Source organism: Streptomyces sp. NPDC001536 (genome assembly GCF_042894505.1).
In the GTDB taxonomy this organism is placed as follows: Bacteria; Actinomycetota; Actinomycetes; order Streptomycetales; family Streptomycetaceae; genus Streptomyces.
On record NZ_JBIAVQ010000003.1, the window covers coordinates 282267 to 339937 of the forward strand.

Sequence of the window (57671 nt, forward strand, 5' to 3'; positions counted from 1 at the left end):
GCCGGGCCCCGCCATCCTGACCGCAGCCACAAGTGCCTTGAAGACGTTGACACTTGTGGAGTCGCCGACCACGATCTGTCCGGCCGCCGCCCCCACCAGCGGGGCGATCAGATCGCCGATCCGCTCGGGCGCGGTCCACCAGCCGCTCTCCTCCCAGGACCGGATGCGCAAGGAGCCCCACTGCCGTCGTACGACGTCCTCGACCCGCCCCGGGACGGCGGCGGGCAGCGCACCGAGCGAGTTCCCGTCCAGGTAGACGCCCGCGGCGTCAGCCGCATGATCAGACACAGTGTCGAGCACGAACTGCGCGCGCAGGCCCGCCAGTTCGTCGGCGGCGTCCGACTTCTCGGCGCGCACGATGAGTTCAGACATGGGACCGTGCCGTCCACAGCTCGGGGAACACGTTCTTCTGCGCGCGCTTCTCCAGCCAGGCCACACCGGCCGAACCGCCCGTGCCCGCCTTGGCGCCCATCGCGCGTCGCGTGGCCACCAGATGGTCGTTGCGCCAGCGCCACACCAGCTCGGCGACATCGGTCAACGCCTCGCCGAGGCGGGCGACTTCGTCCGTGGCGTCGCCGGAGTAGACGGCGGTCCAGGCCGCCTCGACCTCGGGCGACGGCTCGTAGCGCCGCGACACGTCACGGCTGAGCACCGCCTGCGGGATCCCGTGCCCGCGCCGCGCCATCAGCCGCAGCACCTCGTCGTACAGGCTCGGCTCGTGCAGGGCCTTCTCCAGCTCGGCGTGCACCCGCGGCGCACCGCGGTGGGGTACGAGCATGGACGCGGACTTGTCGCCGAGCAGGAACTCCATCCGGCGGTACATCGCGGACTGGAAGCCGGAGCCCTCGCCGAGGGCGGCACGGTAGGAGTTGAACTGGGCCGGCGTGAGCTGTCCGAGCGGCTTCCAGGAGGCGTTCAGCGCCTCCAGTTCGCGTACGGAACGCTTCAGCGCGTCGACCGCGACCGGCACGTCGTCGGAGCGGAGCGCCCGCGCGGCGGTCTCCCACTCGTGGACGATGACGGTGAACCACAGCTCCATCACCTGGGTCGTGACCAGGAAGACCATCTCTCCGGGATCGTCGGAGAGGGTGTGCTGGAGGTGGGTGAGCACGTCCGCCTTGACGTAGTCCTCGTACGGCGTCGTGCCTTCGAAATCGAGATGCGGGGTCTCGGGCTCATGAGCCTCGGTGGACATCGCTGTCTCCTGTTATGTACTCCGGGTAGCGGTCCGCCCCTGCCGTTACCGACACGGGGGCCCCGGTCCCCACCCGAATCCTCAGGGGTCACCCCCGGACAGTGCAAGGCCCGACTGGCTCACACCCGCCGGGCCCGCACCAGGGAATCCCTAGCCCAGGGTCTGTGCCGCCGTGGGCGAGGAGTCCTTCAGGAACTGCGAGCAGCGCTCGTACTCCTCCTGCTCACCGATGGCTCCGGCGGCGCGGGCGAGGGCGTGCAGGGCGCGCAGGAAGCCGCGGTTCGGCTCGTGCTCCCAGGGGACCGGGCCGTGGCCCTTCCAGCCGTTGCGGCGCAGCGAGTCCAGACCGCGGTGGTAGCCCGTACGGGCGTAGGCGTACGACTCCACGACGCTGCCCCGCTCGAAGGCGTCGTCGGCCAGCTGGGCCCAGGCCAGCGAGGACGTCGGGTATTTCGCGGCGACGTCGGCGGGCGCGGTGCCGCCGGCCAGCAGCTCACGCGGCTCCGGGTCGTCGGGGAGGTGGGTCGGGGGCGGTCCCCCGAGGAGGTTCTCGTGAATCGACATGGGTCAAGTCTCCTCCATCGGCGCATATGACGAACGGGCGCGGGGCCGGTCCGGCGGATCGGGCCTAGGCCAGCCGTTTCCGTGCCCGCTGTCCCTCCAGCGGCGGCGCCATGACCGACCCGTGGTGGAGGCACTCCGGGCGGGTGCAGTCCGGTGGCAGCGGTCGTACGGTCGCGAAGGCCACGCCCGCTCCCAGCACCAGCAGCCCGGCGCACACCGTCATCGCCCGCCCGAACGCGTCGTCGAAGGCCCCCGGCGACCGGTACGCCTCCTCGCCCATCCCGGCGATCAGCGGCAGCGCGGCCACCGCGATCAGGCCCGCCGCCCGGGCGGCCGCGTTGTTGACCCCGCTGGCCAGACCCGCCCGCGCCACGTCCACGGAGGCCAGGACGGTCGCGGTCAGCGGGGCGACCAGGGTGACCATGCCGAGGCCGAGGACCAGCAGGGCGGGCAGGACGTCGGCGACGTACGAGGCGTCCTCGCCGACCCGCAGCATCAGCAGCATCCCCGCCGCGCACAGCAGCGGCCCGGCGGTCAGCGGGATGCGCGGGCCGATGCGGTCGGCGAGGGCGCCGGAGCGGGCGGAGAACAGCAGCATCAGGGCGGTGGTCGGCAACAGGGCCGTCCCCGCGCCGAGCGCCGAGTAGCCGGAGACGACCTGGAGCTGGAGCGCGGCCAGGAAGAAGAAGCCGCCGAAGGCCGCGTAGACGCAGAGCGTGACGAGGTTGACGGCGGTGAACTGCTTCGACGCGAAGATGTCGAGCGGCATCATCGGGTCGGGGCGGCGCTTCTCGACGAGCACGAAGGCGACGGCGGTCGCCACCCCGGCGACGGCCGTCAGCACCACCGCGAGGGACCCCTGGCGGGCCTCGATCAGCGCGTACGTCACGAACGCCAGCGCCAGCGCGCCCAGCACCGCGCCGAGCACATCGAAGCGCCCGTGCTCCGCCCGCCCGTCCCCGGACTCCGGGACATGCCGTACGGCGATCGGGGCGCACAGCAGCGCCACCGGCACGTTCAGCAGGAACACCCAGCGCCAGCCGGGCCCGTCCACCAGCCAGCCGCCCAGGAACGGGCCGACCGCCGCGCCGATGCCACCGAACCCGGACCACATGCCGACGGCCCGGCCCCGGTCGTCGGGGTGGAAGGAGGCCTGGATGAGGGCGAGCGAGCCGGGGGTGAGGAGCGCCCCGCCGACCCCTTGCAGGGCGCGGGCGGCGATGAGGACACCGGCGTTCGGCGCGATCCCGCACAGCAGGGAGGCGGCGGCGAACCACACCACGCCCACGACGAAGATCCTGCGCCGCCCGTACCGGTCCCCGAGCGATCCCCCCAGCAGGATCAGCCCGGCCAGCGTCAGCATGTACGCGTTGACCGTCCACTGGAGGGCGGCGAGATCCGCGTTCAGGTCCTCGCCGATACGGGGAAGCGCCACGTTGACGACGGTCGAGTCCAGCAGCGCCATGCTGGAGCCGAGCACGGTGGTCAGCAGGATCCACTTGCCTTGGGGCGAGGACAGCCGGACATCGGACATGCCCCAGGTATACAGCGAGCCCGGCGCCGTAGACAGACGCCGGGCTCGTGAGGATCTCGGGTTACTTGAGCTTCGTGCCCGTGGAACGCAGGTTGGCGCAGGCCTCCGTCACGCGGGCGGCCATGCTCGCCTCGGCCAGCTTGCCCCAGGTGCGCGGGTCGTAGGTCTTCTTGGAGCCGACCTCGCCGTCGACCTTCAGGACACCGTCGTAGTTGCGGAACATGTGGTCCGCGACCGGGCGGGTGAAGGCGTACTGGGTGTCCGTGTCGATGTTCATCTTCACGACGCCGTTGTCCAGCGCGAGCGCGATCTCCGCCTCGGTGGAGCCGGAGCCGCCGTGGAAGACGAAGTCGAACGGGGACGCCTTGCCGTACTTGGCGGACACGCCCTCGTTGAGCTCCTTGAGCAGCTCGGGACGGAGGACGACGTTGCCCGGCTTGTACACACCGTGGACGTTGCCGAAGGAGGCGGCCAGCAGGTAGCGGCCCTTCTCACCGAGACCGAGGGCCTCGACCGTGCGGATCGCGTCGTCGACCGTGGTGTAGAGGGAGTCGTTGATCTCGTGCGAGACGCCGTCCTCCTCGCCACCGGTCGGGGTGATCTCGACCTCAAGGATGATCTTCGCGGCGCGGGCGCGCTCCAGGAGCTCCTGCGCGATGGCCAGGTTGTCCGACAGGGTCTCGGCCGAGCCGTCCCACATGTGCGACTGGAAGAGCGGGTTCTCGCCCCGGGCGACACGCTCCTCCGACACCGCGAGCAGCGGACGTACATACCCGTCGAGCTTGTCCTTCGGGCAGTGGTCCGTGTGCAGCGCGACGGTGATGTCGTACTTCTTGGCGACGATGTGCGCGAACTCGGCGAGCGCCACCGAACCGGTGACCATGTCCTTGTTGTACTGGCCGCCCAGGAACTCGGCGCCACCGGTCGAGATCTGGATGATGCCGTCGCTCTCGGCCTCGGCGAAGCCGCGCAGCGCCGCGTGCAGGGTCTGCGTCGAGGTGACGTTGATGGCCGGGTAGGCGAACTTGCCCGCCTTCGCCCGGTCGAGCATCTCGTTGTAGACCTCGGGAGTTGCGATGGGCATCTGACCGCTCCTTGATTGTGCGGGTTGGCTGGTTCCTTACGGCCCTGACCTAGGGGGCGACGTCATCGTCGGCCCCATCTTTCCAGACTTGACCGGATGGTCCCGCCCCTCGGTCTCAACCTGTGGATAGCTCAGTCCAGGCCCAGCTCATCCTTGGAGAAGGCGAAGCGATAGGGAACCCCCGCGCCCTCCTGAATCTTCTCCGCCGCACCGGTCGCGCGGTCCACGATCGTGGCGACGGCGACGACCTCCGCGCCCGCCTCCCGCACGGCCTCGACCGCGGTGAGCGGGGAGCCGCCGGTGGTGGAGGTGTCCTCGACGACCAGGACCCGACGGCCCGCGATGTCGGGACCCTCGACCCGGCGCTGGAGACCGTGCGCCTTGGCGGCCTTGCGGACGACGAAGGCGTCGAGCTTCTGCCCGCGCGCGGCGGCCGCGTGCAGCATGGCGGCGGCGACCGGGTCGGCGCCCATCGTCAGACCGCCCACCGCGTCGAAGTCCAGGTCGGCGGTGAGGTCCAGGAGCACCTGCCCGACCAGCGGGGCGGCCTCCCCGTCCAGGGTGATGCGGCGCAGGTCGACGTAGTAGTCGGCCTCCAGCCCCGAGGAGAGGGTCACCTTGCCGTGGACCACGGCCTTGTCCTTGATCTGCTGCAGCAGCGCGCCGCGTACGTCGTCCGTCATGCCTGCCAGCTTAGAGGCGGCGCCAGCTCCAGGTCGTCGAGGCCTCCAGCGGCTCCAGGGGCGTGACCAGGCGGGGCGCGGTGTTCAGACCGTTGGGCGGCCCGGTCTGCGGCTCCACGCACACGGCCTCGGCCTGCTCGTCGTAGAGGACGACCCACTCCTCGCGGGAGGCGACGGTGAGCTCCAGCTGCCCCGGCCAGGTCAGCTTCACGTCCACCCCGCCGGGCATCCCGAAGCAGTCGTCCCACGGCCCGGGCCGGGGGTCGAGGCGCTTGCCGGTCGGCAGGTGGTCCTCGCCCCGCTCCTCCTGCCAGGCGGCGGAGAAGGCCAGTTCCACGTCCTCGCCGCCGAGGTTCCGGTTGAACCACGGGTGCCAGCCGATCTGGGCCGGGAAGGAGGAGTCGTACGTCTCGACGGACATGGTGAGCGTCACGGTGTCCGGCGTGAGGGCGACCGCCTGGGTGACCCGGCCCGGGTAGGGCCAGGGCTCGACCAGGTCGTACGTGATCACCGCCTCGTCGGTCGTCGTGCGCGCGGTGCGCCAGGCGCCGTCGCGGGCGGTGCCGTGGATGGCGTGCGGCGGGGAGTTGAGCGGCAGTTGGTGGACCGTCCCCCCGTCCCGGAAACGGCCGTCCCTGGTCCGGCCGCACCAGGGCACCATCGGGAAGCAGCCGAAGCGGTCGCCCTGCCGCAGCAGTTCGGTACCGCCGACGCGCAGTCCGCCGATCCGGCCGCCGTTGCCCGGCAGCACGGTCACCTCCGCGTCGCCCGCGGTCAGCGTGATGGGTTCGTTACTCACGGGACGACCCTACTGGGGTGATCAAGGGGGTGCTTCCGGCCATCCCCGATTCCCGCCGCCCGGGCCCGCACCCGCCCCCGCTTCTTCAGTGCCGTTTGCGCAGCACCCGGCTGACGACGATCGCCGACGCGACGACGAGGGCCGCCGCGGGGGCCGCCCAGCGGAGCGCGGAGTGCGGGGCGATGGTCTGCGGGGCGGGCACGGGCGCGTACCGGCCGCGCGGCGGGGCGTGGTCGACCTCCTCCGCGCTCCGACCGATCATCGTGCGGCGCGCGTGCGCGGCTTCTGCGGGGAGGTCGGGGGTGAAGCCGGCGGCTTCGGGGGCGTCCGGGGCTTCGGAGGTGGTGCCTTCGGAGGCGGCGGCCGGCTCGTCCGCGGGCACCGAGGCGTCCTCGGCGTCCGGAAGATCGGTCCCCTCGGCGGCCGGGGCTTCAGCGCGCTCGGCGCCCTCGGCTGCCGGGGACTCGGTGGCTTCGGTGGCTTCGGTCGCCGAAGGCCCGGCCGTGTCCGCCTCCTGCGCGGTCTTCGCTCCCCGCTTCGACTCCGCCGTAGCCGCCAAGGTCTCCGCGAAGCGGTTCAGCAGCCGGGTGACGGCCGAGGTGACGGCTTCCGGTGGGAGTTCCTTGATGCGGCCGTCGGCGGAGGCGGTGCCGTGGAAGGTGAGGGTGGAGCCGCCGTCGGCCTCGTCCACCCGCAGGGTGAGGGCGAGGGTGACCGCGCCGGTGCCCCGGGCCTCGGTGGCGTCGCCCTGGACGGCGTAGGAACCGTCGTCCTGGGCGGTGAGGCGGGCCGAGCCGCGGTAGGTGATGGTGTGGCCGCCGGCGCGTACTTTCAGCCGCCCGGTGACGGGCTCGGCGCCGGCGTCCTGCTGGAGCCCGGGAACGGCCCGGGCCACCCGCACGGGATCGGCCAGCGCCTCCCTGAGCCGCTCGGCCGGAACCGGAACGAACACCTCATGCTCCATATCGGGCCAGCCTACCCAGTGGTCGCCGACGCGCACCCCGGTTGGTCGAAAGTGGCCGCGCGTCGGCGCGGGCCTCAGTAGCGCGGATGCACCAGCGTCGACACCTCCAGCCCTGTGACCCGCATCCTCTGCGCCGCCCTCCCGTCCGCCTCCAGGCCCGCCTGCGTCAGCGTCCGCTCCGAATCGTGGCCGTCGAGCCGCAGGACCGGCGGCCGCACGGAGGCCAGGACGAACCCCCAGTCCCGTGGCGCCCGGCTCGCCCCCGTGGTCCGGTCCGGGCCCGCGGCGAAGGCGGAGTCACGGCCGCCCACGCAGTACGGCACGGTCCTCAGCCCCGCCGCGCGGATCGTCGTGTCCACCGTCCAGAAGGCGCGGGGGCGGCTCGACACCGGACCGGCGTGCACCACCAGACGGCCGCCCGGAGCCAGCACCCGCCTCGCCAGGCCGTAGAACTCCTGGGAGTACAGCTTCGTGCTGGCCGTGATCCCGGGGTCGGGCAGATCCGCGATCACCACGTCGTACACCCCCCGCGGCGCCCCCCGCAGCCAGCTGAAGGCGTCGCCCGTGGTGACGTGGACGCGCCTGTCGTCGTACACATGGCCGTTCAGCGCGGACAGCGCCGGGTCCTCGCGGGCCAGCCGGACCACCCCCGCGTCGAGTTCCACGACGTCCACCCGGTGCACGTCCGGATGGCGCAGCACCTCGCGGGCCGCCAGGCCGTCGCCGCCGCCCAGGATCAGCACGCGCGTGTGCTCGCCGTACATCGCGGGGTGGACCAGCGCCTCGTGGTAGCGGTGTTCCTCGCGGCCGCTGACCCGCAGCCGGCCGTCGAGGAAGAGATCGAGGGGACGGCCTCGCGTGCCGCCGGTGAGGACGACCTCCTGGACGTCGGTCTGGAGGGCCACGCGTACGTCGTCGCCGTACACCGCCTGCCGGGCCGCCCGTTCGAAGTCGTCGACCAGGACGGCGGCCGCGGCGAGGATGCCGAGCACGGCGAGGTTGGTCATCAGCAGCAGCCAGCGGGCCCGGCGGGACAGGTCCCGGCGGAAGAGGCCCAGCACCAGGGCGCCGCCCACGATCACGTTCACCGTGCCGGTGATCAGGGCGCCCGTCAGCTGGCCCAGCAGCGGCAGCAGCAGGAACGGAAAGGCCAGGCCGCCGACCAGCGCGCCCACGTAGTCCGCGGCGAACAGGTCCGCCACCGCGCCGCCCGGGTCCTGGCGGCGGATGCGCTGGATCAGCTCCATCAGCAGCGGGACCTCGGCGCCGATCAGCAGACCGATGGCGAGGGAGAAGGCGACGAGGAGGGCGCGGGAGCCGTTCGCCCAGATGCCGCCCCAGTCGCCGGTCCAGGCGAAGGCGGCGTAGAGGGCCATCGCGCTGAGGCCGCCCACGAGGGCGAGGGCTGCCTCGATCGCGCCGAAGGCGGCGGCCGCGTGCCAGCGCAGCCGCTTGGCGAGGAGCGAGCCGATGCCCATCGCGAAGACCATGACGGACAGCACGACGGAGGCCTGGGTGACCGAGTCGCCGATCAAGTACGAGGCGAGGGCGACCAGTTCGAGTTCGTACACCAGTCCGCACGCGGCGCAGACGAAGACGCCCGCGAGGACCAGGAACCTGCCGATCCCGGGCCGGACGGGAAGCCGCGCGGGACCGGCCCAGGGCGGCGTGGTGCCGGGTGGGGCGGGCGCGTGCGGTTCGATCACGTTGCGACGGTACGTCACTCCCGGTGCACGCTTCGTCACCCACACGTGTGGAACTGCGGGCCGAGAGGGCGTGAGGGGTTTGTACGACGTGACAGGTGATCGTGACAGGTGATGTCGTACGAGATCCCGGGCGCGGTCTTGGGCGGCATCCCGGGCGTGAACCCGGGCGTGATCCCCCGAGGGTGTCTCAGACGCCGCTCGCGCTGAGCCGGCCCGCCGGGATCCTCACCCCCACCCGAGTCCTGGTCGCCACCAACTGCCCGTCCTGCGGGTACGCGTGCCAGGTCCGCCACCGCACCTGTCCCTCGTGGCGCTGGGCCAGCAGTGCGGTGAAGGCGTGCGGGCTGCCGGGGAAGACACCGGCGAGGCCGTGCGGGTGGTCGGAGACGAGGGCCAGCAACTCCTGGGCGCGGCCCGCGAACTGACCCGGTGAGAGGACCTCGACCCGGGCCGCGAACTCGTACTCCCATTCGCCGATCCGCTTGGCGACGCCCAGCGGCAGCGGGGTGCTGCTGCCCGGGATGCACGCCACCGTCTCCGAACAAGTGCCCCGCTCCTCCTCCAGGAGCACCTGATGGGACGCTCCGAGGAGTCTCAACTCCAGCTTCGTCCCGTCGAACACGAGGTCGAGGGTCGCCAGTGCGGGGAGCGGCTCGCGCCCCAGGGCCCAGGCGAGGTCGGCCGCGCGCGTGTCGGTGTACGAGGTTTTCAGGGTCGTGAGCATGGATCGGCTCCGCTAGGCACGCAAAGAAAGAAAAGGGAGGTGTGGGTCCGGCGCACTCGGGTCGACACCGGCGGGGATTCGGCCCGATCGGCCCGGTCGGAAGGTCGGCAGGGGTGGCTCTGGGACGTCCGAAGGGCCGCTGCGTAGGTGATTTAGAGAGAATCATGAACTGTGACGCCGCCACAGCGTTTTTACCCAACTTCGTGGGGTTTCCATCCCTCAGAGGGCTCCACAGTTCAACTGTTCAACTACGGCGCACGCCAGGCCCGCCAGGGCGTGCGCCGGAGCGGGCGGGCGCTCGCGGCACACGAAGAGCCGGGCCCCACCCCCGTGCGGGCCCGGCTCTCGTGTTCCGGATGCGGGAAGCTCAGCTGCCCCGTGTCAGCTGCCCCCGCCGCATCCGCCCCCACCGCCCCCTCCGCAGGACGACCCGCCTCCGCAGGACGAACCGCCGCTGTCTCCTCCGCCGGCCCAGCTGTCGCTGCTGCCGCTGCCGTTGTTGCTGCCGCCGATGGACGACCGTCCACGCCGCCGGTCCCGCTCCCGGCGATTCGCCCCCGCGATCGCCATCAGAACCAGGCCGAGGAACAGAACCAACACGATGATGCCGAGCGCCATGCGCATGACGTCCCCCGCCTTCCGCGGCTCAGCTGCCGCCGCCGCAGCCGCCCCCGCCACCGCAGGAGGACCCGCCTCCGCAGGACGAGCTGGAGCCGCAGGAGGAGCCGGACGAGCCGCACGACGAGCCGACGCCTCCGCTCGCCCCGCCGCCGGCCCACCAGCTGCCGCTGCTGTCACCGCTCCGGCGGCGGCGCCCCCGCGCCGCGGCCCGGTCCTTCGCGGCCGCCTTGTCCTCCCGGAGGCTGAGGCGTACGACCACGACGACGAGTACTGCGGCAATCGCCAGGATGATGCCGATAACCATGGCGTCACCCTCCTTCCGTCTCCCCGAGACGACCCCCCGTGGGCGCCTCGCGTTGTGCGTGCGGTGGAGATGCCCCCGTGTCTCACCAGCCAAAGCAGAGTTGAGCGAATCCAGAGCTTGGGCGCAGGATGACCGCGACGGCCTTCTTCGGCACCGGCGAGAAGGCGGCCGGTGAGAGCGGCCGGCGAGACGCGCGAGGAGATGGCGAGCACATGGGCGACAGGGCGCTGCTGAACCGCAGGCTGGACGGATTCGGCACGACGATCTTCGCGGAGATGTCGGCACTGGCCGTGCAGACCGGGGCGATCAACCTCGGGCAGGGTTTCCCGGACACCGACGGCCCCGAGGCCGTACGGGAGGCGGCCGTTCGGGCGCTGCGCGAGGGCCGGGGCAACCAGTACCCGCCCGGGCCCGGCGTCCCCGAGCTGCGCACGGCCGTCACCGACCACCAGCACCGCTTCTACGGTCTGACCTTCGACCCCGACACGGAGGTCCTGGTCACCGCGGGTGCGACGGAGGCCATCGCGGCGACGATGCTCGCGCTGCTGGAACCGGGCGACGAGGTCATCGCCTTCGAGCCGTACTACGACTCCTACGCGGCCTGCATCAGCATGGCCGGCGCCACCCGCGTACCGCTGACCCTGCGCGCCCCCGACTTCCGCCCGGACCTCGACGCGCTCCGGGACGTGGTGACCGACCGCACCCGGCTGCTGCTGCTCAACTCCCCGCACAACCCGACCGGCATGGTGCTGACCCGCGAGGAGCTGACGGCCATCGCCGAGCTCGCGGTGGAGCGGGATCTGCTCGTGGTGACCGACGAGGTGTACGAGCACCTGACCTACGACGACGCCGAGCACATCCCGCTCATCTCGCTGCCGGGGATGCGCGACCGTACGGTCTCCATCTCCTCCGCGGGCAAGACCTTCTCCTTCACCGGCTGGAAGGTCGGCTGGATCACCGCGTCCGCGCCGCTGATCGCCGCCGTCCGTACGGCGAAGCAGTTCCTGACGTATGTGTCGTCCGGGCCGTTCCAGTACGCGATCGCGGAGGCGCTGCGGCTGCCGGACAGCTACTTCACGGGCTTTCGCGAGGAGCTGCGCGGCAAGCGCGACATCCTCGCCGACGGGCTCGCGGCGGCGGGCTTCGAGGTGTTCCGGCCGCAGGGCACGTACTTCATCACCACCGACATCGCCGCCCTGGGCGAGAAGGACGCCCTGGCCTTCTGCCGCGGCCTGCCGGAGCGGTCCGGTGTGGTCGCCGTCCCCAATTCGGTCTTCTACGACGACAAGGAGGCCGGCCGCAGCCAGGTGCGGTTCGCGTTCTGCAAGCGGGACGAGGTGCTGCGGGACGCCGCCGCCCGCCTTCTGCGGTAGACCACCCGTTCCGCGCCGTGCCCGACGTTCCTGAGGCGGCGCCCGAACGCCTGACCGCGGAGGTCATGGGGAAGCCGCCGTTGCGCGTTCCGGGACGCCGCGTCACGCCGCCACGCCGGGCACGGCGAAGCCACACCCACCCGGGCGCGCAATGCTCGCTTATGCCCGCTTTCCCCTGCAATGTGCGGGTGTGACTCACGCCAGCACCCTCGCACCGCCCGCCGTCACATACCCCGCCACCGCCGGGCGGGCCGCCCCGCGCGTGCCGTTCGCGGCGACGCTCGGTACGGCTCTCGGGCTGTTCGCGCTCGCCCGCCTCACCGGCGTCGCCGTGCTCGCCGCGACCGCTTGGGCCACCGGGCACCGGCCGCTCACCCTGCTCGGACGGTCCTGGGACTCCCGGTGGTACCTGGGGATCGCCGAGCACGGCTACGGCCGTGCCCTGCATCTGCGCCCGGACCTGGTCTTCAGCGACCTGGCCTTCTTCCCGCTGTACCCGGCGCTGGTCCGGGCGGTGACCGCGGTGAGCCCGCTGAGCGGCGGCGCGGCGGGTCTGCTGGTCTCCTGGACCGCCGCGGCCGTCGCAGCCGCCGGTCTCTACGCGCTCGGCGCCCATCTGCACGGCCGGGCCGTCGCCGCCGCCCTCGTGCTGCTCTGGGGCCTGCTGCCGCACTCGGTCGTGCTGTCGATGGCGTACACCGAACCCCTGCTGACCGCGTTCGCCGCCTGGTCGCTGTACGCCGTGCTCACCGGCCGCTGGCTGTGGGCGGGCACGCTCGCCACGCTCGCGGGGCTGGCCCGGCCGAACGGGTTCGCGGTCGCGGCGGCGGTGCTGGTGACGGCGGCGTACGAGATCGGGAGGCGGCGCGGAAAAGTTACCCACAGGCTGTGGACGGGCGCCGCGCTCGCCCCGCTCGGCTGGTGCGCGTACGTGCTGTGGGTGGGGCACCGCAAGGGCGACCTGCTCGGCGGCTACTTCGAGGTGCAGCGCCTGTGGGGCTCACGCTTCGACTTCGGCCGGGGCTCCCTGCGCGTCGTACGCCACCTGCTGCTCCAGGGCGACCGGCTGGCCTTCCCCATGGCGCTGCTGATCGTCGCGGCGGCGGTCGTCCTGTACGCGCTGCTGCTGGCCGACCGCGCCCCGCTGCCCCTGCTGGTCTACAGCGGCGTACTCCTGCTGATCACGCTCGGCGGCTCGGGCTTCTTCGCCTCCAAGCCCCGCTTCCTGCTGCCCGCCTTCCCGCTCCTGCTGCCGCTCGCGCGGGCGCTGGTGCGGACGGCGAGAGCCCGGCCCTGGCACGCGGCCGTGGTGGCCGGCGCCCTGGCCGGGCTCTCGTTCGGCTACGGCGCGTATCTGGTCGTACTCGCCGACACGCCCCTGTAGTCGCGGGGTCTACTCGTCGTCCTCGGGCTTGTCCGCCTCGTTGACCTCCTGCTCGAGGCCGAGCTGCTCGATCAGCCACTTGTCGAACTCGATGGCGGCCCGCACCCAGCTGACCGTCGAGGAGACGAAGTGCTCCAGGCTGACGCCGGTGCCGATCAGCATCTGCGCCTCACCGATCAGACGGACGGTGCCGTCGTCATGGGTGTGCGTGTAGACCTTGGGCCACAGGGTGCGGCGGTTCCAGTCGTCGATGGACTCCAGCAGCTGCGGCTTCTCGTCGATCTGGTGGGGCCGGTCGTAGAACGTCCGCACCGAGAAGACCTGCTGGTCACCCTCGCCACGGAACATGAAGTACGTACGGAACTGCTCCCACGGCGCGGCGAGGTCACCCTCTTCGTCGACGACGTACTTCAGCTCCATCTGTTCGAGGAGCTGCTTCACGAGGTCCTGATCCGGGACGACGGGACCCGCCGGTCCTTGGGGCTGCGGCTCGGGCTGCTGGCCCCCGAAGTTCGGAATCGAGGACGGATCGATGGTCACCGTGAATTTCCCTTCGTACGGATTCCGCCATCCTCCCCCATACGGGGAGGGGCGTGGCAACCCCGACGGGTACTGTCAGCCGTCAGCTGACAGGAACCGGGCGCCGCGGCGCGAAGGGGCGGGACTCATGGCGATGGCACACGGCGGGGAAACGACGGGTCGTACCAGGTGGGGGGTGGTGGCCGCCATTCTGGGACTGCCCGCGCTGCTGCTGTGCGGCTTCGTCACGATGATGGCGGCCTGGGTGCTGGTCGGGTGACCGAGGAGGCCCCGGACGGGCCCCCTCGGTCGTCGATCACAGGGTCTTGCCGGTCGCCGGTCCGACGATCAGACCGTCCCCGAAGGCGTCCACCCGGACCGTGTCGCCGTCCTTGACCTCGCCGGAGAGGATCTCCTTGGCGAGGCGGTCGCCGATGGCGGTCTGGACGAGGCGGCGCAGGGGCCGGGCACCGTACGCCGGGTCGTTGCCCTCGTCGGCGAGCCAGGCCAGGGCCTCCTCGCTGATCTCCAGGGTGAGGCGGCGTTCCGCGAGGCGCTTGGCCAGCCGGTCGATCTGGAGGCGGGCGATGCGGCCCAGCTCGTCCTTGTTCAGGGCCGAGAAGACGACCAGGTCGTCGAGGCGGTTCAGGAACTCCGGCTTGAAGCTGGTGCGCACCACCTCCAGCACCTGTTCCTTCTTCTCCGTCTCACTCGTCATCGGGTCGACCAGGAACTGGCTGCCGAGGTTCGACGTGAGCACCAGGATGGTGTTGCGGAAGTCCACGGTCCGGCCCTGACCGTCCGTCAGACGCCCGTCGTCCAGGACCTGGAGCAGGATGTCGAAGACCTCCGGGTGCGCCTTCTCCACCTCGTCCAGCAGCACCACGCTGTACGGCCGCCTGCGGACGGCTTCCGTCAACTGGCCGCCCTCCTCGTAGCCGACGTAGCCGGGAGGCGCGCCGACGAGACGGGCGACGCTGTGCTTCTCGCCGTACTCGCTCATGTCGATGCGGACCATCGCCCGCTCGTCGTCGAAGAGGAAGTCGGCGAGCGCCTTGGCCAGTTCGGTCTTGCCGACGCCCGTGGGTCCGAGGAAGAGGAAGGAGCCGGTGGGGCGGTCCGGGTCGGCGATGCCGGCGCGGGTGCGGCGTACGGCGTCGGAGACGGCCCGCACGGCCTCCGTCTGGCCGATCAGCCGGCGCCCCAACTCCTCCTCCATGCGCAGGAGTTTCTGCGTCTCGCCCTCCAGGAGGCGACCGGCGGGGATGCCGGTCCAGGCGGCGACGACGTCGGCGATGTCGTCCGGACCGACCTCCTCCTTGACCATGGTGTCCTTGGAGACCTCCTCCTCGGCCTGGGAAGCCTCCTCCAAGTCCCGTTCCAGGGTGGGGATCTCGCCGTACAGCAGCTTGCTGGCGGTGTCGAAGTCGCCGTCGCGCTGGGCGCGTTCGGCCTGGCCGCGCAGGTCGTCGAGGCGTTCCTTGAGCTCACCGACGCGGTTGAGGGACTGCTTCTCCTTCTCCCAGCGGGCGGTCAGCCCCCGCAGCTCCTCCTCCTTGTCGGCGAGATCGCGGCGCAGCCGCTCCAGGCGCTCGCGGGAGGCCGGGTCGGTCTCCTTCTCCAGGGCGAGCTCCTCCATCTTCAACCGGTCGACGGCGCGCTGGAGTTCGTCGATCTCCAGGGGCGAGGAGTCGATCTCCATACGGAGCCGGGAGGCGGACTCGTCGACGAGGTCGATGGCCTTGTCGGGGAGGAAGCGGGAGGTGATGTACCGGTCGGAGAGGGTGGCGGCGGCGACGAGGGCGGCGTCGGCGATCTGGACCTTGTGATGGGCCTCGTAGCGGCCCTTGAGTCCGCGCAGGATCGCGATCGTGTCCTCGACGGTCGGCTCGGCGACCAGCACCTGCTGGAAGCGACGCTCCAGCGCCGGGTCCTTCTCGATCCGCTCCCGGTACTCGTCCAGCGTGGTCGCGCCGACCATGCGCAGCTCACCGCGGGCGAGCATCGGCTTGAGCATGTTGCCGGCGTCCATGGCGGAGTCACCGCCGGCCCCGGCGCCCACGACGGTGTGCAGTTCGTCGATGAAGGTGACGATCTGCCCGTCGGAGTCCTTGATCTCGGCGAGGACGGTCTTGAGCCGCTCCTCGAACTCACCGCGGTACTTGGCCCCGGCGACCATGGCACCCAGGTCGAGCGCGACGAGCCGCTTGTTCTTCAGGGACTCCGGCACGTCCCCCTTCACGATCCGCTGGGCGAGCCCCTCGACGACGGCGGTCTTGCCGACGCCGGGCTCACCGATGAGGACCGGGTTGTTCTTGGTACGCCGGGACAGCACCTGCACGACCCGCCGGATCTCCTGGTCCCGCCCGATGACGGGGTCGAGCTTGCCCTCGCGGGCCGCGGCGGTGAAATCCGTACCGAACTTCTCCAGAGCCTTGTACTGCCCCTCCGGATCGGCTGTGGTCACCCGGCGACCTCCCCTGGCCTTCTGGAACGCCTCCTGCAACTTCCTGGCGTTCGCCCCTTGCGAGGAGAGTACGTCCGCGGCCTGGCCGCCCTTCGCGGCGATACCGATGAGGAGGTGCTCGGTGGACAGGTACTCGTCACCGAGGTCCTTGGCGCGGGTGCCCGCGTCGGCGACCACGGCGAGCAGCTCGCGGCTGGGCTGCGGGGGCGCGACGGTGGACCCGGTCACGCTGGGCAGCGAGGCGAGGACCTTCTCGGCACCTGCCCGCACGGCGGCCTGGTCGGCCTCCACGGCGGCCAGCAGATCGACGATGTTCTCGTTGTCCTGCCCCTGGAGCAGAGCCAGGAGCAGGTGAGCGGGGGTGAGATCGGGGTGCCCCTCGGTGGCGGCCCGCTTCTCGGCCGCGTTGATCGCGTCCCGGCTCCGGTTGGTCAGCTCGGCGTCCACGTTCGCGTACTCCTCCTCGGTGTCGGCTCTCCCTGGACTGACTCAGTCAACGTACACAAAGTTGAGTCTATTCCACTCAAGGTGGCGTTCGGGAGCCCTGGAGGGACTAACTTCCGGGCTATGACGACACCTGTGCCGACTCCCATGACGCCGCACGCCCAAACCCTCGCAGCCCTCGACGAGCCGTATCTCAGCTTCTGGCGGGAGCGGCACCTGTGCACGCTGACGACCCTGCGCCCGGACGGCAGCCCGCATGTCGTGCCGGTCGGAGTGACATACGAGCCCGAGAGCGGACTCGCTCGGGTGATCACGAGCGGATCGAGCAAGAAGGCGCGGAACGTGCTGGCGGCCGGGCCGCAGGGGGCACTGGTGGCGGTGTGCCAGACGGCGGGCCGGCGGTGGGCGACGCTGGAGGGGCGGGCGTACGTCCGCACGGAGCCGGAGCGGGTCGCGGAGGCGGTGCGGCGGTACGCCGAGCGCTACGAGCGGGAGCCGCGGCCGAATCCGGCGCGGGTGGTGATCGAGATCGAGGTGACCCGGGCCCTCGGTCACGGGTGAGGACGCGTGAGCGATCTCTTTCGGCCAGTGATCGTTTGGGTGGATACCCGGAAATATCCCCGGAAACTGCAGCGGCGTCACCGTGTTCAGGTCACGGTGACGCCGCTGCGGGGGGAAGCACCTGCGCGATCTGTTACGACGGGGGAATCGCGTCAGGCACTGCGGGGGGTGGCTGGGATGGCCCGTGTGGTGGGGGATTCCGGTTCCACCAGCCGATGGTCTCGTTGGTCAAGATTCACAAAGATCATTCCGTACCGAATGGCACACCGCACTGGCTGCGGCGCCCCCCGAGGCCGCCGCAGACACCGGTACGCCCGCAGGTCCTCGTCCTCGTCCCGCGTGACGACGACCGGCTCACCGAAGACGGTCACCATCAACGAGTCACCGGCGTGGGGGATCGCGGTGACCAGGTCGATGAAGTGCCAGCCGGAGCGGTAGGCCGTGGCCATTTCGCGACGGAAGGAGCGGTCGTCGGGGGGAGTGGTCATGACTCCACAGCCCAGGTGCTGTCGTCCGTGCCCCAGGTGCTGTCGGCCGGCTTGTCGGCCGCGACGATCCGCCACGTGCTGTCCTGGGCGTGGACGGCTGACACCGTCGTCTCGCTCCAGGTACTGTCCTGCGCGCTGTCGCCCTTCGTCCCCGCGAGGCCGCTCAGCACTCCGATGGCCACGACGGTGGAGAAGGCGGCGGCAAGCACCGAGCGAAGCATTCTCTTATGCATAGTCGGCTTCGTCCTCATTTGAAGGTCACCTCTCCCCCGCTGAGTAAGACGATGGCCCATTCGGGCACGTCATGGCCACACAATCGATGCATCATGTTCCTGCACGTTCAGGACCCTGGGGGGTGGAGATTTGACGGTAAACGAGACTAAGCGGACACATCCTCATGCGCTGACTGAGCTGTGCGAGGAGGGTCGCCGTCTTTATGAGAACGCTCTCCGCACGGGACGCATCGCCCGTGCGGACGTGGAGCCGGCTCCTTGTCTGATGGAGTTCACCCTCCTGCATCCCGACCCCGACGACGCCAACTGGCTGCGCCCGGTACCTCCCTCGATCGCTCTGGCCCAGCGCCTGAACCCGATCGAGCACGAGATCACCCAGCGCCGACGGCAGTCGATCGAGCTCGCCGATGCTTTCGAGCCGTTCATGGCCCTCAGCGCTCAGGCGACGGCGACCACGCACTCGATCACCGTGCTGGAGGGCATCGAGCGGATCAACGCGGCACTCGATCTGGCCACCGCCCAGTGCCAGACGGAGATGCTCACGGTCCAGCCGATGCGCCGGCGGCTGGAGCACACTCTCTCCCAAGGGCTGGAGCGCGACAGGCCCCTGGTCGAACGCGGCTGCCGTATCCGGACCCTCTACCAGCACCCGGCGCGCTACAGCCCCGAGACACTGGCCTACGTGGCCCAGTTCGCCGACGGCAAGGTGGAGTACCGCACCATCGACGAACTCGTCGAGCGGCTGATCATCTGCGACGAGACCGTGGCCTTCATCCCGACGCGCGACGACGGTGAGGTCGCCCTCGAACTGCGCCACCCGGGGCTCGTCCGCTACCTGATCAAGGTCTTCGAGTTCATGTGGGGCCGCGCGGTACCGCTGAGCGCCGGCGCCCCCTACGAGACGGCTCCCGACGGCATCACGGAGATCCAGCACTCGATCGCCAAGCTGCTCGTCGAGGGCCATGTCGACGAGGCGATCGCGCGCCGCCTCGGCATGAACGTCCGCACCTGCCGGGCCCATATCGCCAAGCTGGCCACGGCGCTGGGCAGCGGCAGCCGGGCGCAACTCGGCTACCTCATCGCGGAATCAGGCATCCTCAAACAGGAGGGAATACTGGAGTGATCCCGCCTCCACACTCCGAACACGGTGTGGACGAGTTGTGTGCCGCGGGACTCGAGCTCTACACACGCGCTCTGCGCGAGGGCCGGGTGAGTGGTGCCGACGTCGACGCGGCACCCTGTCTCGTCGACTTCGGGCTGCTGCACCCCGCCGTCACGGACCCGACCCGCCTGGAGCCCGCCGACCCGGCCGTCGCCATGCACCGCCTGCTGCGCGCCTCGGCGGACCGCGTCGCCGACGAACGCCGGCGCGAACAGCGGCTGGCCGAGACCTTCGAGCCGCTCCTGCGTCTCGACGGACAGCGCACGACGACCTCGGACCTGCCGGGCATCAGCGTCCTGAGCGGCATCGCCCAGATCAACGAGGCCATCACCACCGCCATGGCCGACGCCTCCCACGAGCTGCTCGCCATCCAGCCCTACGACGGCCGCAGCCCCGCCGCCCGGCTGGCCGCGAGCCTGGGCCGCGACCAGGCCCTGCTCGACCGCGGCGGCCGCATCCGCACCCTCTACCAGCACACCCAGCGCCACTCGCCCGCTGTGATCGCCCGCTACGAGCAGCTGGACGGCGATGCCGAGGCACGCACCCTGGACCAGGTCACCGAGCGGCTCGTCGTGGTCGACGGCACCATCGCCTTCATCCCCGCCAACAAGGACCGCACCCTGGCTCTCGAAGTCCGCCACCCGGTGCTGATCAACCACTTCGTCATCACCTTCGACCGCCTCTGGCACATGGCCACCCCCATGTTCCCGCAGGCCGCCCCGCAGCCCGCGCTGGGCGGTGTCACCCCCCGCCAGCGCACCATCGCCGCCCTCCTCATCGAGGGCCACACCGACGCCGTCATCGCCGAACGCCTCGGCCTCAACGTCCGCACCGCCCGCGAGCACATCGCCAAACTCGCCTCCACCCTCGGCAGCGAGAGCCGGGCCCAGCTCGGCTATCTCATCGGACGCTCGGGGATCCTTGATCAGGAATAGTGAGGCCGGCGACCTCGGCGGCGCGAGCCGGGCCGTCCAGGCCCACCTGGGCGATACGGACGCCCAGTTGGGTGCGGCTGGCCGCGCCGAGGGTCTCCGACAGCCGGGCGATATGGGCCCGGCAGGTGCGCACGCTTATCCCCAGGCGCTCGGCGATCACCGCGTCCTGGTGGCCCTCCGCGAGAAGCGCCGCGATGGACTGCTCCCGGTTCGAGATGCCCTCGATGCCCGTGTCGGGAAGCGGGGCCGTCAGCGGGATGGCCAGGCGCCACAGCCGTTCGAAGACCGTCGCGAGAAAGCCGACCAGGGCCGGGTGGCGCAGCTCCAGCGCGAGGGTGCGGTCCGGGCTCGCCGGGATGAAGGCGACCGTGCGGTCGAAGAGGATCAGCCGGTCGATGACCTCGTCGAGGGTCCTGGCCTCCACGGCCTCGCCCATCAGCTCCAGATAGTTCAGGAGGCCCTGGCCGTGCCGCGCCACATGCGTGTAGAGATCCCGCATCCGCACGCCCCGGCCGCGTAGCGCCAGGGCCCGGTGCAGGCCCTCCGTCAGCTCGTGTTCGGGGCGGATACCGCCCGGCTGCACGGTGAGGACCTCCGTCGTACACGCCTCCGTCGCCGCGTCCATGGCGGCCTGGATCCGGGAGAGGCCGTCCAGGACCCGGATCGAGGAGCCCTCCGCGGCCGAGGAGCGCTGCGGCGCCAGTCCGGCGTACCACTCGAAGGCGGCGACCGCCGAACCCATCCGCCGCTGGCTCGCGCTCACCTCCTCGTGGACCCCGCGCAGCAGCCGGGTCATGACCTCCTGCGGGGAGGTCGGCACCAGCCAGTCCATGTCGTCGGGGTCCGGGTGCAGCAGTGCCAGCTCCAGCAGACAGGGCACCGGCTCGGCGTCCTCGCGGGGCACGCGTCCGCGCCGTACGGCCCGGGAATACACACGATCCCCGGCCTCGCACAGTCGGTCAGCACCGTGTGGGTGCTCGTCCGTCCCGTGCCCGGCCATCGCCCAGACCACCCCCGCATCCAGCCTCTTGTGCCCGGTGTGCGCGCGCTCGTGGCACGGACACACCCCTACGGGTCCGCAACTATGCGCGGACCGGTCCTGCTCCGCAACACGGCTCCGTCCACTGTGACCGTGGGAAACCACCTGTATGCCCGTGATTATCCGCGCCTCCGCCCGTCGAGTTGCAACAAGCTGATGCTGGTGGGCACTACCCACAAAAGGCCTCCGCAAAGGGAATCCGGCTCTCCGCGTGCGCTGCCGGAAATCCGTGGGTGATCGCCGCGTTACGTATCGCCTCTAACGTCCCCTCATGGCGGACATATTTGACGCGTACGCGTTGGCCGACGCGTGGGACGAGATGTTTGTGCGGCCGGGTGAGGTCAGGACCGCCTATGAGCCGGTACTGGCGGCCCTGCAGCCGATCGAGCCGAGTGAACTGCGCTTCCGCGCCGACCAGATGGCCCGGGCGTTCACCGACCGGGGCGTGACCTACGCCTTCGCGGGCGAGGAGCGGCCCTGGCCGCTGGACCTCGTGCCCAGGATCCTCGACGGCCTCGAATGGGATCTCATACAACGCGGGGTGAGTCAGCGGGTGCGGGCCCTGGAGGCCTATCTCGCCGACGCCTACGGGCACTGCCGGGCCTTCGAGGACGGCGTCGTGCCCTGGCGGCTGCTGCTCAACTCCCCCCATTTCCACCGGGCCGCCCACGGGGTCGAGCCTCCCGGCGGGGTACGGATCCATGTGGCCGGGATCGATCTCGTACGGGACGAGGCCGGGGACTTCCGGGTGCTGGAGGACAACGTGCGGGTGCCCAGCGGGGTGTCGTACGTCATCGAGAACCGCAGGGCCATGACCCGGGTCTTCCCCTCCCTCTTCGCCGAGCAGCACGTCCTGCCCGTCGACGGTTACGGGCAGCGGCTCCTGTCCGCGCTGCGGGCCGCCGCTCCCGCGGGCACCCAGGATCCCCGGGTCGTCGTGCTCACCCCCGGGCCCAGCAACGCGGCCTACTTCGAACACGCCCTGCTGGCCCGGCTGATGGGCGTGCAGCTCGTCGAGGGGCACGATCTGGTGTGCCGCAACAACCGGGTGTGGATGCGCACCACCCGCGGCGAGGTGCCCGTGCATGTCGTATACCGGCGCCTCGACGACGACTTCCTCGACCCGCTGCACTTCAGGCCCGACTCGGTGATCGGCTGCCCGGGGATCATGAGCGCGGCCATGGCGGGCCATGTCACCCTCGCCAACGCGGTGGGCAACGGCATCGCGGACGACAAGCTGCTCTACACCTACGTCCCGGATCTGATCCGGTACTACCTCGGCGAGGAGCCGGTCCTGCCCAACGTGGAGTCCTTCCGGCCCGACGAGCCGGGGCAGTTGGACGCCGTTCTCGACCAGATCGACCAGCTCGTCATCAAGCCCGTCGACGGGGCGGGCGGCCAGGGCATCGTTATCGGACCCAAGGCGGACAAGGCGACCCTGGAGAAGACCAGGAAGGCCGTCATCGCCGACCCGCGCGGCTACATCGCCCAGCGGCCCGTCGCCCTGTCCACCTCCCCCACCCTGGCCGGTGAGCGCATGGCACCCCGCCACATCGACCTCAGGCCCTTCGCCGTCAACGACGGCGACGACATCTGGGTCCTGCCCGGCGGCCTCACCCGCGTCGCCCTCCAGGAGGGCAACCTGATCGTCAACTCCAGCCAGGGCGGCGGCTCCAAGGACACCTGGGTACTCGCCGAGGGACCGGCCGAACAGATCGAGGAGCCGAGCGCCGACCGACTGCCCGACGTCGCCCCGCGCCAGCTGGGCCCCGACGGCACCCCCACCGTCGTACAGGAAGGAGCGCAGCAGCAGTGAGCGACGTGATCCTCTCCCGGATAGCCGAGGCGCTGACCTGGACCGGCCGGTACGTCGAGCGGGCGGACGCCACCGGACGCATCCTCGACGCCTATCTGCACCGCATGCTGGAGGACCCCTGGCGCGACGAGGACGCGGCCTGCCGGTCGCTGTACGCGATCCTCGGCGTCGACGCGGGCGACGAGCGCGTCGACATGCAGCAGGTCCTGGACCAGCTCGCCTTCGACGCCCGCTCGACCTGCTCGATCGAGGGCGCGCTGGGCGCGGCCCGGCTCAACGCCCGCAGTGCCCGTGAGGCCGTCTCCTCCGAGATGTGGGAGTGCCTCAACTCGACCTGGCACGCACTCGCCGACCGGCGGCGCGCGGCCCGGCGGACGGGCCCCTACGCCTATCTGGAGCTGGTACGCGCGCGTGCCGCGCTGTTCTTCGGGCTCGCCGACTCCACGATGAGCCGGGACGACAGCTGGCGGTTCGTGGTGCTGGGGCGCAGCCTGGAGCGGGTGGACATGACCGTACGGCTGCTGTCCGTGCGGGTGCTGGACGCCGCGCACGCGCCCGACTGGACGACGCTGCTGAGCGCGTCCGGCGCCGACGAGGCGTACGCGCGCGTGCACAGCGGCTTCGGCGACAACGCCCGGGTGGCCGAGTTCCTGCTCCTGGACCGGGGCTTCCCGCGCTCGGCGCTGCACGCGCTGACCACCGCGGAGGAGTGCCTCAGCGCCCTCGGCCGTCCTCGCCAGGACCCGGCGCGCCGCCCGATCGGCCGGCTGCGCACCCGCCTGGAGTACCTCGACTCACCCGCCCTCCAGGATCAGCTTCCGGCGCTGCTGGGCGACTTGCAGCAGGCCTGCATGGCCTCGGCGGAAGCGGTCGCGGAGCGGTTCTTCCCGTACCAGGGGCCCGTCGAGTGGGCCCAGGAAGGAGCCTGACATGACCAGTCGTCTCCGTATCCGGCACATCACCCGCGTCTCGTACGCCCAGGCCGCCGTCTCCTCGCACAACGAGGTCCGGATGACCCCGCTGACGCTGCCGGGGCAGACCACGCTGGACTCCCGGGTCACCGTCACCCCGGCCACCGCGACCTGGTCGTACTGGGACTACTGGGGCACCCAGGTCACCGGCTTCGACCTGATGGACCCGCACGCCGACCTCACCATCACGGCCTCCAGCCTGGTCGAGACGTCCCCGCCGGAGCCGCTGCCGGCCGCTCCCGCCTGGGAGCAGGTGGCCGAACAGAGCGCGACATCACGCCTGTTGGAGTTCACCGGCCCCACAGACCGTACGACCGTCCCCGCGAAGCTGGTGAAGAAGGCGCGGAAGGCCGCGGCGGGCCTCGACCCGCACGAGGCCGCCGTCGCCGTCTCCGCGCTGGTCGCCGACCGGGTCTCCTACCTGCCCGGCGCCACGAGCGTGAACACCTCCGCCGCCGAGGCCTGGGAGCAGGGCGCCGGCGTCTGCCAGGACATCGCCCATCTCACCCTCGGCCTGCTGCGGGGCGTGGGCCTGCCCGCCCGGTACGTCTCCGGCTACCTCCACCCCGAGCGGGACGCGGAACTGCACCGGCCGGTCGCGGGCCAGAGCCATGCCTGGGTCGAGTACTGGGCGGGCGAGTGGTGCGGCTACGACCCGACCAACCGGACGCGCGCCGCCGAGTCGCACGTGGTCGTGGGGCGCGGCCGGGACTACGACGACGTGACGCCCCACAAGGGCATCTACCGGGGTGTGCCCGGCGGACCGCCGGAGGTGACGGTGGAGTTCACGCGGGTGGCGTGAACGGGGGGCGCGGGGCCGGGCGGTGACTCCTGGCCCCGCGCCCCGACTACGCCGGTGCGAAGGCGAAGAAGCCGTCCTCCGTGGCCAGGTAGCCGTACCCGGTCCGCGCGTTCACCTCGGGGACGGCGGTCAGGTCCTTGGCGAGCACCTTGCGCGTCGTGACGTCCACGGCCAGTTCGCCGTCGTCCGTGCTGCCGTACAGCACCTCGCCGTTGCCGGAGAAGCGGATCGGGTCGAGGGCGTTCTCGCCCTCCTCCTGGGCCCACAGGCGGGTGCCGTCGGCCGTCTTCCAGACCGCCGTGCCGTCGAAGCCGGTGTCGAACTCGCTCTTGTCCAGGGCGGCCAGCGCCCCGTCGGCCGAGTACACGACGAGCTCGCCGCCCTCGTAGGAGGCGGTCAGGGCGCCGCTCGCCAGGTCGTACCAGGCGTAGACCTGGGTGGTGGGGCTGAGGCCGATGTCCTTCTTCCAGGCGACCAGGACCTTGCCGTCGGCGACCCTCACGATCCGGATCGTGCGGTCCCTGGGCTGCCCCTCGTCGTCGAGGACGACGCCCTTGGGCACCTCGGCCTTGGCGGAGGACCAGATCTGCTTGCCGGTGGCCAGGTCGTTGAGGGTGACGTCCGAGGGGTCGTAGTCGTAGTTTCCGGCGGCCTCGAAGCCCGGGTAGTAGCCGTCCGCGATCACCGGGGCGCGCGTCTTGTCGCCGCTGGCCGCCTGCGTCTCGGCGTCGAAGTCGCACTCGGCGTCGTCGTCGCCGTTGCAGGGGACCGTGCGGGCCGGGCCGCCCCCGATCGGGGTGAGGGTCACGGCCCCGTCGGCGGCGGCGACCGCGTAACCGGCGACGATGTGGCCGAACTCGTAGCCGGACGTCTCGCCCAGCTTCGTGCCGTCGACGGAGTACAGGGTCGCCGAGGTGGTCGTCTCCTCCTGGGTCAGACCGTCGGACTCCTTCGTCGCGGACGTGCCGACGGCGATGGCCGGGGCGCCGTCCTTCCAGGTGACGCCCTCGACCGACTGCGCGGTCACACCGAGGGTCTTGGTGACCGCGCCGGTCTTGGCGTCCCGGAACTCCAGCGTGACCTTCTCCGCCTCGTCGGAGGAGAACAGGACGCGGTTCACGTCGTCCGGCTCGCCGTCCACGGTGGCGTCGGTGAGGTACGCGCCGCTCGCGTCCTTGGCGAACAGCAGGACCGCGCCGAGGTCCAGGACACCGAGTTCCGGATTGTCCGTGGGCAGGCTCCAGGCGGCCTTTCGCGCGTAGCCGGGCAGGGCGGCGCCCTGATACGCCGGGCCGCTCGCCGCGGGCTTCCCGGAGGCCTTCCCTGAGGCGTTCGCGCCGTCGGCGGCGGGCTCGGTGCCGTCGTCGCCGCCGCAGCCCGTCAGCAGCGCCATGGACAGCGACAGACCGATGACCGCGGCACGCGTGCGCACGCGGCGCCCGGCGATGGGCGTGTTCGTGGGCGGCGTGTTCCTGGGCAGCAAGTTCCTGGTCAGCATGTTCTTCCCCCGTGTTCGAGACATGACAGCCCGGCATCCTAGACCAGTTCTTGATCTTGGCTTTGCCGTCCATGGCTCCTGCGGGCCGAAGCGCCCAGAACGTTCACTTCTCCCCACCCGCGGCGCACAATCGCCCGTATGCCGATCGCGCACCCGCTCCGTCGTACGGCCCCCGTGCTCGCCCTGCTGCTCCTCGCGGGCTGCGGGGGCGGGGACTCCGGCGGGTCGCCGCCGTCCTCCGCGTCCCCCTCCCAGAGCCCCTCACGGGCGTACAAGGACGGCCATCTCACCTTCACCGTCCTGTCGTTGCGCTGCGGCATCACCGGGGTGACCGGATCGCACGCCGACGCGCCGCCGCAGGGGCAGTTCTGCGCCGCCCGGCTGCGGGTGGAGAACCGGGACCCGAACTACCACGTCTACGAGTCGGCCCGGCAGCACCTCGCGGGCGTCACCGGCGTCCGGGCCCGGCCCGACACCTTCGCGATGGCGGTACGCCGCCAGTCGGACACGGTCAAGCTCGGCGGCCACACCCTCATGGAGGTCGAGCTCTGGTACGACGTCCCCAAGGGCGCGAAGGTCAGGGGCCTGCGCGTCTCGGGGGACAACGACCCGTCCAGCTTCACCAGCACCGTGCCGATCGGACGGGCGCCGAACGGGGTGCTGGTGCCGATGAAGCCGGTGGCCGGCAATTGAGCGGCCGACGCGGCCGGCCTACTTGAGCTTGATCGCCGCGCAGTCCGCCGCGAACTTGGCGGTGCAGATCTGGTCCACCGTGTAGATGCCGTCGGCGACGACCGTGCTCTTGATGTTCGCCCGCGTCAGCGCGGACACCGACACCAGCTGCGCCGGGATGCCCTTGTCGGTGGGGCTGTCGACGGAGTCCTGGGTGAGGGAGTCGAACAGGATGTCCTTGCCCTGGACCTTGGCCACGGCCATCTCCGCGGCGGCCTCGGCCTCCAGCGGGTAGGACTTGTACACGCTCATGTACTGCTCGCCGGAGACGATGCGCTGCACGGCTTTCAGTTCCGCGTCCTGGCCGGTGATCGGCGGCAGGGTGGTGATGCCCGCCTCCTTCATGGCCTCGATGGCGGCCTCGGCCATGGCGTCGTTGGCGGAGTAGACGGCGGCGATGTTGTCCTTGCCGATCGCCTTGATCGCCTCGGCCATGTCCTTCTTGGCGATCTCCGGCTTCCAGCCGTCGACGTCGTACGTCTCGGAGATCGTCACCTTGCCGTTGATCTCGGAGAGCGCGCCCGCCTTGAACTGGCCCGCGTTCGGGTCGGAGGGCGAGCCGTTGAGCATCACGATCTTGTCGGAGCTGTCGATGTCCGAGCCCAGCGCCTCCACGAGGGTGCGGCCCTGCACCTCGCCGACGAGTTCGTTGTCGAAGGAGACGTACGCGTCGATGGGACCCTCGGCGAGACGGTCGTAGGCGATGACGGGGATGCCCGCGTCCTTCGCCTTCTTCACCGTGGACGCGATCTTCTTGGAGTCCACGGCGTCCAGCAGGATGACGTCGACCCTGTCGTCGATCATCTTCTCCATCTGGGTCGCCTGCTTGGCCGCGTCGGCCTCGCCGTTGGCGTAGACCGTCTTGCCCTTCTTGTCGGTGAGCTCGGCGACCTTCTTCTGGATGATCGGGTAGTCGAACTCCTGGTACCGCGAGTTCGTGAGCTCCGGCATCAGCACGCCCACCGTGATGTCGTCGCCCTTGGTGGGACTCGCGTCGGCACTGTCCCCCGAGACTCCCAGCGCCCCACAGGCGGAGAGCGAGAGGGCCATCGATGACACGGCCACGCATATGGCGGTACGACGCATTGGGGAGCTCACTTCTGGTGCCTTCCGGACGCGGGCGCATATTGCACACCCAGGTGACGGAAGCCAACGCGGCCTTCACGAATCCGTCAAGAAGCAACCGTCAAATGAGATAGCAACGTTAACGCGTGTAGCTTCCGTGTAGATCCGGGGCACCAGGACACCGCACGCACCGGGCGAAGACAGCACAACCAACCCGGTTCCTCACGAGTCGTGATCACGACGGCCCACGCCCGCCGTCCCCACTCCGCTCAGAGGACCGAATGAACCCAGCCAGACGTACGACGGCCCTGACCTCCACCGCCGTCGTGCTCACCACCGCGGGCACCCTGCTCACCATCACGCCCGCCTCCGCCGCGACCACCTGCACCTCGCCGGTCTTCAAGCGGCAGCTCTTCGCGAACACCAGCTTCTCCGGAACACCGAAGAAGACGGACTGCGACAGCACGATCGACCAGAGCTGGAGCGGGGCCCCGGCCTCCGGCCTGCCGAAGGACAACTTCGGCGTCCGCTGGTCCGTGACGCGGGACTTCGGCTCCGGCGGACCGTTCACGCTCGCCGCCTCCGGACTGGACGGCATCCGCGTCTACGTCGACGGCACCCGCAAGATCGACCTCTGGAAGAACACCTCCACCACAGTCAGCAAGACCGTCAACGTCACCATCCCCTCCGGCAAGCACACCCTCCGCGTCGACTACGCCAACTGGACCGGCTCCGCCAAGGTCAAGTTCGGCTACACCCCCCGCACTTCGGCCACCGTCGACAAGGTCAAGCCCCTTGCCCCGACCGGCACTTCGGCGACGTACGACGCGGCGACCGGCAAAGCCAAGCTGACCTGGGCCAAGAACAAAGAGATGGACCTCGCCGGGTACAAGGTCTACCGACGGCTCAAGGGCGACGACAGCTGGAAGAAGCTGGCCACGACCACGGCGGGCTCGTACACGGACACTCCGCCCGCGACGGGCGCGACCTACTACTACGAGGTCCGCGCCTACGACAAGGCCGGCAACGAGTCGCCGGGCAGCGCCGACAAGCCCGTCACCACGGCCGACAGGACCGCGCCCGCGACGCCCACCGGGTTCGGGCTCACCGACGGTCAGCCGGGCGTCACGGTGTCCTGGAACGCGGTCGCGGGGGCGGCGGAGTACCTCGTGCACCGGCGCTGGGAGACCGACGGCCAGGACGAACCGGTGACGCAGGTGGCCAGGGTGAGCGGCACCTCATGGCTCGACACCAAGGTCGAGGACCGCCTCATGTACAGCTACTGGGTCACCGCGGTCGACGCCGCCGGGAACAAGTCCGCCAGGTCCGCGCCCACCGTCGTCGAACGGGATGACTGGGCGCCGTCCGCGCCCACCGGCCTCACCGCCACGACACAGGCGGGCACGGGCGTCAGGCTTTCCTGGAAGGCGCCCACCAGCCCCGTCACGCGCGACCTCGGCCTCTTCCTGATCTACCGCGACGGCCTGCTCGTCGACGAGGTCGGCGCCACGAAGACCTCGTACACGGACTCGGACGTCCAACAGGGCACCTCGTACACGTACACGGTGACCGCCGTGGACACCCAGGACCAGGAATCCGCCCCGTCGGCCCCGGTCACCGGTACCGCGCCGGCCACCGGTCTCGCCCCGGCCGCCGTCGGCGGTCTGCGCGGCGCGATCAACGGCACCGACATCGAACTCGCTTGGCAGCGCAACTCCGAGGAGGACGTCGACCACTACGAGGTCCACCGGGGCGTTCTGGTCGACGGCGTCTGGCAGTACGAACTGTGGGGCGAGGTCCGGCAGCCCTGGGTGGACGAGCCGACCCTGTACTACTCCCACGAGATCTACACCCCCCGGGGCGAGACCGTCCGCTGGGCCGTCGTCGCCGTGGACGAAGCCGGCAACTCCCGCCTCACCAGCGGTGAGGACTTCTCCTATGTCACGGTCACCGAGCCTCTCGCGGACCCGGAGAACACCGAATGAACCGTCACAGACACCTGACCGCGACCGCCGTCGTGCTCACCACCGCGGGCACCCTGCTCACCATCACGCCCGCCTCCGCCGCGACCACCTGCACCTCCCCGGTCTTCAAGCGGCAGCTCTTCGCGAACACCACCTTCTCCGGAACACCGAAGAAGACGGACTGCGACAGCACGATCGACCAGAGCTGGAGCGGGGCCCCGGCATCCGGTCTGCCGAGCAACAACTTCGGCGTGCGCTGGTCCGTCACCCGCGACTTCGGCTCCGGCGGCCCCTTCACCCTCGCCGCCTCCGGACTGGACGGCATCCGCGTCTACGTCGACGGCACCCGCAAGATCGACCTGTGGAAGAACACCTCCACCACGGTCAGCAAGACCGTCAACGTGACCATCCCGTCCGGCAAGCACACCCTCCGCGTCGACTACGCCAACTGGACCGGCTCCGCCAAGGTCAAGTTCGGCTACACACCCCGCACTTCGGCCACCGTCGACAAGGTCAAGCCCCTTGCCCCGACCGGCACTTCGGCGACGTACGACGCGGCGACCGGCAAGGCCAAGCTCACCTGGGCCAAGAACAAGGAGATGGACCTCGCCGGGTACAAGGTCTACCGACGGCTCAAGGGCACCTCGTTCGGGGCGACTCCGCTCGCGACGACCACGGGCACCTCGTACACCGACGCGACCCTGCCGGTGACCGGCGAGATCTACTACTACGAGGTCCGCGCCCACGACAAGGCGGGCAACGCATCGGCCGGTACGGCGGACCAGGCGGTCACCACCGTCGACCGCACCGCGCCCGCCGTGCCCGCCGACGTACAGGTCACCAGCCAGTCCGACAAGCTGGCACTCGGCTGGAGCGCGTCGCAAGGGGCCACGTCGTACCGGGTGTACCGGGCGGCGAGCGCCACCGCCGCGTACAGCGCGATCGGGATCACGGGCACGCTCTCGTACCAGGACACGACGGGCGAGGAAGGCGTCACCTACTACTACCGGGTGGCTGCCCTCGACACGGCGGGCAATGAGTCCGCGCGGTCCGCCGCGGTCTCCAGCTACCGCCGGGACGACACCCCGCCGTCCCCCGTGACCGGGCTGGCCGTCAGGCCGACCGAGTACGGCTTCGCGCTGAAGTGGGACGCCAACCCGACGGCCGACCTGCACCGTTACGTCGTCTACGCCGGTGACGTCATCGGTGACGAGGAGGAGCAGGTCTGCTCCGTGCACGAGGTGGAGTGGCTGTCGACCGACACCACCTCGTACGACTACGCGACCCTCCCGGACGGCGAGGAGCGCTGTTTCTTCATCGACTCCGTCGACGACAACTGGAACTCCCACTGGCAGTTCACCCGTGCGCCGAACATCGTGCCCGCGACCGAGCTCGACACCACGCCGAGCGTGGCGACGCCGGAGGGTTCGCCGCTGACGGTCGAGGCCTCCGGCGGGGAGGGCGTCGCGGACAACTCGCTGACCTGGTCCGGGATCGCCGCGGGCGCCGACCAGGAGGCGGGCGGCTACCGGGTGTACCGCTGGAACCCGGCGACCGGCGCCTACGAGAAGCTCGCCGACCTCGACGCCGCCGCCAGTTCCTACGTCGACACCGACACCCGGCTCGGCACCACGACCTACTACTGGGTCACCGCCGTGGCCGCCGACGGAACCGAATCCCTGCCGGCGGGCGACTGGACAGTCAGAGCACCGAACTCCTGACGACTCCACGGGGGCGGTATGACCATCAGCGACAGCTCCGTCACGGACACCCTCTTCGGCGCGCTCACCGTCCGCCTGAACACCTGGCGGGGTGAGGTCGTCGTCGAGGGCGAGGCGATACCGCGGGTCGTGCTGAGCCGGGCGACCGGCACCAAGGCCGACGGGGACATCCCGATCGGCACCCGGGACGCCGGTCTGCTGATCCTCACCGTCGGCGGCGAGGCGGCCGCGCTCGCCCCCGGCCGGGGACGGCTGATCCGGAGTTCGTACCGGGTCGACGTCCGGCACGCGGGCCGGCACTGGCGGCTGGTGCCCGACTCCATGCCGGACAGCCGCCTCCTGCGCGACGGGCGGCGGCTGGGCGACTTCCACTCGAAGGGCGACGGCGAGGTGAAGGCCGCCGAGTGGCGTGCGGACGCCAAGCCGGACGCCATGGACGCGGCCGTCGGGTACGCGCTGGCCGCCGCGTTCGGCACGGGCGCGGAGTCGATGTGGATGGCGGCCGTCGACACCGTCTTCGACGCGTTTCCGTGACGTACGCCGTACAACCAATCGGTGCTCTTGCCGGTCCTGTCCGACGACGGTGATCTCTCCCGTCGTCGGACAGGACCGAAGGACCCGATGAACCCAGCCAGACGTACGACCGCGGCCACCGCGACCGCCGTCGTACTCGCCACCGCGGGCACCCTGCTCACCATCACGCCCGCCTCCGCCGCGACGACCTGCACCTCCCCGGTCTTCAAGCGGCAGCTCTTCGCGAACACCAGCTTCTCCGGGACACCGAAGAAGACGGACTGCGACAGCACGATCGACCAGAGCTGGAGCGGGGCCCCGGCTTCGGGTCTGCCGAGCAACAACTTCGGCGTGCGCTGGTCCGTCACCCGCGACTTCGGCTCCGGCGGACCGTTCTCCCTGGCCGCCTCAGGGCTCGACGGCATCCGCGTCTACGTCGACGGCACCCGCAAGATCGACCTGTGGAAGAACACCTCCACCACGGTCAGCAAGACGGTCAACATCACCATCCCGTCCGGCAAGCACACCCTCCGCGTCGACTACGTCAACTGGACCGGCAGCGCGAAAATCAAGTTCGGCTACACCCCGCGCACCGCCGCCACCGTCGACAAGACCAAGCCCCTCACCCCGGCCGGGATCTCCGTCTCGTACGACAAGAGCGGCAACAAGGCCAAGCTGACCTGGGCGAAGAACAAGGAGATGGACCTCGCCGGGTACAAGGTCTACCGGCGGCTCAAGGGCGCCTCCTTCGGCAGCAAGCCGCTCGCCACGACCACCTCCACCTCGTACACGGACACCCCGCCGCCCACCGGCGCCACGTACTACTACGAGGTCCGCGCCCACGACAAGGCGGGCAACCTCTCCACCGGCACCGCCGACCAGGCGGTCACGAGCGTGGACACCACCCCGCCCGCCGCGCCGTTCGTCGAGATGGACGCCTGCCCGGTGGACCAGCCCTACGCGGCCCCGGAGCTGGTCACGACCGCGGAGAACGCGGCCGACATCGCGCTGTACGAGATGCAGCGGCTGAACTCCGCCACCAACACCTGGGCCACCGTGTACACCGGCGCCAAGGGCGCGATCTGCGACACCGGTTACGCCGCCGACGGCAGCAAGGTCACCTACCGCGGCCGGGCCCGGGACGCCGTCGGGAACTGGTCCGCGTACTCGCCGGCCACCACCTTCACCACCTCGGACCTCACCCCGCCGGCGACCGCGGCCGACGCGCGCGTCGAGTACCGGTCGGGCGTTCCGCACGTGCTGTGGTCGGCCGTCGACGGGGCCGCCTCGTACCAGGTCCTCCAGTACGACCCGGCGACCGGCGGCTGGCTCGACGCGCTGCCCGGCGCCACGGGCGGCAACACCCCGACCACCACCACGGGCACCGACGCCGTGCCGCGCCAGCTGGTCGCGGTCGCCGACAGCTACCGGTACGCGGTGCGCTCGGTGGACGCGAAGGGCAATGCGGCCGCCCCCGTGGAGGTCACGCTGACGATGGCGGACCGGCCCGAGGCGATCGCCCCGTTCCGCACCACCGCGCACAGGTTCGACGAGGGGGTGATGATCGAGTGGAGCAGCGCCGACCCGTGGACCTTCGGCGAGGACGAGCCGCTGCTCACCTACCGGATCGTCCGCACCGACCAGGCGACCGGTGAGAGCAGCGTGGTGAGCGCCTGCAAGCCCAACAACTCGCAGGACCTGCCACTGACGGACCCGGAGACCTACTGGACCTGGAACACCGGCGACGCCCCCGACTACGCCGGTTCCCGGCAGATCAACGGCGTGTGCTGGGATGTCTCCGGTGCCTCCGAGACGACGTACGACTACACGGTCGTGACGATCGACCCGTACGGCCATGAGTCGCGGCCCGGTCCGGTCGCCGGCGCGACCACACCGGACACCGAGCGCCCGGCCCCGGTGCAGAACCTGGCCGCCGAGCAGATCCCCCTCGGTGTGCGCCTGACCTGGACGCCGCCGGCCGACGACGACGTCTCGGCCTACAAGGTGTGGCAGGGCGTCACCGACCCGGAGACCGGCGAGACGGTGTGGCAGGAGAACTGCTGGACGGGCGACTCCCTGGCGGACACCGAGATCCTCTGCCCGACGGTCCCCGACGGCGCCGCGCACACCTACAAGGTGGCCGCCACGGACGGCTCCCCCTTGATCGACTGGTGGGCCGGCCCCGAGGCCTACCACCCCGCCGAGCTCTCCGTCACCCTGCCCGACACCCGGCCGCCGGGCTGGACGGGGACCGAGATCCGTGAGGACCAGTACCCGGAGCTGTACGTCGGCTGCTCCGAGAGCTCCGGCCTCGGCGACTGCGACCGGTTCAAGAGCTACCGCGTGGAGCGCTGGGACCCGGCCACGGCCGCCTACGTCACCCTCGCCGAAGGCCCGACGGACGAGGACACCGTGTTCTACATGGACGAGACGGTCCACGAGGACACGCTCGGCCTGTACTACTACCGCGTCGTCCGCCTGGACGCCGCCGGCGCGGAGGCCGCGACCACGCCGAGGGCGTACGGCATCTGGGACTCCTGGCTCTGAGACCCGAGACACGAGAGGGGCCCGGAGACATCTCCGGGCCCCTCTCCTTCCGTTGACCATCGAGACCGAAGGACCCGATGAACCCAGCCAGACGTACGACCGCGGCCACCGCGACCGCCGTCGTACTCGCCACCGCGGGCACCCTGCTCACCATCACGCCCGCCTCCGCCGCGACCACCTGCACCTCACCGGTCTTCAAACGGCAGCTCTTCGCGAACACCAGCTTCTCCGGGACACCGAAGAAGACGGACTGCGACAGCACCATCGACCAGAGCTGGAGCGGGGCCCCGGCGTCGGGCCTGCCGAGCAACAACTTCGGCGTGCGCTGGTCCGTCACCCGCGACTTCGGCTCCGGCGGACCGTTCTCCCTGGCCGCCTCAGGGCTCGACGGCATCCGCGTCTACGTCGACGGCACCCGCAAGATCGACCTGTGGAAGAACACCTCCACCACGGTCAGCAAGACCGTCAACGTGACCATCCCGTCCGGCAAGCACACCCTGCGCATCGACTACGTCAACTGGACCGGCAGCGCCAAGGTCAAGTTCGGCTACACCCCCCGCACCTCCGCCAGCGTCGACAAGACCAAGCCCCTCACCCCGACCGGGACTTCGGCGACGTACGACTCGACGACCGGCAAGGCCAAGCTCATCTGGGCCAAGAACAAAGAGATGGACCTCGCCGGGTACAAGGTCTACCGGCGGCTCAAGGGCACCTCGTTCGGGAGCGCGCCGATCGCGACGACGACCTCGACCTCGTACACCGACACCACCCTCCCGAAGACCGGCGCGACCTACTACTACGAGGTCCGCGCCCACGACAAGGCGGGCAACCAGTCGGCCGGGACGGCGGATCAGGGCGTCACCACCGTCGACACCACCCTCCCCGCCGCCCCGACCGGCGTCGAGGACAACTGGGCCGTCGGCCAGGTCACCACCGTGAAGCTGGACTGGGACAGCAGCACCGACGCCGATGTCGCCGGCTACCGGGTGTACCGCTCGACGTCGAAGCCCGTCGCCCCGACGGCCGCCAACCTGGTGAGCGGCGGCACCCTGGTCAGCCAGGGCTGGAGCGACACCCCGCCGCCGACCGGGGACTGGTACTACTACGTCGTCACGGCCGTGGACACGCACGGCAACGAGTCGGCCGTCTCCGGCACCGCCGAGTTCGAGACGTACGACACCACCGCGCCGTCCTTCGTCCCGGACCACCTGGCGGCCACCAGCGGCGACATCGCCGTCACCCTGACCTGGTCCTGGAACCGGGACCAGGACGCCGACCTGGAGACCTTCCGGGTCTACCGCGACGGTGCCTACATCGGTGACGCCACCGGCGAGTTCGTGGACCTCGACGTCGACGTGGACTCGACGTACACCTACTACGTGCGTGCCGAGGACGACGACGGCAACCTGGGTCCCGCCTCGGCCTCCGTCACCGTCAAGCACCTGGGTGACAGCACGCCCCCGGGCGCGGTGACCGGTCTGACCGCGACCTCCGCCGAGAACGGCATCCTGCTGGACTGGGACGACAGCACGGCCGACGACTTCGACCACTACGAGGTCTACCGGAGCACGGAGGTCGACGGTGTCTGGTCGCCGTACACGAACATCACCGACAGCCTGCCGTACGGCTCGACGCGGTCCGAGAACCGTGACCCGAACCTGCCGGACGACGAGTTCCTGCGCTACCGGGTCGTCGCGGTCGACGTCGACGGGAACGCCCTCGACATCGAGTCCGCGACCACCGTCCAGGTCAACGAGTTCAAGATGACGCCGGACCAGATGTACGCCGAGACCTCGGACATCCTCACCGCGGGCACCGGGGCGGGCGAGGTCTACGTGATGTACGACGGGTCCGCGGACACGTACGGCACCGCGACCGGCTTCCACGTCTACCGCTGGAACAACTCCACGCAGAGCTACGACCTGCTCTTCGACGAGCAGGGCACCGGCGCCTTCGCGTTCACCGACGCGACCGCGCCGTCCGACAGCACGGTCTTCTACAAGTTCACGGCCGTCTACGCCGACGGAACCGAGTCGGCGCCGGTGGGCACCTGGACGTTCAGCTGAGTCCAGGGGATACACCCCGCACACGCGAAGGGGCCCGGAGGATGATCCTCCGGGCCCCTTCCCCATCAGCCGTACGTCAGTCCTGGCGCCCCTTGGGCCGCCACACCACCAACGCGCTGGTCTGCTGCACTTCCTGATACGGCACCAGGTCACGGCGGTACGACGCGTGCACCGCCGCCTCCCGCTGCTGCATCGCCGCGGCGGCGCCCTCCAGGGCGGCCTCCATCTCGGCGACGCGGGACTGCAGCGCGGCGACCTGGTTCTCCAGCTCGATGATGCGCTTGATGCCGGCGAGGTTGATGCCCTCGTCCTGCGACAACGCCTGCACCGCGCGGAGCAGTTCGATGTCGCGGGCCGAGTAGCGGCGGCCCCGGCCGGCGGTGCGGTCCGGGGAGACCAGGCCCAGGCGGTCGTACTGGCGCAGGGTCTGCGGGTGCAGGCCCGAGAGCTGGGCCGCCACCGAAATGACGTAGACCGGGGTCTCCTCGGTCAGTTCATACGGGTTGCGTCGACGGCCGTCCATCTCGATCAAGCTCCCTTCGCGGCCTGGAACAGCTCCGCCCGCGGGTCCTCGCCCGCGGTCGCCTCGCGATACGCCTCGAGTGCGTCACGAGCCTTCCCCGTCAGGTCCGTCGGGACACTCACCTCGACGGTGACCAGGAGGTCGCCGCGGGTGCCGTCCTTACGGACCGCGCCCTTGCCGCGGGCGCGCATGGTGCGGCCGTTGGGCGTGCCCGGCGGCAGCTTCAGCGTGACGGCGGGGCCGCCCAGGGTGGGGACCCTCACCTCGCCGCCGAGGGCCGCCTCGGTGAACGTGACCGGGACCGTGACCGTGAGGTTGTCGTCCTTGCGCCCGAAGACCGGGTGCGTGTCGACGTGCACGGTGACGTACAGATCGCCGGCCGGGCCGCCGCGCTCGCCCGGTGCGCCCTTGCCGCGCAGCCGGATCCGCTGACCGTCCGTCACCCCGGCGGGGATACGGACCTGCATGGTCCGGGAGGACTTGGCGCGGCCGCTGCCCTTGCACTCCAGGCAGGGGTGCTCGGCCATCAGTCCGCGGCCCTTGCAGTCCGGGCAAGGGTCCGTGAGGGAGAAGCCGCCACCGGAGCCCCGCGCCACCTGGCCGGTGCCGACGCAGGTCGGGCACACGCGCGGTGTGCCGTTCTTGTCGCCGGTGCCGGAGCAGGCCTTGCACGGGGACTGCGAGGACATCCGCAGCGGCACCGTGGCCCCCTCGATGGCCTCGGTGAAGCTCAGGGTGACCTCGGTGTCGATGTCCTGGCCACGCCGGGGCTGGGTACGGGTCGTGCCCGTACCGCCCCGGTTGAACAGGCCGCCGAAGACATCGCCGATGCCGCCGCCGAAGCCGCCGGAACCCCCGGCGCCGCCCTGGGCGCCGCCTCCGAAGAGATCGCCCAGGTCGAAGTTGAAGGAGCCGCCGGCCGCGCCCGGCCCCGGGCGGAAGCCGCCGTTGCCGAAGAGGGCGCGGGCCTCGTCGTACTCCTTGCGCTTCTTGGGGTCACCGAGGACGTCGTTCGCCTCGGAGATCTCCTTGAAGCGCTCCTCGGCCTTGGCGTTGCCCTTGTTGGCGTCCGGGTGGAACTCGCGGGCGAGCTTGCGGTACGCCTTCTTGATCTCGGCCTCGGTGGCGTCCTTGGGGACGCCGAGGACCTTGTAGAAGTCCTTCTCGATGAAGTCCTTGGTGCTCATCCTCGACGCGCCCCCTTCCTGGTGTCCCGCTCAGTGGTGACCTCAGCCCTCCTCAGGGCCGTTGTCCTTGTCGTCTTCGGCCTTGGAGTCCTCCTCGGCCTTGACCGTCTGCGCGCCCGGCTGCGGTTCGGCGACGGCCACCCGCGCGGGGCGGATGGTGCGCTCGCCGATGCGATACCCGGGCTGCAGGATCGCCACGCACGTCGTCTCGGTGACGTCCGGCGCGTAGCTGTGCATCAGCGCCTCGTGGATGGTCGGGTCGAAGGGCTCGCCCTCCTTGCCGAACTGCTGCAGACCCATCTTCGCCGCGACGGTCTCCAGCGACTCCCCGACGGACTTGAATCCGCCGACGAACTCGCCGTGGTCCCGCGCGCGGCCGATGTCGTCGAGCACGGGCAGGAGTTCGGTCAGGAGGTTCGCGACGGCGATCTCCTTGACCGTGATCCGGTCCCGCTCCACGCGGCGGCGGTAGTTCTGGAACTCGGCCTGGAGCCGCTGGAGGTCCCCGGTGCGCTCTTCGAGCGCCTTGCGGGCCTGGTCCAGCTGGGCCGTCAGACCGGCGATCTGTGCTGTTGCGTCCCCGGCCGGGGCCGCCCCCGCCTCCGAGGAGGGGGCGGCGGCCTTCGGCTCGGCGTCGTCGGGGGTCGCGCCGGAGGGGACGTCGGGCTTCTCCTCGAAGCCCGGGGTCTCCTCGGTCACGCGGCACCGTCCTTGCGCTCGTCGTCGACGATCTCGGCGTCCACGACGTCGTCGTCGGCCTTGGGGGCCTCGGCGCCGGCGTCGGCGCCGCCCGCGGCCTGCGCGGCCTGGGCGTCGGCGTACATGGCCTGGCCGACCTTCTGCGAGACGGCCGCGACCTTCTCGGTGGCGGTGCGGATCTCGGCGGTGTCCTCGCCCTTGAGCGCGGTCTTCAGCTCCTCGACGGCGGCCTCGACCTCGGTCTTGACCTCGCCGGGGACCTTGTCCTCGTTGTCCTTGAGGAACTTCTCCGTCTGGTAGACGAGCTGCTCGCCCTGGTTGCGGGACTCGGCGGCCTCGCGGCGGGCGTGGTCCTCCTCCGCGTACTTCTCGGCCTCTTCGCGCATCCGGTTGACCTCGTCCTTCGGCAGCGAGGAGCCACCGGTGACGGTCATCTTCTGCTCCTTGCCCGTGCCGAGGTCCTTCGCGGTCACGTGCATGATGCCGTTGGCGTCGATGTCGAAGGCGACCTCGATCTGCGGGACACCGCGCGGGGCCGGCGGCAGACCGGTCAGCTCGAACATCCCGAGCTTCTTGTTGTACGCCGCGATCTCGCGCTCGCCCTGGTAGACCTGGATCTGCACGGAGGGCTGGTTGTCCTCGGCGGTGGTGAAGATCTCGGACCGCTTGGTCGGGATCGTCGTGTTCCGCTCGATGAGCTTGGTCATGATGCCGCCCTTGGTCTCGATACCGAGGGACAGCGGGGTCACGTCGAGGAGCAGGACGTCCTTGACCTCACCCTTGAGGACACCGGCCTGGAGGGCGGCGCCGATGGCGACGACCTCGTCCGGGTTGACGCCCTTGTTGGCGTCCTTGCCGCCGGTGAGCTCGCGCACGAGGTCGGCCACGGCGGGCATACGGGTGGAGCCACCGACGAGGACGACGTGGTCGATCTCGTTGATGGAGACGCCGGCGTCCTTCATGACGTTGAAGAACGGGGTCTTGCAGCGCTCCAGGAGGTCCGCGGTCAGCTGCTGGAACTGAGCCCGGGTGAGCTTCTCGTCCAGGTGCAGCGGGCCCTCGGCGGAGGCGGTGATGTAGGGCAGGTTGATCGAGGTCTCGGTGGAGCTCGACAGCTCGATCTTGGCCTTCTCGGCGGCCTCGCGGAGGCGCTGGAGGGCCATCTTGTCCTTGGCGAGGTCCACGCCGTGGCCGGCCTTGAACTGCTGCACCAGGTAGTCGACGACGCGCTGGTCCCAGTCGTCACCACCGAGGTGGTTGTCGCCGTTGGTGGCCTTCACCTCGACGACGCCGTCGCCGATCTCCAGGAGGGACACGTCGAAGGTGCCGCCACCGAGGTCGAAGACGAGGATCGTCTGGTCGTCCTTGTCGAGGCCGTACGCGAGCGCGGCCGCGGTGGGCTCGTTGACGATACGCAGGACGTTGAGACCGGCGATCTCGCCGGCTTCCTTCGTCGCCTGACGCTCGGAGTCGTTGAAGTACGCCGGGACGGTGATGACCGCGTCGGTCACCTTCTCGCCCAGGTAGGACTCGGCGTCGCGCTTCAGCTTCTGCAGGATGAACGCGGACATCTGCTGCGGGTTGAAGGGCTTCCCGTCGAGCTCGACCTTCCAGTCGGTGCCCATGTGGCGCTTCACCGAGCGGATGGTCCGGTCCACGTTCGTGACCGCCTGGCGCTTGGCGACCTCGCCGACCAGCACCTCGCCGTTCTTCGCGAAGGCGACGACGGACGGCGTGGTCCTGGCACCCTCGGCGTTGGTGATGACGGTGGGCTCGCCGCCCTCCAGAACGCTGACGACCGAGTTCGTCGTGCCCAGGTCGATGCCGACCGCACGTGCCATGGTGATTTCCTCCAGCTGACTTGAGTGGAACGGACTCAAGTGTGCATGACGTCCGCCGCTCGGTCAACAGACCTGAGCCAGGGGGGCTCAACTCTTATCCGTTCCTTACACGCAACTGAGCCCTGACCTGCGGAGACGGCTTCGACGGCTTCGCGCGGAGGAGTGCGAGTACGACGACCAGGGCCCCCGCGGCCACCCAGAGGACCCCCGACTCCGCGAGCCACCCGAGGTGCACCAGGACCCCGACGAGTACCCCGCAGAAGGCCCCCGCACCGAGGACGACGATGACACCCTGCGGGGTGAGCCCGAGCCGCCGGAGCCGGTGGGCGAGGTGGCGGGCGCCGGCGCCGCGGCGGGTCAGGGCGAGGAGGAGGGCCTCGGCGGCGACCAGGGCCGTCAGCGCGAACAGCACCGCCGCGCTGGAGCCCAGCCCGTATCCGGCGCGGGTGACGACCGCGGCCGAGGCGAGCACGAACCCGGCGAACAGCGACCCGCAGGAACCGAGCCCCACGCGCGCGGGCGGCCAGTTGTGCATGAGGAACCCGGTCAGCGCGGCGGCCAGCACGCTCAGCAGCACCGCGAGCCCGTCCATCACCTCCACCGCGGCACAGGCGCCCACCCCGAAGGCGGTGACGACCCCGACGGCCCCCGCGAGACCGTCGGCGTGGTCCAGGGCCCGGAAACCGACGGCGGCCAGGACGATCCAGCAGACGGCGAGGAGCCCTCCGGCGACACCGGTCTCCCCGTACGGCACGACACAGGCCGCCGCCACCGCCGTACCGGCGGCCAACGCGCGCGTCTTGACCCGCCGTACGTCCGCGAACAGCCCCAGCCCCGCGACCACCGCGCCGGCGACGAGCAGCTCTCCGACGCCGGAGCCGAGGGGCGCGACACCGGTCCGGTCCCCGACGAGCGCCACCAGACAGGTCGTGAGCACGACCGCCACACCCCCGAACAGCGGCACCTTGCGGTGCTGCCACCGCCGGTCGACGACCCCGAGCCGCAGGGCGGCGGTGCGGAGCAGCGCGGTGAGGACGGCGGTGAGGAGGAGGGCGGTCGTGGCGGCGGCGATCCCGTAGAGCACGGGTCTAAATTAGATGCGAATGTACCAATTTGGTACGAATAACACGGTCAGTTCTTAAGGCAACCCTCAGCGACGCAGATCACCGAGCGCCTGGCTACAGTGCGGGAGACGATGCGGGTACTCTCGTAGAACTGCATAAGTTACCGCTTAGTAATCTCGCTCTACCTCGCTCAAAGAACCCCCATCGCAGGCCCGAGGAGCCCCGACATGCAACTCGCCGCGATCATCGTGTCGCTGGTCCTGACCGTGGTCGGCGCGGCACTGTTCGCACGCGTCATCGCCCAGTTCGTCCGGTTCTTCATGCTCGGCCAGCCCTTGCCCGCCGGTACCCGGGTCGACAACCCCTACCAGCGCAGTGTGACGCTGGTGAAGGAGTTCCTCGGCCACACGCGGATGAACCGCTGGGGGATCGTGGGCTTCGCCCACTGGTTCGTGGCGATGGGCTTCCTGACGCTGATCCCGGTCCTGGGCCAGGCCCTGGGCCAGCTCTTCAAGGCCGACTTCGTCCTCCCGGTCATCGGCAGCTGGCTGCCGTGGGAGATGTACGTCGAGTTCATCACCGTGATGACCGGCGTCGGCATCGCCGTGCTGATCGCGATCCGCCTGCTGAACCTGCCCTCGCGCCCGGGCCGCAAGTCCCGCTTCACGGGCTCCAAGGCCTGGCAGGCGTACTTCGTCGAGTACGTCATCCTCACCATCGGCATCGTGATCTACGTGCTGCGCGGCCTTGAGGGCGCGCTGCACCACGTGGACCACTACGAGGCCGCGTTCTTCGCCTCGTACCCGCTGGTCGCAGCCTTCCGGTCGCTCGACGTCTCCACGCTCCAGACGCTGGTCTACCTGTTCGCCGGCATCAAGGTCAGCGTCTCGTTCATCTGGATGATCGTCGTCTCGCTGAACGCCAACATGAGCGTCGCCTGGCACCGTTTCCTCGCGTTCCCGAACATCTGGTTCAAGCGCAACGCGGACGGCTCCACCGCGCTCGGCGGCCTCCAGCCGATGACGTCGGGCGGCAAGCCGATCGACTTCACCGACCCGGGCGAGGACGACGTCTTCGGCGTCTCCCAGGTCGAACAGTTCTCCTGGAAGGGCCTGCTCGACTTCTCGACCTGCACCGAGTGCGGTCGCTGCCAGTCGCAGTGCCCGGCCTGGAACACCGGCAAGCCGCTCTCCCCGAAGCTGCTGATCATGTCGCTGCGGGACCACTCGCACGCCAAGGCGCCCTACCTGCTGGCGGGCGGCGGCAAGACCATGGAGGGCGAGGAGAAGGCGTCCGAGGAGCAGCTGGCCGGTGTGCCCGCCGCCGCTCTCGCGGAGGCCGAGCGGCCGCTGATCGGCACCGCCGAGGAGAACGGCGTCATCGACCCGGACGTCCTGTGGTCCTGCACCACCTGCGGCGCCTGTGTCGAGCAGTGCCCGGTCGACATCGAGCACGTCGACCACATCGTCGACATGCGCCGCTACCAGGTGATGATCGAGAGCGCGTTCCCGTCCGAGGCGGGCACGATGCTCAAGAACCTGGAGAAGAAGGGCAACCCCTGGGGCCTGGCGAAGAAGCAGCGCCTGGAATGGCTCAAGGAGCTCGACTTCGAGGTGCCGGTCGTCGGCAAGGACATCGAGGACCTCTCCGAGGTCGAGTACCTGTACTGGGTCGGCTGCGCGGGCTCGCTGGAGGACCGCGCCAAGAAGACCACCAAGGCCTTCGCCGAACTCCTGCACATCGCGGGCGTCAAGTTCGCGATCATGGGCGGCGACGAGAAGTGCACCGGTGACTCGGCCCGCCGCCTCGGCAACGAGCCGCTGTTCCAGGAACTCGGCATGGAGAACGTGGCCGCGCTGAACATGGCGTTCGGCGAGGACGACGAGGACCCGGCGACGAAGAAGCCGCGGTCGGCGAAGAAGATCGTCGCCACCTGCCCGCACTGCCTGAACACGATCGGCAACGAGTACCCGCAGCTCGGCGGCGACTACGAGACCATCCACCACACCCAGCTGCTCCAGCACCTCATCGACGAGGGCAAGCTGCTGCCGGTCACCCCGGTCGAGGGCCTCATCACCTACCACGACCCCTGCTACCTGGGCCGTCACAACAAGATCTACACGCCGCCGCGCGAGATCATGTCGTCCGTCCCGGGCCTGCGCCAGCAGGAGATGCACCGCCACAAGGAGCGCGGCTTCTGCTGCGGTGCCGGTGGTGCGCGGATGTGGATGGAGGAGCGGATCGGCAAGCGCATCAACAACGAGCGCGTCGACGAGGCTCTGTCCCTGAACCCCGACATCGTCTCGACGGCCTGCCCCTTCTGCCTCGTCATGCTGACCGACTCGGTCAACGGCAAGAAGAACGAGGGCAAGGCCAAGGAGTCCGTCACGGTCGTCGACGTGGCCCAGCTCCTGCTGGAGTCCGTGAAGACCCCGGTGGACCCGGAGGACGCGGCGGAGACGGAGTCGGCGCCGGAACCGGAGCCGGTGAAGTAACCCGTACGACACGGGGACGCCCCCCACACCCACCCGGGTGTGGGGGGCGTCCCCGTTCCCGTGCCCGGTGATGTCACCGGCGAGGCCGCCGTCCTGTCGTAGGGGGTGACGACAAACTCGGAGACTCAAGGAGTGGACGATGAACCTCGCGCTGTGGATCGGTGCCGCGCTGCTCGCCGCGGTCGCCCTGACCGGTGGGCTCACCAAGACGTTCGTGGCCCGGGAGACGCTGGCCGCGGCCCCCGGCGGAGGGTGGACGGCACAGGTGAGCGGCGGTTTCCTCAGGACCCTCGGGGTCCTCGAACTCCTGGCCGCCGTCGGCCTGATACTGCCCGCGGTGGTCGATGTCGCCCCGGCCCTGGTGCCGGTGACCGCCGTCTGCTGGATCCTGCTGATGGTCGGTGCGATGATCACCCACGGCCGGCTCGGGGAGTCGAGGTTCGTGGCGCTGAACGCGGTCTATCTGGTGCTCGCGGTGTTCATCGCCTGGGGCCGTTTCGGCCCCGAGTCCTTCACCGGCTGACCGGGCCGGAGAATCGAGGGGAGCGGCATGGTCAGGACCAGGACCGAGGAGTTCCAGGAACTGCGGCCGCTGCTCTTCTCGATCGCCTACCGGATCCTGGGCAGCGTCAGCGAGGCCGAGGACGCCGTCCAGGAGACCTGGCTGCGCTTCGAGGCCTCGCCGACCGAGCCCAGGTCGGTCAGGGCCTATCTCTCGACCGCGGTGACCCGGGTCTCGATCAACGTGCTCCGCTCGGCCCGCGTCCGGCGCGAGGCCTACGTCGGGCCGTGGTTCCCGGAGCCGCTGCTCGCCGACCCCTATCAGGATCCGGAGCGGTCGGCGGAGCTGGCGGACTCGGTGTCGATGGCCGCCCTGTTGCTGCTGGAGCGGCTCAGTCCGCTGGAGCGGGCGGTGTTCGTGCTGCGGGAGGTGTTCGACTTCGGCTTTCCCGAGGTCGCGTCGGCCGTGGGGCGCTCGGAGGCGGCGTGCCGTCAGCTGGTGGTGCGGGCTCGGCGCCACATGGCCGAGGGCCGGCCCCGGTTCGAGGCCGACCGCAAGGAGCGGGCGGAGCTGGCGGCGCGGTTCTTCGACGCGCTGCGCGAGGGCGATGTGGAAGGGCTGCAGGATCTGCTCGCCGCCGAGGTGTCGCTGGTCGGCGACGGCGGCGGCAAGGCCCCGCAGCTGGCTCGGACCGTCGTCGGCGCGCGGCCCGTGGCCCGGCTGCTGGCCGCCGTGTTCCCCCGCATGGCCCGGGCCGCGGTGTCGTTCGAGCCGCACGAGGTCAACGGCGAGCCGGGCGCGGTCTTCCGTGACCGGGACGGCAAGGTGCTCCACACCATGGTCCTCGACGTCCACGACGGGCGGATCCGGACGATCCGCAACGTCATCAACCCCGACAAGCTCCGGCACCTGGGCCCGGTGGCGGACGCCTGGGCGGTCCACCGGGAGGTGCTGGACACCCGGTGACAGGGGCCCTCGGCGGGCGGCCTGATCCGGCTGCCCCACCCGGATCGGCGCTGCCACGACATCGCCACGCAGCCCTGACCGACGTACGGCCCTGACCCGCCGTAGAAAACCCTCCCGCACCCCCTACATCGGCAGCGACCCCAACCGCGCGGCCCCTTCCGGCCACACCGCCCCCTCGGCCAGCGGCGTCCACATCGTCCGCAACGGATGGTCGATCACCCCGTCCGGCTGCTCGACCCGCATGCCGCCCGGCAGGAGCCGCCACCCCAGCTTCTCGTACAGCGCCACCCGGTCCGGCAGACAGAAGAGCAGCCCGAACTCCGCTCCCGTCCCCCGGGCCTGCGCGACGGCCGTGTCCACGACCAGCCGGGCCAGCCCGTGCCCGCGCATACCGGGGGCGACGACCACGCCGCCGAGCCCGGCCACCCGCAACCGCCGCTCCCCCACCTCGACGTCCGCCTCCACCAGCCCGGCGTGCGCCACCAGCCGGCCCTCGCTGCGGACCCCGAAGTGGACGTCCTTGTCCCGGGACGTCACCCCGTACGCGGCGACCTCGAAGGGGTCCTCGACCCCGCCGGTGATCTCGTCGAGGTCGGCCTTCGTGTACCGCGCGAGGCGTACGACGGGGTGTTCCTGAGGACCGTAGGGAGCCTGCCGCGCACCCGTGGCGTGGGCCCAGTAGCGGTCGCCGTACGACCAGTGCCACCACTCGGTGGGGTAGTTGACCAGCCCCGCCGCCGTCAGGGCCGAAGCGAGAAGCCGGCGGTTGGCGCGCGCCTCGGGCCCGAGGCCGGGGGCGTCCGTGAAGCAGGCGCCGGCGCTCTCCTCCGGGGAAGCGTTGACCCGGGTCCCCATGTCGAGTTCGTGGCCGTCGGCGTCCACGAGGGTGAGGTCGACCGCCGCGCCGGCGCTGTGCGGGGCGATCTCCGGCGGGGAGACGTACCGGCTGGTGGCGTCCCGCAGTTCGGCCTCCGTCGAGTGAGGGTCGGCGGTGCGCAGGGTATCGGCGTACTTCTCGAAGTAGAGGCGCTGAAGGGCGGGCGGCCGGTACCCCTCGACGAACAGCAGCCGGACCCCCTCCGGCAGCAGTTCCTGGGCCTTGAGCAGCCGGGCCAGGACCCCCTCGCGCAGGTGCGCGAAGGCCCCGTGTGCGTCCTCCTTGCGCGAGTCGGCGGCGAGGAACTCCCGCACGTCGACGAAGGGTTCACCGCTGCCGGCCACGGGGACCGCCGCGATCCGGGGATCTGACATCAGCACGATCTCGGTCATGCACCGATCATGGCTCGCGGCCCGAACGCGGCGATCGCCCGGGCCCCCGCCCGGAAACCCCGGCTGAACTCCCCCTTAACCCAGGGCTCGAACACGTGCATCATTGCCGGGGTTCGTTGTCGATGATGCTGACGAGGTGTGCGGTGCGTGTGCGAATAGCCGGGGCGGGTACGGCGGTGCTCTGCGGCGCCCTTCTGCTCGTCTCCTGCGGACCCACCCAGCACGCCGAGAGCGCCGATCACAGCACGCCGCCGGTGCGCGCCGCGAACGCCCCGGCGAAGCTGCCCGTCCCGCGCGGCAAGGGCAGCGAGGTCGCCGTCGACTTCAACGGCGACGGCCACCGGGACCTCGTACTCGACGACCTGGTCAAGGCGCAGGCGCACGCGGACGACGCCGGTATCGGGATCGTGTACGGAAGTGCGCGCGGGCTCACGCCCGGAGCGAGACAGTTGCTGAGTCCGGCGAAGCAGGCCGCCGCCACCAAGGGGCAGCTGCCGGCCGTGTTCGAGGCGGAGGCCACCTGTGACCTCGACGGGGACGGCTTCACGGACCTCGTGGTGTCGACCGATCCGCCCTACGACGGCCAGGGACAGCCTCCGGTCCCGCTCCAGGTCCTCTTCGGCTCCCCGTCAGGCCTGACCGGCAAGGCGGTCAAGCTCGTCGTCCCGGCGCGGGCGCGGGCCGGCAACGACTGGCCGGACCAGCCGGTGTGCGGAGACTTCGACGGGGACGACGAGCAGGACCTCGTGCTCCACGCCTCCGGCTCCCAACTCACCTACCTGCGCGGCCCGTTCACCAAGAAGGGCACCGCGAAAGAGGCCACCGCCCCCGTCCCGGCCCCCGGCGAGCTCCCCACGGGCCCCGCCACCGACGTGAACCGCGACGGATACGACGACCTGATCGTCCGTACCGCGGACGGCACCGCCACCTCCGCCCTCGTCCTCGGCGGCCCCACCGGCCCGGACCGCACCGGCGCCCTCCTGCCGGCCGGCATCGACGTCGCCCTCGGCCGCTTCGGCAAGGGCAGGGCCCTGGACGCGGCGATCGGCGCGATGGGCGGCACCGCACTGCGCTACGACCTGCCCGATGCCACCCGCGCCACCCTCGCCTCCCCCGGCTCCATGCTGGACGCGGCCGACTTCGACGGCGACGGGCTGAGCGAACTCGTCTCCAGCGGGTCGCGGATCAAGGTGTTCCGAGGCCGTACGGCCGGACTGTCGGCGACGGACATGGTCACCGTCGAGCCGGGGGCCGTGGGCACCAGCCGGGTCCTGGCCGTGGGCGACTTCGACGGGGACGGGCGGGCGGACCTCGCGGTGCGGACGTACCAGGGCGAGACGAAGGACACCGTCGCGGTCTTCCCCGGGGCGAAGAAGGGGCTCGTGAGCGCCGAGCCGACCGTCACCTTCTCCACCTCCGCGTTCCTGTAGATCAGCTGAGAAACCCCGGGAGTTCACCGGATTCCCGCACAACCCACAGGCCCCTCCGAAGGTCTCTTGATCGCAACACCCGTGCGATTCCGCCTCCCTGGAATCCCGCACCCCGTGCGACCGCCTTCTTCCTGGAGCCCCTGACCGTGAAGCACCCGTTGCGCACCACCACCGCCCTCGCCGCACTGACCGTCGCGGGCCTGACCCCGCTGGCCCTGGCGGCCGGCCCCGCCGTGGCCGCCCCCTCCGGTCTCCAGGGCGACTTCAACGGCGACGGCCACCGCGACGTGGCGATCGCCGCGCCCGCCGCCACCGTGAGCGGCAAGAAGTGGGCCGGTCAGGTCGCGGTCGTCTACGGCTCGGCGAGCGGACTCGACCCGGCGAAGCGGAAGGTCATCAGCCAGAACACCGCGGGCGTCCCGGGATCGGCCGAGGCCTACGACGGGTTCGGCGACCAGATCGCCACCGCGGACCTCAACCGGGACGGCTACAGCGATCTGGTCGTGGGCGCCTCGCAGGAGAAGACCGGCTCCGCCGAGGACGCGGGCACGGTCGTCGTCGTATGGGGTTCGTCGTCCGGTCTTTCCGGGGGTACGACGGTGAAGAACCCCCAGACGCTGTCCGGAAGTTACTTCGGGCTGAGCATCGCGGCGGCCGACTTCACCGGCGACGGGAAGCCGGACCTGGCGATCTCGGCGCAGAGCGACTCGGAGAACCCCTCCTCGTACCGGGTCCGGCTGATCCGCGGCCCCTTCACCAAGTCCGGCTCGACCGGCTCCGTCTCCTCCTACTCCCCCGGCATCGACCGCCCCCTCCTCACCGCGGGCCGGGTCAGCGGCGACACCAAGGCCGACCTGGTCGTCACCGGCCAGAAGCCGGACAGCGGGCAACTCGCCACCGCCGTCTACTACAAGGGCACCGCGAGCGGCCTGACCAAGGCCGGCTCCCTGCGCCCCGCCGCCACGGCGGCCATCGGTGACCTGGACAAGGACGGCTACGGCGACATCGCCCTCGGCGACCCGGGGGTACCGGACAGCGCGCCCGCGGGGGGCAGGGTCCACGTCGTCTACGGCACCGGCTCGGGGCCGAGCGCCGACCGCCGCGTCACCATCACCCAGAACACCTCGGGCGTGCCCGACTCGTCCGAGACCGGCGACGACTTCGGCGAGGCGCTGGCGATCGGCGACTTCGACAAGAACGGTTACGGCGACCTCGCGATCGGCGCCCCGGGCGAGACCTTCGGCGATGACACGCACTACCTCTCCTCGGCGGGCGCGATCACCCTGCTGCGGGGCTCGGCCTCCGGTGTCACGGGCACCGGAGCGGTCCAGCTGACCCAGGACAGCACCGGCGTCCCGGGCACGAGCGAGGCCGGCGACAGCTTCGGCGCCACCCTCCTCGCCTCCGACGTCACCGGCGACGGCCGCGCGGACCTCACGGCGATCGCCGCCCAGGAGAACGACCCGGCGGGCGCGGCCTGGTTCCTGCCGGGAGCGGCGTCGACGCTGTACTCGACGACGGCGGCCAAGAGCTTCAGCCCGACGGCACTGGGGCTGTCGACCGCCCAGGCCGGCGCGTTCGGCTCCGACCTGACGGGCTGACGAGCTCCCTTTCCCAGGGGCACAAGAATTTACCGAACACACGTACAACCCTTACGTATCTCCAGAGGTCTCCTGTGCGCCGACCGACCTGTGTAGCCGAGGCGAACTCCCGGCGAACACGGTCGGTCCGCCCCCATCGACTGCGGACGCCCCGCCAGGCGTCCCCGCATGCCGCAGGAGAACCCGCATGCACCAGCACCACCTGCGACTCGCCCTCGCGACGGCCACCGCTGCCGCGCTGACGGGCGGTCTGCTCACCTTCTCGGGCGCGACGGCGACGGCCGCGGACTCGACGATCGTGCCGAAGGCCGACTTCAACGGCGACGGCATCGGCGATGTGGCCTTCTCGGCCGCCGGTGCGTACGTGAACGGCAAGAGGGGCGCCGGCCAGCTCGTCGTCCTGTACGGCACCGGAACCGGGGTGTCGTCCGCGAAGCGTTCCGTGATCAGCCAGAACACCGCCGGCGTGCCCGGCACCGCCGAGACGAACGACTTCTTCGGCGTGGAGACCGCGTACGGCGACTTCAACAACGACGGCTACGACGACATCGCCGTCGCCGCCCCCTGGGAGGACGTCGGCAGCGACACCGACGGCGGCACCCTCGCCGTGCTGTGGGGCTCCAGGCAGGGCGTCACCGGCACCGGCACGACCATCGCCGACCCGGCCCCCTCCTCGCACGACACCTGGGGCAAGGACCTCGCGGCGGGCGACTACGACGGCGACGGCACGGACGACCTCGCGGTGGGCAACACCTCCAGCACGATCTACGTCTACAAGGGCGGCATCAGCGCCTCCGGCGCGCCGGTCGGCGGCCGCTACACCGTCGAGCCCCCGATCCAGTCCGGTGGCGCCTCCCACGGCCCGCTCAACCTGACCGCGGGCGACGTCAACGGCGACGGCCGCACCGACCTGGTGGTCGACGGCTTCGAGACCGAGACCGACTACGGCTGGAACACCAACTACCTCCTCACCGGCACCGCGAGCGGTCTGTCCGAGGCGGCCGCACAGGACCTCAAGGCCGGCGTCATCACCGCGATCGGCGACATCAACGGCGACGGCTTCGGCGACATCGTCACCGGCATGTACTGGAACAAGAGCGACGGCGACGTCACCTTCCCGGGCGGCGCCGACGGCGGCAAGGTGTGGATCACCTACGGCTCCGCGAGCGGCGCCGGCTCGGTCACCGGCATCACCCAGAACACCGGCAACGTCCCCGGCACCTCCGAGAAGAACGACTACTTCGGCTACGAGCTGGACCTCGGCGACATCAACGGGGACGGCTTCAAGGACCTCGTGATCGGCGTCGCCGGCGAGAACATCGGCAGCGCCACCGACACCGGCATGGTCACCGTCCTGTACGGCTCGGCCTCCGGCCTGAACACCGCCTCCGGCGCCCAGTCCTTCGCCCAGTCGACCGCCGGCGTGCCCGGCGAGGACGAGAAGAACGACCGGCTCGGCATCGACGTCAAGCTCGACGACGTCACCGGCGACGGCCGCGCCGACCTGATCGCGGGCTCCTACGAGAACGACGGCAACGGCGCGGTCCTCTACCTGCCCTCCAACGGCACGAAGATCACCACGACCGGCTCCCGCACGGTCTCCCCGAGCACGTCCGGCGTCTCCACGACGGGCAGCCCGGAGTTCAGCGCCAACTTCGCCGACTGAGGCGACTGAGCCGACGTACGGCCACAGGCGTCCCGTACGACCTCGACGTACCCCTCAAACGGAAGAACCCCATGCGACTTCTGCGCATCGCCACCGCGGTGGCGCTCACCGGCGGCCTGCTCACCCTCGCGGCGCCGGCCGCGACCGCGGCCACGACGAAGCAGTACACCGCGGACTTCAACGGCGACGGCTACGGCGACGTCGCCTTCGCCGCGCCCTACGCGAAGGTCGGCGGCAAGGGCATGGCCGGCTATGTCGCCGTCCTCTACGGCACCAAGAACGGCCTCGACCCCGCCAAGCGCACCGTCCTGAGCCAGAACACCACGGGCGTGCCCGGCACCGCCGAGGCCGAGGACGCCTTCGGCGAGGCCCTCGCGATCGCCGACCTCAACAAGGACGGCTACACCGACCTCGCCGTCGGCGCCCCCGGCGAGGACGTCGGCACCGACGTCGACGGCGGCTCCGTCACCGTGCTGTGGGGCTCGGCGGGCGGCGTCAAGGGCGGCACCGCGGTCAAGGACCCGGCGGTCTCCTCCCACGACAACTGGGGCCAGCTCCTCACCTCGGGCGACTTCAACGGCGACGCCAAGGCCGACCTCGCCGTCGGCACGGGCGGCGCCAAGTCGTATGTGATCCGCGGCGGCTTCACCAAGTCCGGCACCACCGGCACCGTGAAGAAGATCGGCCTGCCGGAGACGGCGTACGCCGTCGACGCCATGAAGGCCGGCGACACCGACGGCGACAAGAAGTCCGACCTGGTCCTCACCTACCGCACCCACAACACCGCGCACGCCTCGGGCAGTTGGTCCAGGGGCGTCGCCTACCTCGGCTCCGCCGCCGGTCCCGACACCACCTCGCCGCGCCCCCTGCACGGCGGCACGTCGATCGCGCTCGGCGACATCGACGGCGACGGCTACGACGAGATCGCCCTCGGCAACGTCTTCACCGAGGAGGACGACCAGTCCGGCAGCCGCGGCGGCAAGGTCGTCGTCATCCGCGGCTCGGCGGGCGGACCCGTCAACGGGGACACCCCGCTGGCCCAACTCACCCAGGACACCGAGGGAGTGCCGGGCACGGAGAAGGCCGGCGACGGCTTCGGCGCCGCGGTCTCCCTCGGCGACCTCAACGCCGACGGCTACGCCGACCTCGCGATCGGCATCCCCTTCAAGGACGTGTCCACCGAGGTCCAGGACTCCGGCTCCTCCGTGGTCCTGCCCGGCCCGCTCCTGTCCGGCGGCCGCATCCTCTCCCAGGACACCTACGGCGTTCCCGGTGTCCCGGAATCCACCGACTACTTCGGCTCGGACGTCCTGCTCTCCGACGTCAACGGCGACGGCCGCGCCGACTACACGGCGGCCGCCGGCTTCGAGAACGAGGGCACCGGCGCCGTCTCGTCGTTCCTCGGCACGACGAGCGGCATCACCACCGCCGGCGTCCGGTCCTTCGGCCCCGGTTCCCTCGGCATGTCCAGCGGCTACGGCGCGTTCGGCGCCGGCCTCATCGGCTGACCCACAGGAGCGACACCCATGCGCACCAGCACCGCGGCCGCCCTGACCGTCACCCTCGTGGCGACCGGCCTCACCCCGCTGTTCCTCGCCGCCCCGGCGTCGGCGGCGGTCGCCAAGCACTACGACGACTTCAACGGCGACGGCTACCGGGACGTGGCGTACAGCCACTACTACAAGAGCATCTCCGGCGCCGACGGCTGGAAGGGCGGCGCCGTCAAGGTCGTCTACGGCGACGCGAGCGGCCTGGACACCTCGCACACCCAGGTCGTCCACCAGGGCAGCCCGGGCGTCCCCGGCACCGGTGAGGCCGACGACAACTTCGGCGAGTCGCTCAGCAGCGCCGACCTCAACAAGGACGGCTACGCGGACCTGGTCGTGGGCAACCCCATGGAGACGGTGGGCGGTTCCGAGTACCGCGGCTCGGTCACGATCGTCTGGGGCGCGAAGACCGGCCTGTCCGGCGGCACGAACGTCACCCCGAAGTCCGGCGCCGGCAGCCGGTTCGGCCACGACCTCGCCACCGGCGACTTCAACGGCGATGGTTCGCCCGACCTGGCGGTCATCGGCGGCGACGAGGCCTGGCTGTACCGGGGCGCCTTCACCAAGTCCGGGTCCACGGGCACCGTCAGCAAGATCGACAAGTCGGGCCAGGGCTGGAGCTCGTACCGTCTGGAGGCCGGCAAGGTCGACGGCGACGGCCGGACCGACCTGGTGGTCATCGGCGAGCAGGTCACCGACAGCGCCGCCAAGCACCGCATCTGGTTCCTCAAGGGCGCCGCCTCCGGTCTGACCTCGGGCCCGTCCAAGTCGTACGCCAGCGCTCCCTGGACCCTGGCGATCGGCGACTTCGACAAGAACGGCTACGGCGACATCGCCGTCGGTCTGCCCGACAACAACAACGAGAAGGGCGCGGTCAGCGTCTGGCGCGGCACGTCCTCGGGTCCCAGCGGCTCGATGACGTACAACCAGGCCAGCTCCGGCGTCTCCGGCACCCCCGAGGAGTTCGACAACTTCGGCTCCGCCCTCGCGGCCGGTGACACCGACGGCGACGGTTACGCGGACCTCGCGGTCGGCGTCCCGAACGAGAACGTCGCCGGCAACGACCACCAGGGCGGCGTCCACCTCTTCCGCGGCGGCTCCGACGGCCTGACCGGCACCCGCTCCACCTGGATCCCCCAGACGATCACGGGCCCGGCCACCGCGGGCGCCTTCTTCGGCTTCGACCTGCGCCTGCGCGACCTGACCCGCGACGGCCGGGCCGACCTGACGGTGGGCCTGGCCGACGACGCGCTCGTCCTGCGCGGCACGGCCACGACACCGACGGCGACCGGCGCCGAGCACCTGCCGGAGTTCGGCAGCGGACTCCTCGACTGAGCCGCCGCCCACGACCACTCGCACCTCGTACCTCGTACAGGAGAACCCCGATGCGTCACCTCAGAACCACCCTCGCGACCGCCGTCGCGGCCACCCTCACCGGCGGTCTGCTCACCCTCTCGGCCGCGACGACCGCGACCGCCGCCCCCTCCGGCCTGGACGGCGACTTCAACGGCGACGGCTACCGCGATGTCGCGATCGCCGCCTCGATCGCCAAGGTCTCCGGCAAGACCGGCGCGGGCTATGTCGCCGTCGTCTACGGCACCAAGAGCGGCCTGGACACCACCAAGCGCCAGATCATCAGCCAGGCCACGGACGGCATCCCCGGCACCCCGGAGGCCGGCGACTACTTCGGCGACCGTCTCACCACGGGCGACATGGACGGCGACGGCTATACGGACATCGTGGTCGGTGTGCACGGCGAGAAGATCGGCTCCACCGACTCCTACGGCGCGCTGACCGTGCTGTGGGGCGGCGCGACGGGCATCAAGTCCGGCACCGACATCTCCTCCCCGCTGCCCGAGTACCGCAACGAGCTGGGCTGGTCCCTCGCGGCCGGCGACTTCGACGGCGACGGCCACACCGACCTGGCCGCCGGCAACAACTCCACGCCGTCCCTGAACATCTTCCGCGGCCCCGTCTCCCGTACCGGCAAGGCCGCGTCCCTCGTCGGCGTCGACACGGTCGACCAGACCACGATCTACCCCGACGGCCTCATCGCGGGCGAGGTCAACGCCGACGGCCGCACCGACCTGCTGGTCATGGGCCAGGAGGAGACCAGCACGGGCGACTACCGCACCCGCAGCGTCCTCTACACGGGCGACGCCACCAGCACCCTCAAGGTCGGCAAGAAGCTCGCGGGCGGTTACGCCGGTGTCATCGCCGACGTGAACAAGGACGGCTACGGCGACATCGTCACCGGCAACTTCATGGAGAAGTCGACGTCCGAGCCCAACGGCGGCCTGGGCGGCGCGGTGACGGTGACGTACGGCGCGTCCACGGGCCTGTCCAGCCGCACCCCGGTGAAGTTCACCCAGGACTCGGCGAGCGTCCCCGGCACGGCCGAGAAGTTCGACTTCTTCGGCTGGAGCCTGTCGGCCGGCGACGTCAACGGCGACGGCTACGCCGACATCGCGGTCGGCTCCGAGCAGGAGACCATCGGCTCGGCGAAGCACGCGGGCACGGTCACGATCCTGCGCGGCTCGGCCTCCGGCCTGACCGGCACCGGCTCGAAGTCGTACTCGCAGAACACCGCGAACGTCCCCGGCACGGCGGAGTCGTACGACCACTTCGGCTACGCGGTCCACCTCACGGACATCGACAACAACGGCCGTACCGAACTGGTGACCTCCGCCTCCGGCGAGAACAGCAGCGACGGCGCGGTCTGGTTCCTCAAGTCCACCACCTCCGGCATCACCGCCACCGGCTCGAAGTCCTTCAGCGGCCCGACCCTGGGCGGCCCCACGGGCGACTCGTACTTCGGCGACGTCCTGGAAGGCTGAGCCGTACGCATCCGTACGACGGCGCCCGCGGCCCTGCTGCCCGCGGGCCTCACCCCACTGCCCCTGACCGCCCCGGCCGGAGGTCGGTCCGCCGATCGCGGGCTGACCCTCACGACGTGTCAGGGACAGCCGTGACAACCCCTTAGGGGATGTCACAGCTCGGCCGCAAAGCCGGGCCCGAACCCTCGGGCCCGGCACGCGGCTCTCCGTAACCAGGTACGTTCGAAGGCGTGGCTGGATTCAGGATCGGACGCGGCCGGGACAACGGCGCTCCTCACACGCGACCGCAACAACCTCCGTACGGGCAGCAGGCTCCGCAGGGACCGTCGTACGGCGGCTACCCCGCGCCGCCGCCGGGACAGCAGCCGTACGGCGCTCCCCGGGCCGGCGGCTATGACGAGCCGGAGTACTTCGGCGACGGCGGATACGGGCAGCAGCCCCAGGGCGGCCACGATCCGTACGCGGCGAACAACCCGGGCCACACCCAGGCGTTCTCGGTGGGCGAGGACCCCTACAACCAGGGCGGCACGTACCGCGCGGGCTCGACCGCGCCGTCCGCCCCGGTGGGCCCGCGCCTGCACTGGAAGGACCTGCTGAGGGGCATCGTCACGGCCCCCAACCAGACCTTCCTCCAGATGCGCGACTACACGATGTGGGTCCCTGCCCTGATCGTGACGTTCCTCTACGGCCTGCTCGCCGTCTTCGGCTTCGACGGCGCCCGCGAGGACGCCATAAACGCCACCCTCTCCAACGCGGTCCCGATCGTCCTGACGACGGCCGTGGCCATGGTGCTGTCGTCCTTCGTCCTGGGCGTGGTCACCCACACCCTGGCCCGCCAGCTCGGCGGCGACGGCGCCTGGCAGCCCACGGTGGGCCTCTCGATGCTGATCATGTCCTTGACGGACGCCCCCCGCCTGGTCTTCGCCATGTTCTTCGGCGGCGACGCGACCTTCGTCCAGGGCCTCGGCTGGGCCACCTGGGTAGCGGCCGGCGCCCTCCTGACCCTCATGGTCTCCAAGTCCCACGACCTCCCCTGGCCCAAGGCCCTGGGCGCCTCCTCGATCCAACTGATCGCCCTGCTGTCCATCGTGAAACTGGGCACGTTCTGACCACCTGAGCACCACCAGAAAGAGGGGCTCCCCACCACGGGGAGCTCCTCTTTCATCACACCGCCCTCCTCAGGCGTCGAGCACCTGCCCGGCCCGCTTGACCACGGGAGGTTCGACGGACCAGGGATCGTTGACCGCATGAGGGTCGTAGCTCGCCGTGGCGATCTCCCCGCGTGCTGATAGAACACGGTCATGACCTACAGGTTCGTTGCCCGTGCCGCCGGGGCGGAGATAGATCTCGACTACGACTGCTTCGTCGAGGCGGGTCTCGCAGAGGGAGAGGACGGCAGCGGCTTCTTCATGCTGTTCCAGTGCAGCGCCGATGAACCGGATGAGCAGGACGTCTCCCTGGGATTCGACACGCACTGCGTGGTCACCCCCGACCAGGGCACCGCATACGGGTGCGTACGGTCGGCCGAGCTGACCGGGAACATCCTGCGCATCTCCCTGGCCCCCG

51 protein-coding genes and 1 pseudogene (2 of these 52 cut by a window edge) are annotated in these 57671 nt (G+C 70.7%); 26 read left to right on the top strand and 26 right to left on the bottom strand.

Annotation, left to right across the window (positions count from 1 at the left end; all coding sequences use genetic code 11):
- From kynU to ACFY0U_RS10300, 12 genes are all read right to left on the bottom strand, one after another.
- Positions 1–372: the start of a kynureninase gene (kynU, locus tag ACFY0U_RS10245; RefSeq protein ID WP_388633071.1), read on the bottom strand. The gene continues 840 nt to the left of window position 1, outside the view; 372 of the gene's 1212 nt are visible here — the first part of the coding sequence; it begins with the start codon at positions 370–372; its stop codon lies off the left edge, out of view.
- Entirely contained in the window at positions 365–1195 is an 831-nt protein-coding gene (locus tag ACFY0U_RS10250) for a tryptophan 2,3-dioxygenase family protein (protein WP_388633073.1), read from the bottom strand. The genes kynU and ACFY0U_RS10250 overlap by 8 nt, the downstream gene beginning before the upstream one ends.
- A gap of 150 nt (positions 1196–1345) precedes the next feature.
- Complete coding sequence (locus ACFY0U_RS10255; protein ID WP_388633076.1) at positions 1346–1759, bottom strand: DUF3151 domain-containing protein; 414 nt, start codon at positions 1757–1759, stop codon at positions 1346–1348.
- A 64-nt stretch (positions 1760–1823) separates the two neighbouring features.
- Positions 1824–3293 (bottom strand): MFS transporter, encoded by a 1470-nt coding sequence (locus tag ACFY0U_RS10260; RefSeq protein WP_388633078.1) that lies wholly within the window; start codon positions 3291–3293, stop codon positions 1824–1826.
- Between the two features lie 61 nt (positions 3294–3354).
- Positions 3355–4377 carry a class II fructose-bisphosphate aldolase gene (gene fbaA, locus ACFY0U_RS10265; protein WP_388633081.1) on the bottom strand — a complete coding sequence of 341 codons (1023 nt, stop codon included), beginning with the start codon at positions 4375–4377 and terminating at the stop codon, positions 3355–3357.
- Positions 4378–4508: 131 nt separating this feature from the next.
- Positions 4509–5060 (bottom strand): orotate phosphoribosyltransferase, encoded by a 552-nt coding sequence (pyrE, locus tag ACFY0U_RS10270; protein ID WP_267015326.1) that lies wholly within the window; start codon positions 5058–5060, stop codon positions 4509–4511.
- 10 nt (positions 5061–5070) lie between these two features.
- Positions 5071–5859, bottom strand: a complete 789-nt coding sequence (locus ACFY0U_RS10275; RefSeq protein WP_388633084.1) for an aldose 1-epimerase — start codon at positions 5857–5859, stop codon at positions 5071–5073.
- Positions 5860–5944: 85 nt separating this feature from the next.
- Positions 5945–6823, bottom strand: coding sequence for an SRPBCC domain-containing protein (locus tag ACFY0U_RS10280; protein ID WP_388633087.1), 879 nt, complete (start codon positions 6821–6823; stop codon positions 5945–5947).
- A 74-nt stretch (positions 6824–6897) separates the two neighbouring features.
- The gene (locus ACFY0U_RS10285) at positions 6898–8529 is read right to left on the bottom strand and encodes a polyamine aminopropyltransferase (protein ID WP_388633089.1); all 1632 of its coding nucleotides are present in this window, start codon (positions 8527–8529) and stop codon (positions 6898–6900) included.
- Positions 8530–8716: 187 nt separating this feature from the next.
- Positions 8717–9253: a DUF2617 family protein gene (locus tag ACFY0U_RS10290; protein ID WP_388633092.1), complete on the bottom strand. Its 537-nt coding sequence runs from the start codon at positions 9251–9253 to the stop codon at positions 8717–8719.
- 381 nt (positions 9254–9634) lie between these two features.
- Positions 9635–9877 (bottom strand): hypothetical protein, encoded by a 243-nt coding sequence (locus tag ACFY0U_RS10295; RefSeq protein WP_388633095.1) that lies wholly within the window; start codon positions 9875–9877, stop codon positions 9635–9637.
- 22 nt (positions 9878–9899) lie between these two features.
- Positions 9900–10178, bottom strand: coding sequence for a hypothetical protein (locus ACFY0U_RS10300; RefSeq protein ID WP_388633097.1), 279 nt, complete (start codon positions 10176–10178; stop codon positions 9900–9902).
- A 212-nt stretch (positions 10179–10390) separates the two neighbouring features.
- On the opposite strand from ACFY0U_RS10300, the gene ACFY0U_RS10305 reads away from it, so the two are divergent.
- Complete coding sequence (locus tag ACFY0U_RS10305; RefSeq protein ID WP_388634293.1) at positions 10391–11551, top strand: pyridoxal phosphate-dependent aminotransferase; 1161 nt, start codon at positions 10391–10393, stop codon at positions 11549–11551.
- A gap of 190 nt (positions 11552–11741) precedes the next feature.
- The gene (locus tag ACFY0U_RS10310; RefSeq protein ID WP_388633100.1) at positions 11742–12935 is read left to right on the top strand and encodes a hypothetical protein; all 1194 of its coding nucleotides are present in this window, start codon (positions 11742–11744) and stop codon (positions 12933–12935) included.
- 9 nt (positions 12936–12944) lie between these two features.
- Here ACFY0U_RS10310 and ACFY0U_RS10315 read toward each other — a convergent pair whose 3' ends face one another.
- Entirely contained in the window at positions 12945–13475 is a 531-nt protein-coding gene (locus ACFY0U_RS10315) for a YbjN domain-containing protein (RefSeq protein WP_388633102.1), read from the bottom strand.
- A 127-nt stretch (positions 13476–13602) separates the two neighbouring features.
- On the opposite strand from ACFY0U_RS10315, the gene ACFY0U_RS10320 reads away from it, so the two are divergent.
- Positions 13603–13734, top strand: a complete 132-nt coding sequence (locus ACFY0U_RS10320; protein ID WP_388633105.1) for a hypothetical protein — start codon at positions 13603–13605, stop codon at positions 13732–13734.
- A 36-nt stretch (positions 13735–13770) separates the two neighbouring features.
- On the opposite strand, the gene clpB is transcribed toward ACFY0U_RS10320, so the two are convergent.
- Positions 13771–16368: an ATP-dependent chaperone ClpB gene (gene clpB / locus ACFY0U_RS10325; protein ID WP_388633107.1), complete on the bottom strand. Its 2598-nt coding sequence runs from the start codon at positions 16366–16368 to the stop codon at positions 13771–13773.
- Between the two features lie 120 nt (positions 16369–16488).
- On the opposite strand from clpB, the gene ACFY0U_RS10330 reads away from it, so the two are divergent.
- On the top strand, positions 16489–16926 hold the full coding sequence (locus ACFY0U_RS10330; protein ID WP_388633110.1) for a pyridoxamine 5'-phosphate oxidase family protein: 438 nt from the start codon (positions 16489–16491) through the stop codon (positions 16924–16926).
- A gap of 152 nt (positions 16927–17078) precedes the next feature.
- Here the strand turns inward: ACFY0U_RS10330 and ACFY0U_RS10335 are convergent, their stop codons facing one another.
- Both ACFY0U_RS10335 and ACFY0U_RS10340 read right to left on the bottom strand, forming a co-directional pair.
- The gene (locus ACFY0U_RS10335; RefSeq protein ID WP_171141595.1) at positions 17079–17414 is read right to left on the bottom strand and encodes a hypothetical protein; all 336 of its coding nucleotides are present in this window, start codon (positions 17412–17414) and stop codon (positions 17079–17081) included.
- Entirely contained in the window at positions 17411–17635 is a 225-nt protein-coding gene (locus ACFY0U_RS10340; protein ID WP_388633112.1) for a hypothetical protein, read from the bottom strand. The genes ACFY0U_RS10335 and ACFY0U_RS10340 overlap by 4 nt, the downstream gene beginning before the upstream one ends.
- Before the next feature lie 181 nt (positions 17636–17816).
- Here ACFY0U_RS10340 and ACFY0U_RS10345 point away from each other — a divergent pair, with 181 nt between their 5' ends.
- The gene (locus ACFY0U_RS10345) at positions 17817–18770 is read left to right on the top strand and encodes a helix-turn-helix transcriptional regulator (protein ID WP_388634296.1); all 954 of its coding nucleotides are present in this window, start codon (positions 17817–17819) and stop codon (positions 18768–18770) included.
- Positions 18767–19744, top strand: a complete 978-nt coding sequence (locus ACFY0U_RS10350; protein ID WP_388633114.1) for a helix-turn-helix transcriptional regulator — start codon at positions 18767–18769, stop codon at positions 19742–19744. Before ACFY0U_RS10345 ends, ACFY0U_RS10350 begins: the two co-directional genes overlap by 4 nt.
- On the opposite strand, the gene ACFY0U_RS10355 is transcribed toward ACFY0U_RS10350, so the two are convergent.
- The gene (locus ACFY0U_RS10355) at positions 19710–20744 is read right to left on the bottom strand and encodes a LuxR C-terminal-related transcriptional regulator (RefSeq protein ID WP_388633117.1); all 1035 of its coding nucleotides are present in this window, start codon (positions 20742–20744) and stop codon (positions 19710–19712) included. The genes ACFY0U_RS10350 and ACFY0U_RS10355 overlap by 35 nt on opposite strands.
- Positions 20745–21054: 310 nt before the next feature.
- Between ACFY0U_RS10355 and ACFY0U_RS10360 the strand changes: the two genes are divergently transcribed.
- Genes ACFY0U_RS10360 through ACFY0U_RS10370 form a run of 3 tightly spaced genes read left to right on the top strand, consistent with a single transcriptional unit; the run spans position 21055 to position 24372 of the window.
- Positions 21055–22599 carry a circularly permuted type 2 ATP-grasp protein gene (locus ACFY0U_RS10360; protein ID WP_388633119.1) on the top strand — a complete coding sequence of 515 codons (1545 nt, stop codon included), beginning with the start codon at positions 21055–21057 and terminating at the stop codon, positions 22597–22599.
- Positions 22596–23528 (top strand): alpha-E domain-containing protein, encoded by a 933-nt coding sequence (locus tag ACFY0U_RS10365; RefSeq protein ID WP_388633122.1) that lies wholly within the window; start codon positions 22596–22598, stop codon positions 23526–23528. Before ACFY0U_RS10360 ends, ACFY0U_RS10365 begins: the two co-directional genes overlap by 4 nt.
- A 1-nt stretch (position 23529) precedes the next feature.
- The gene (locus tag ACFY0U_RS10370) at positions 23530–24372 is read left to right on the top strand and encodes a transglutaminase domain-containing protein (RefSeq protein ID WP_388633125.1); all 843 of its coding nucleotides are present in this window, start codon (positions 23530–23532) and stop codon (positions 24370–24372) included.
- A gap of 46 nt (positions 24373–24418) precedes the next feature.
- On the opposite strand, the gene ACFY0U_RS10375 is transcribed toward ACFY0U_RS10370, so the two are convergent.
- A complete protein-coding gene (locus ACFY0U_RS10375; RefSeq protein ID WP_388633127.1) occupies positions 24419–25870 on the bottom strand; it encodes a hypothetical protein in 1452 nt (483 codons plus the stop codon).
- Between the two features lie 138 nt (positions 25871–26008).
- On the opposite strand from ACFY0U_RS10375, the gene ACFY0U_RS10380 reads away from it, so the two are divergent.
- The gene (locus ACFY0U_RS10380) at positions 26009–26563 is read left to right on the top strand and encodes a DUF4352 domain-containing protein (RefSeq protein ID WP_388633129.1); all 555 of its coding nucleotides are present in this window, start codon (positions 26009–26011) and stop codon (positions 26561–26563) included.
- Between the two features lie 18 nt (positions 26564–26581).
- Here the strand turns inward: ACFY0U_RS10380 and ACFY0U_RS10385 are convergent, their stop codons facing one another.
- Positions 26582–27688 carry a sugar ABC transporter substrate-binding protein gene (locus tag ACFY0U_RS10385; protein WP_388633132.1) on the bottom strand — a complete coding sequence of 369 codons (1107 nt, stop codon included), beginning with the start codon at positions 27686–27688 and terminating at the stop codon, positions 26582–26584.
- Between the two features lie 260 nt (positions 27689–27948).
- Between ACFY0U_RS10385 and ACFY0U_RS10390 the strand changes: the two genes are divergently transcribed.
- The 5 genes from ACFY0U_RS10390 to ACFY0U_RS10410 all read left to right on the top strand — a co-directional run bounded on the left by ACFY0U_RS10390 (position 27949) and on the right by ACFY0U_RS10410 (position 36478).
- On the top strand, positions 27949–29652 hold the full coding sequence (locus ACFY0U_RS10390) for a fibronectin type III domain-containing protein (protein ID WP_388633135.1): 1704 nt from the start codon (positions 27949–27951) through the stop codon (positions 29650–29652).
- On the top strand, positions 29649–31352 hold the full coding sequence (locus ACFY0U_RS10395; RefSeq protein ID WP_388633138.1) for a PA14 domain-containing protein: 1704 nt from the start codon (positions 29649–29651) through the stop codon (positions 31350–31352). Before ACFY0U_RS10390 ends, ACFY0U_RS10395 begins: the two co-directional genes overlap by 4 nt.
- Before the next feature lie 18 nt (positions 31353–31370).
- Entirely contained in the window at positions 31371–31886 is a 516-nt protein-coding gene (locus ACFY0U_RS10400) for a hypothetical protein (RefSeq protein ID WP_388633141.1), read from the top strand.
- Between the two features lie 87 nt (positions 31887–31973).
- Positions 31974–34412, top strand: coding sequence for a PA14 domain-containing protein (locus tag ACFY0U_RS10405; protein WP_388633143.1), 2439 nt, complete (start codon positions 31974–31976; stop codon positions 34410–34412).
- Positions 34413–34489: 77 nt separating this feature from the next.
- Positions 34490–36478 (top strand): PA14 domain-containing protein, encoded by a 1989-nt coding sequence (locus ACFY0U_RS10410; protein WP_388633146.1) that lies wholly within the window; start codon positions 34490–34492, stop codon positions 36476–36478.
- Positions 36479–36554: 76 nt separating this feature from the next.
- On the opposite strand, the gene ACFY0U_RS10415 is transcribed toward ACFY0U_RS10410, so the two are convergent.
- The 5 genes from ACFY0U_RS10415 to ACFY0U_RS10435 all read right to left on the bottom strand — a co-directional run bounded on the left by ACFY0U_RS10415 (position 36555) and on the right by ACFY0U_RS10435 (position 41812).
- A complete protein-coding gene (locus ACFY0U_RS10415) occupies positions 36555–37001 on the bottom strand; it encodes a heat shock protein transcriptional repressor HspR (RefSeq protein WP_171141579.1) in 447 nt (148 codons plus the stop codon).
- 5 nt (positions 37002–37006) lie between these two features.
- Positions 37007–38188 carry a molecular chaperone DnaJ gene (gene dnaJ / locus ACFY0U_RS10420; protein WP_388633151.1) on the bottom strand — a complete coding sequence of 394 codons (1182 nt, stop codon included), beginning with the start codon at positions 38186–38188 and terminating at the stop codon, positions 37007–37009.
- 42 nt (positions 38189–38230) lie between these two features.
- Positions 38231–38887 carry a nucleotide exchange factor GrpE gene (gene grpE, locus ACFY0U_RS10425; protein ID WP_388633154.1) on the bottom strand — a complete coding sequence of 219 codons (657 nt, stop codon included), beginning with the start codon at positions 38885–38887 and terminating at the stop codon, positions 38231–38233.
- Positions 38884–40728, bottom strand: coding sequence for a molecular chaperone DnaK (gene dnaK, locus ACFY0U_RS10430; RefSeq protein ID WP_388633157.1), 1845 nt, complete (start codon positions 40726–40728; stop codon positions 38884–38886). The genes grpE and dnaK overlap by 4 nt, the downstream gene beginning before the upstream one ends.
- 94 nt (positions 40729–40822) lie before the next feature.
- Positions 40823–41812, bottom strand: coding sequence for an MraY family glycosyltransferase (locus ACFY0U_RS10435; protein WP_388633160.1), 990 nt, complete (start codon positions 41810–41812; stop codon positions 40823–40825).
- 207 nt (positions 41813–42019) lie between these two features.
- Here ACFY0U_RS10435 and ACFY0U_RS10440 point away from each other — a divergent pair, with 207 nt between their 5' ends.
- From ACFY0U_RS10440 to ACFY0U_RS10450, 3 genes are all read left to right on the top strand, one after another.
- Positions 42020–44287, top strand: a complete 2268-nt coding sequence (locus ACFY0U_RS10440; protein WP_388633163.1) for a (Fe-S)-binding protein — start codon at positions 42020–42022, stop codon at positions 44285–44287.
- Positions 44288–44426: 139 nt separating this feature from the next.
- Positions 44427–44810 (top strand): DoxX family protein, encoded by a 384-nt coding sequence (locus ACFY0U_RS10445; RefSeq protein ID WP_388633165.1) that lies wholly within the window; start codon positions 44427–44429, stop codon positions 44808–44810.
- Between the two features lie 27 nt (positions 44811–44837).
- Positions 44838–45755 (top strand): RNA polymerase sigma-70 factor, encoded by a 918-nt coding sequence (locus ACFY0U_RS10450; protein WP_388633167.1) that lies wholly within the window; start codon positions 44838–44840, stop codon positions 45753–45755.
- Positions 45756–45878: 123 nt separating this feature from the next.
- On the opposite strand, the gene ACFY0U_RS10455 is transcribed toward ACFY0U_RS10450, so the two are convergent.
- Both ACFY0U_RS10455 and ACFY0U_RS10460 read right to left on the bottom strand, forming a co-directional pair.
- On the bottom strand, positions 45879–46292 hold the full coding sequence (locus ACFY0U_RS10455; RefSeq protein ID WP_388634298.1) for a GNAT family N-acetyltransferase: 414 nt from the start codon (positions 46290–46292) through the stop codon (positions 45879–45881).
- A 93-nt stretch (positions 46293–46385) separates the two neighbouring features.
- Positions 46386–47024 (bottom strand): annotated as a pseudogene (locus tag ACFY0U_RS10460) (M15 family metallopeptidase); the annotation flags it as partial.
- A 125-nt stretch (positions 47025–47149) separates the two neighbouring features.
- On the opposite strand from ACFY0U_RS10460, the gene ACFY0U_RS10465 reads away from it, so the two are divergent.
- From ACFY0U_RS10465 to ACFY0U_RS10500, 8 genes are all read left to right on the top strand, one after another.
- Positions 47150–48454 (top strand): FG-GAP repeat domain-containing protein, encoded by a 1305-nt coding sequence (locus tag ACFY0U_RS10465; protein WP_388634300.1) that lies wholly within the window; start codon positions 47150–47152, stop codon positions 48452–48454.
- Between the two features lie 146 nt (positions 48455–48600).
- Entirely contained in the window at positions 48601–50055 is a 1455-nt protein-coding gene (locus ACFY0U_RS10470; RefSeq protein ID WP_388633169.1) for an FG-GAP-like repeat-containing protein, read from the top strand.
- A gap of 187 nt (positions 50056–50242) precedes the next feature.
- Positions 50243–51721 (top strand): FG-GAP-like repeat-containing protein, encoded by a 1479-nt coding sequence (locus ACFY0U_RS10475; RefSeq protein WP_388633172.1) that lies wholly within the window; start codon positions 50243–50245, stop codon positions 51719–51721.
- 71 nt (positions 51722–51792) lie between these two features.
- Positions 51793–53229: a VCBS repeat-containing protein gene (locus ACFY0U_RS10480; RefSeq protein ID WP_388633174.1), complete on the top strand. Its 1437-nt coding sequence runs from the start codon at positions 51793–51795 to the stop codon at positions 53227–53229.
- Positions 53230–53247: 18 nt separating this feature from the next.
- Positions 53248–54603 (top strand): FG-GAP and VCBS repeat-containing protein, encoded by a 1356-nt coding sequence (locus ACFY0U_RS10485; RefSeq protein WP_388633177.1) that lies wholly within the window; start codon positions 53248–53250, stop codon positions 54601–54603.
- Positions 54604–54653: 50 nt separating this feature from the next.
- Positions 54654–56105: an FG-GAP and VCBS repeat-containing protein gene (locus tag ACFY0U_RS10490; RefSeq protein WP_388633180.1), complete on the top strand. Its 1452-nt coding sequence runs from the start codon at positions 54654–54656 to the stop codon at positions 56103–56105.
- 230 nt (positions 56106–56335) lie between these two features.
- On the top strand, positions 56336–57214 hold the full coding sequence (locus tag ACFY0U_RS10495) for a YIP1 family protein (RefSeq protein ID WP_388633183.1): 879 nt from the start codon (positions 56336–56338) through the stop codon (positions 57212–57214).
- A gap of 192 nt (positions 57215–57406) precedes the next feature.
- Positions 57407–57671: the 5' portion of an Imm10 family immunity protein gene (locus ACFY0U_RS10500; protein WP_388633186.1), read on the top strand. 149 nt of this gene lie beyond the right edge of the window; 265 of the gene's 414 nt are visible here — the first part of the coding sequence; it begins with the start codon at positions 57407–57409; its stop codon lies off the right edge, out of view.

Bases quoted from the DNA above. Each gene is read 5' to 3' on its own strand.
- ACFY0U_RS10370 (WP_388633125.1), top strand. From the start codon at position 23,530: ATGACCAGTCGTCTCCGTATCCGGCACATCACCCGCGTCTCGTACGCC.
- ACFY0U_RS10255 (WP_388633076.1), bottom strand. From the start codon at position 1,759: ATGTCGATTCACGAGAACCTCCTCGGGGGACCGCCCCCGACCCACCTC.
- pyrE (WP_267015326.1), bottom strand. From the start codon at position 5,060: ATGACGGACGACGTACGCGGCGCGCTGCTGCAGCAGATCAAGGACAAG.
- ACFY0U_RS10475 (WP_388633172.1), top strand. From the start codon at position 50,243: ATGCACCAGCACCACCTGCGACTCGCCCTCGCGACGGCCACCGCTGCC.
- ACFY0U_RS10335 (WP_171141595.1), bottom strand. From the start codon at position 17,414: ATGACCACTCCCCCCGACGACCGCTCCTTCCGTCGCGAAATGGCCACG.
- ACFY0U_RS10405 (WP_388633143.1), top strand. From the start codon at position 31,974: ATGAACCCAGCCAGACGTACGACCGCGGCCACCGCGACCGCCGTCGTA.
- ACFY0U_RS10490 (WP_388633180.1), top strand. From the start codon at position 54,654: ATGCGTCACCTCAGAACCACCCTCGCGACCGCCGTCGCGGCCACCCTC.
- ACFY0U_RS10250 (WP_388633073.1), bottom strand. From the start codon at position 1,195: ATGTCCACCGAGGCTCATGAGCCCGAGACCCCGCATCTCGATTTCGAA.
- ACFY0U_RS10300 (WP_388633097.1), bottom strand. From the start codon at position 10,178: ATGGTTATCGGCATCATCCTGGCGATTGCCGCAGTACTCGTCGTCGTG.
- dnaJ (WP_388633151.1), bottom strand. From the start codon at position 38,188: ATGAGCACCAAGGACTTCATCGAGAAGGACTTCTACAAGGTCCTCGGC.
- ACFY0U_RS10410 (WP_388633146.1), top strand. From the start codon at position 34,490: ATGAACCCAGCCAGACGTACGACCGCGGCCACCGCGACCGCCGTCGTA.
- ACFY0U_RS10305 (WP_388634293.1), top strand. From the start codon at position 10,391: ATGGGCGACAGGGCGCTGCTGAACCGCAGGCTGGACGGATTCGGCACG.
- ACFY0U_RS10385 (WP_388633132.1), bottom strand. From the start codon at position 27,688: ATGCGTCGTACCGCCATATGCGTGGCCGTGTCATCGATGGCCCTCTCG.
- ACFY0U_RS10340 (WP_388633112.1), bottom strand. From the start codon at position 17,635: ATGCTTCGCTCGGTGCTTGCCGCCGCCTTCTCCACCGTCGTGGCCATC.
- ACFY0U_RS10480 (WP_388633174.1), top strand. From the start codon at position 51,793: ATGCGACTTCTGCGCATCGCCACCGCGGTGGCGCTCACCGGCGGCCTG.
- ACFY0U_RS10380 (WP_388633129.1), top strand. From the start codon at position 26,009: ATGCCGATCGCGCACCCGCTCCGTCGTACGGCCCCCGTGCTCGCCCTG.
- ACFY0U_RS10375 (WP_388633127.1), bottom strand. From the start codon at position 25,870: ATGCTGACCAGGAACTTGCTGCCCAGGAACACGCCGCCCACGAACACG.
- ACFY0U_RS10450 (WP_388633167.1), top strand. From the start codon at position 44,838: ATGGTCAGGACCAGGACCGAGGAGTTCCAGGAACTGCGGCCGCTGCTC.
- ACFY0U_RS10320 (WP_388633105.1), top strand. From the start codon at position 13,603: ATGGCGATGGCACACGGCGGGGAAACGACGGGTCGTACCAGGTGGGGG.
- ACFY0U_RS10360 (WP_388633119.1), top strand. From the start codon at position 21,055: ATGGCGGACATATTTGACGCGTACGCGTTGGCCGACGCGTGGGACGAG.
- ACFY0U_RS10280 (WP_388633087.1), bottom strand. From the start codon at position 6,823: ATGGAGCATGAGGTGTTCGTTCCGGTTCCGGCCGAGCGGCTCAGGGAG.
- ACFY0U_RS10295 (WP_388633095.1), bottom strand. From the start codon at position 9,877: ATGCGCATGGCGCTCGGCATCATCGTGTTGGTTCTGTTCCTCGGCCTG.
- ACFY0U_RS10355 (WP_388633117.1), bottom strand. From the start codon at position 20,744: ATGGCCGGGCACGGGACGGACGAGCACCCACACGGTGCTGACCGACTG.
- ACFY0U_RS10330 (WP_388633110.1), top strand. From the start codon at position 16,489: ATGACGACACCTGTGCCGACTCCCATGACGCCGCACGCCCAAACCCTC.
- ACFY0U_RS10395 (WP_388633138.1), top strand. From the start codon at position 29,649: ATGAACCGTCACAGACACCTGACCGCGACCGCCGTCGTGCTCACCACC.
- ACFY0U_RS10415 (WP_171141579.1), bottom strand. From the start codon at position 37,001: ATGGACGGCCGTCGACGCAACCCGTATGAACTGACCGAGGAGACCCCG.
- ACFY0U_RS10390 (WP_388633135.1), top strand. From the start codon at position 27,949: ATGAACCCAGCCAGACGTACGACGGCCCTGACCTCCACCGCCGTCGTG.
- ACFY0U_RS10260 (WP_388633078.1), bottom strand. From the start codon at position 3,293: ATGTCCGATGTCCGGCTGTCCTCGCCCCAAGGCAAGTGGATCCTGCTG.
- ACFY0U_RS10465 (WP_388634300.1), top strand. From the start codon at position 47,150: ATGCTGACGAGGTGTGCGGTGCGTGTGCGAATAGCCGGGGCGGGTACG.
- ACFY0U_RS10440 (WP_388633163.1), top strand. From the start codon at position 42,020: ATGCAACTCGCCGCGATCATCGTGTCGCTGGTCCTGACCGTGGTCGGC.
- dnaK (WP_388633157.1), bottom strand. From the start codon at position 40,728: ATGGCACGTGCGGTCGGCATCGACCTGGGCACGACGAACTCGGTCGTC.
- ACFY0U_RS10445 (WP_388633165.1), top strand. From the start codon at position 44,427: ATGAACCTCGCGCTGTGGATCGGTGCCGCGCTGCTCGCCGCGGTCGCC.
- ACFY0U_RS10290 (WP_388633092.1), bottom strand. From the start codon at position 9,253: ATGCTCACGACCCTGAAAACCTCGTACACCGACACGCGCGCGGCCGAC.
- ACFY0U_RS10485 (WP_388633177.1), top strand. From the start codon at position 53,248: ATGCGCACCAGCACCGCGGCCGCCCTGACCGTCACCCTCGTGGCGACC.
- ACFY0U_RS10400 (WP_388633141.1), top strand. From the start codon at position 31,371: ATGACCATCAGCGACAGCTCCGTCACGGACACCCTCTTCGGCGCGCTC.
- fbaA (WP_388633081.1), bottom strand. From the start codon at position 4,377: ATGCCCATCGCAACTCCCGAGGTCTACAACGAGATGCTCGACCGGGCG.